Genomic DNA, 57,429 nt, shown 5'->3' on the forward strand with positions numbered 1-57,429 from the left:
CGCCCTGTTCCGCGAGCTTTTTCCCAGCCATACAGCGCGCGGCCACTTTGGCGTAGGGCACCCCGCACGCTTTGGAGACGAACGGAACCGTGCGGGACGCACGGGGGTTCACCTCCAGCACATAAACGGTGGCATCGGGACCACTGCCCTGCACCGCGAACTGGGCGTTCATCAAGCCGACGACGTCGAGCGCCTTCGCGAGCGCGACCGTCTGGCGACGGATTTCGTCGAGCACCGCAGGATGCAAGGTATAGGGCGGGATCGAACATGCGGAATCGCCCGAATGGACCCCCGCCATCTCGATGTGTTCCATCAAGCCTGCGATCACGACGCGCTCACCGTCGCTCACCGCGTCGATATCGACTTCGGTCGCGTCGTCCAGGAACCGGTCGAGCAACACGGGCGAATCGTTCGACACCTTGACCGCTTCGCGCATGTAGCGTTCGAGATCTTGCGGATCGTGAACGATCTCCATCGCCCGCCCCCCCAAGACGTAGCTGGGACGAACGACCAGCGGGTAACCGATCTCTGCAGCGAGACGCATCGCCTCATCTGGGGTACGTGCAGTGCGGTTTTCCGGCTGCCGCAGCCCCAGTTGCATCAACAATTTTTGGAAGCGTTCGCGATCCTCCGCGGCGTCGATCGCATCCGGCGACGTTCCGATGATCGGCACGCCATTTGCGGCGAGCGCTTTGGCGCGTTTGAGCGGAGTTTGACCGCCGAACTGCACGATCACCCCTTCCGGCTTTTCCACGTGACAGATTTCGAGGATGTCTTCGAGCGTGATCGGTTCGAAATAGAGGCGATCAGAGGTGTCGTAATCGGTCGAGACCGTCTCCGGGTTACAGTTGACCATGATCGTTTCGAAGCCGTCTTCGCGCAGCGCCAGTGCCGCATGGACGCAGCAGTAATCGAATTCGATCCCCTGGCCGATGCGGTTCGGCCCTCCGCCCAAAATCATGATTTTGCGACGATTGCTGGGCGCCGCTTCGCAAAAGGCTTCGTACGTCGAATAGAGGTAGGCAGTAGGTGTGGCGAATTCGGCCGCGCAGGTATCCACCCGTTTATAGACGGGCCGCACACCAAGTGCGTGGCGATGCAACCGGACCGCCTCTTCGGTGGTATCGAGGAGCTTCGCCAACCGGCGATCCGAGAATCCTTTGCGCTTCAACGCGCGCATTTCGTCGGCGTCGATCCCTTTGAGCGAACGCCCTTTGAGCTTTTGCTCGATTTCGACGAGCGCTTCGATCTGACTCAAGAACCACGGATCGATCTTGGTCAGCTGGTGGATTTTTTCGAGCGACATCCCTTCGCGGAACGCTTGCGCCAAGTACAAAATGCGCTGCGCCCCGGGGTTCGCGAGCTCGTGTTCGAGCGATTCGGGGGTGCATTCGACCTCGTCGAACCCATAGACGCCCACTTCCAGGCCGCGCAACGCTTTTTGCACCGACTCTTGGAAGGTGCGACCGATCGCCATCACCTCGCCGACCGACTTCATCTGGGTAGTCAAACGGTCGTTGGCGTGCGGAAACTTTTCGAATGCGAAACGGGGGATTTTGGTGACGACGTAGTCGATGGTCGGCTCGAACGACGCGGGGATCGCGCCACCGGTGATGTCGTTCTTGAGTTCGTCGAGGGTGTAGCCAACAGCGAGTTTCGCCGCGATCTTGGCGATCGGGAAGCCGGTTGCCTTCGACGCGAGCGCCGAAGAGCGCGATACCCTCGGGTTCATTTCGATCACGATCATGCGACCATCTTTCGGATTGATCGCGAATTGAACGTTCGACCCTCCGGTATCGACGCCGATTTCGCGCAGCACCGCGATCGACGCGTCCCGCATCCGTTGGTACTCTTTGTCGGTGAGCGTCTGTGCCGGTGCCACGGTGATCGAGTCGCCCGTGTGCACACCCATCGGGTCGAGGTTTTCGATCGAACAGACGATGATGCAGTTGTCGTTCTTGTCCCGCACCACCTCCATTTCGAACTCTTTCCAGCCGATGAGCGACTCTTCGATGAGGAGTTCATGCACCGGACTGAGATCTAACCCTCGCTTACAAATTTCGACGAACTCTTCCATGTTGTAGGCGATTCCCCCCCCGGTTCCTCCCAACGTAAAAGAGGGACGGATAATGACCGGGAAACCGATCTCAGACTGAACCGCCAGCGCCTCTTCCAAACTGTGCGCGATGCCCGAGCGCGCCGACTCCAGTCCGATGCGGGTCATCGCCTCTTTGAAGAGCTGTCGGTCTTCGGCTTTGGCAATCGCGGTTTCGTTCGCGCCGATCAATTCGACGTTGTAACGTTCGAGCACGCCGGAGCGGGCGAGCTCGAGTGCGGTATTGAGCGCGGTTTGCCCCCCCATCGTCGGTAGGAGCGCATCGGGCCGCTCTTTTGCGATGATGCGCTCGACCACCTCAGGGGTGATGGGCTCGATATAGGTGACATCGGCCATTTCGGGGTCGGTCATGATGGTTGCCGGGTTGGAGTTCACCAAAACGACCCGGTACCCCTCTGCACGCAGCGCTTTGCACGCTTGCGCCCCCGAGTAGTCGAATTCACAGGCCTGACCGATGACGATCGGTCCAGCACCAATGATCAGAATCGATTCGATGTCCGTGCGCTTTGGCATGGTTTTTCCTTGCAAGCTGGGATTTATGCCTGACGCCGCGCGTCGATCAACGCAACGAAGCGGTCGAAGAGATCCGCAATGTCATGCGGTCCGGGACTCGCCTCTGGGTGGCCTTGAAAACCGAAGGCTGGCACGTCGGTGCGCTCGATCCCCTGAACGCTGCCGTCGAAGAGGGAAACGTGGGTGACGCGGCAATTGATGGGCAGCGAATCGGCGTCCACTGCAAAACCGTGGTTCTGGCTGGTGATATAGACACGACCGTTGGTGAGATCCTTGACCGGATGGTTCGCGCCGTGGTGACCGAATTTCATTTTGACGGTGCGCGCGCCGGATGCCAAACCCAGGATCTGGTGTCCCAAACAGATCCCAAAGAGGGGAATCCCGTCGGCCATCGCCGCCTGCGCCGCTGCGATCGCGTAGTGACACGGCTCCGGATCCCCAGGGCCATTCGAGAGCATGATGCCATCGGGATCGAGCGCTTTCACCTCGGCGTAAGGGGTCTGCGCCGGCACCACCGTCACTCGGCAACCGCGTGCCGCCAAGAGGCGCAAAATGTTGCGTTTCACACCAAAATCATAGACGACGACGTGTCGGGTCGTTTCCGTCACCGTGGGGTAACCGAGACCGAGTTGCCACGCGCCCTCACGCCATTCGCTCACCGTGCGCCGTGTCACCTCTTGTGCAAGATCCATTCCCGCCAACCCAGGGAATGCTCGTGCCGCAGCGAGCGCGTCGGTAACGTTCGGCATTTCACCGGGCGGAGCGGTGAGAATCGCGCCACTTTGCGCCCCCTGGTCGCGTAAACGACGCGTGAGTTCGCGGGTATCGATTTCCGCGATCGCCACCACATTGTGGCGCTTGAGGTAGTCAGGAAGCGATTCGGTGGCACGGAAATTACTCACCACGCGGGAGAGATCCCGAATCACCAACCCCGCCGCATGCACCGTCTCGCTCTCTTCGTCTTCTGGGTTCGTCCCCACATTTCCGATATGGGGGTAGGTGAGCGTCACGATTTGGCGACGGTAGCTGGGGTCGGTGAGGATCTCCTGATACCCTGTGATCGAGGTGTTGAACACCACTTCACCTACGGTCAGACCAACCGCTCCGATCCCCACCCCGTGGAAAACCGTTCCGTCGGCCAGAGCCAAAACTGCATTCGAGCGCACGATCGTTCCTCACGTAAAAAAACGGGACGCAACCGCATCCCGTTGTTTTCTAGGCAGTCCTTGCTGCCATTTTACCAGAATTCCCGTCGTCTCAGATGCCCAGGACGTCCTGCATCGAATAGAGCCCCGCAGGTTTGTCGGCGAGAAACCGCGCAGCCCGGATCGCACCGGCGGCGTACGGCATCCGACTTTGCGACCGGTGGGTGATCTCGATCCGCTCCCCTTGCGCAGCAAAAAGCACCGTATGGTCGCCAATGATTTCACCGGCCCGGATCGTCGAAAACCCGATCTGCTGTTTGGGCCGCTCACCCGTATTCCCTTCACGCCCAAAAATGGCCACCGCATCGAACGACCACCCCAACGTACGCGCGACGATCCGTCCCATTTCCAGCGCCGTACCCGAAGGGGCATCGACCTTGTGGCGATGGTGCGCTTCGATCACCTCGACGTCATACCCTTCCAAGAGCTTTGCCGCCACCTCCAAGAGTTTGAATACGGCGTTGACCCCTACCGCCATGTTGGGCGCAAAGACGATGGGAATGTCGCGCGCTGCGGCCCCGATCCGAGCGCGACCCGCATCGTCGAACCCCGTGGTTCCGATCACCATCGCCCGCTTGTGTCGCACGGCTTCGTCCAGGATTGCGAAGGTCCCTTCGGGGCGCGTAAAATCGATCACACAATCGGCAGCTACGACCGCTGCAGCGATGTCGTCGCCTATCGAAACGCCGGTTGTCCGGCCGAGCAGTTGCCCCACATCTTGACCGATCACGGGAGATCCTGGGCGGTCGAACGCTGCAGCAAGCGCCACTCCAGAATCGGGCGCCAGTGCCGCTTCGATCAACATTCGTCCCATCCGACCACCCGCTCCCGCAATCGCTACCTTGACCGCATGCATGGACCTGTTCTCCTTTTTCTAAACGATTGGCGGCTGCGAACGCGTTACTCTTTCTGTTCCGCGGGAATCTCGACCGTCTGCCAACGCGGTCGACTTTCTGACTGCGACCCCGCCGCGGCTTCGTTTGCCGGGACGACGTCACCCTCCACGCGCACCAGCACGCCGTTTTCGAAAAAGAGGGTCAAGCGGCGCATCTCAACATGCCCCCGCTTGTCGTCGTAACGGTAGAGGTAATCCCAGCGATCGTTGCGGAACGGGTCGACGAGCAGTGGCGCCCCGAGCAACAACCGGACCGTTTCTTGCGGCATCCCTTTGCGCAGTTGGCGCGCCGCTTCCGGCTCCACCCAGTTGCCTTGACGAACCGGTGCCGAATAGGGGGAAGCGATTGCGGCAACACGGTCGAACGCGCTTCCTTGCTCCAGCGCACACCCCGTAAGCGCGAAGACAACCCCAACCCCCGCAAGCTCCGCGGTGAGTAGGCGTTTCTTAGTGCGACGAAAAGGCGATTCGCGACGCATGTTTCCCTCGAAAACCCTTCACGATGCGAAACTATAGCATGCTCTGGTCGGTGCGTGATTCGCACTCAGAGCAACGATTGCGTATAATCGGAACGATTCTTTTTGTCGTCATCCTCTCTGATTGCCATGAACGCAAAAACCGACATCGACCTCCGGGAAAAAGGGCTCAAAGCCACCTACCCGCGAATCAAAATTCTCGAACTCTTCGCGCAGGAAGGCGCGCGCCATTTGAGTGCCGACGACGTCTATCGCGAACTGCTCGACCAGGGGGTCGAAATCGGTCTCGCGACGGTCTATCGCGTGCTCACGCAGTTCGAACAGGCCGGGGTGCTGCTCAAACACCACTTCGACGGCACGAAAGCAGTTTTCGAACTGGCAGAAAACCACCACCATGACCACCTCGTTTGCGTGGATTGCGGGCGGATCGTCGAATTCCACGACGAGGCGATCGAAGCGCGACAAAAAGCGATTGCCGAACAGTACGGATTTTCGCTCGAGGACCACGCCCTTGCACTCTACGGTCGTTGCGTGCAGGGAGCCGATTGCCCGTACCGTAAAACGCGTTCGAAAAGTTAGCCCTTCGCGTCTTGCGCCCCGCGCTGGCTCATCGCCAGCAGTGAGCAGGCGTGCGTTCGAGCCGCCTCATCGACTTGCGCACCCCCCACCATGCGCGCCAATTCGTCGATTCGCGCATCGATTGCGAGCGGTTCGACGACCGTCACGACACTTTGTTCCGAATCGGGCCGTTTACTGACCCGCCAGTGCCAATCGGCACACGCCGCCACCTGTGGCTGATGGGTCACCGCAAGCACTTGCCGCCATGTCCCGAGCTGCTGCATCAACCGACCCACGACTGCGGCAACCGCGCCCCCAATCCCAACATCCACTTCGTCGAAAATCACAGTGGGGATCGCCTCGGCACCAACCGAAGCCACCTGAATCGCCAGCCCAATGCGGGAAAGCTCCCCGCCCGACGCCACTTGGGCCAATGCTGCTGGTGGCTGCCCTGGGTTGGCCGCAAAACGGAACGCGATCCGTTCCATGCCGTGCACGCTCGGCTCGATCGATTCGAGTGCCACTTCGAATCGGGCATGAGGCATTGCCAGTTCCGGCAACAAGCGCATCACCGCGTCGCGCAACCGCCGCGCACCCTTCTGACGCTTCGCGCTCAGGCGCGCCGCGGCGTCCCGATACGCTTGGTGCGCTGCGCGCTCTGCAGTCTGCAACCGTTCCAGATCGCTTGCCGCATCGAGCGCGGCCAGGCGTTTCTCCCATTCGGCGGCAAGCGCAGGCAGCGCTTCCGGAAGGACGCGATGTTTGCGCGCCAATTCATGGGCGGCGCTGATCCGTTCGTGCAAAAATGCCAACCGTTCGGGGTCTTCCTCGAAGCGCGCCAACTCCCGCTTGAGGCTCGCTGCCGCTTCGTCGAGCTCGGCTTCCGCCGCAGCCAACAGCGAAAGCGGCTCCGCGATCGCGGCATGGAACGTTTCCACTTCCCGTAGCGCGCGGATCGCGCGGCTGACAGCAACGAGCGCGCCATCTGGGTCCCGATCGAGAAGATCGAGCGCAACCGCGACCTGCTGCTGCAGTTCGGCTGCGTGGCTCAAGCGGCGATACTCCGCTTCCCACGCTTGCCACTCCTCTGCGGTAAAAGCGATCGGTTGCCACTCCCTCAACCACCAAGTGAGGCGCTCACGCTCCTCGGCGATCCGTCCCTGCGTCGCGATCGCTTCATCGAGTGCATTTTTCGCTTGTTGCCACGCTTGCCAGGCACGCGCGACCGCTTCCGCTTCTGGAACGGCTTCGGCGAAACGATCGACGAGCCGCCGTTGCGTCTCTGGGGTCAGGAGCGCATGGTGCGCATGTTGCCCATGTACGTCGGCAAGCCACGCCCCCAATGCGCGCAATTGGCTTTGCGTCACCGCGACACCTTGAATCCAAGCGCGCGAACGCCCATTGGCGTCGAGGGTACGCCGAATGAGCAGCATCGCCTCGTCGTCTGGCGCGATCTCCCATTCGGCAAGAAGCGACGCGGCTTCAGGTTGTTCCGGCCAATCACAAGTGAGCACCACCTCGGCCCGTTGCGCGCCGGTGCGCACCCAGTTCGCATCGGCACGTGCGCCCAAAACGAACGTCACGGCGTCGAGCAGAATCGATTTCCCCGCCCCAGTCTCCCCGGTGAGCGCACCAAACCCCGGTTCGAACGCGAGGTCGAGGTGTTCGATCAGGACGAAATCGCGAATTTCCAGACGACGAATCATGATCCGTTACCGCGGTGACGCGCTCCAATGGAGCTTTTCCCGCAACATCGCAAAATAGTCGTAGCCAATCGGATGGAGGAAACGGGCTTGGTGGCCAGCGCGCCGCACCTGCAAGCGGTCCGAGGGCAGCATCTCCACCCGCCCTTGCCCATCGAAATGGACATCGGCAACATGGCCTGGCAGTAAGGCGAGTTCGATCTCCGCCCGGTCGGGAATCGTGATCGGCCGCGCCGTGAGTGCGTGTGGGCACAGGGGCACAAGAGCAATGCCCGCAACCTGAGGATGCAGAATAGGGCCGTTCGCCGAAAGCGCGTAGGCGGTGGAACCGGTGGGTGTAGCAATGATCATCCCGTCAGACCGTTGCGTATAGACGAAATGACCGTCGATGTGTAATTCGAATTCGATCATCCGCCCCAGATCCCCTTTGTTCATCACGATGTCGTTGAGTGCGTGGCTCGCGGCGATCACGGCGCCGTCCCGGACGATTCGACCGGAAAGGAGCAGTCGCCGCTCTTCTTGATATTCGCCGTGCAAGATCCGTTCGAGCTGTGGAATCGCCTCGGAACGCGCGATGTCGGTGAGAAATCCCACCCGACCCAGGTTGATCCCGACGAGTGGCACGTCGTGTTCGACCAATTGCCGCGCTGCATTGAGCATCGTCCCGTCACCGCCAAGGACCACGGCCAGGTCGACCATCTGCGCCATGCGGGAAAAAGGGGCCAATGTCCACCGGCACGATTCGGCTGCGTCGTGCGCAAACGTCGACGACTCGATCACCACTTGGCAGCCCATCTGCGATAACCACTCGGCAAGCGTCTGCAGCGCTTCCAGCGCTGCTTCCGAGTGCACCTTCGCGGCAAGCCCAACGGATTGAAATTGCACACCCATGACCCCATTGTAACGAAAAGCCAAGCCAGTGGTAATATGGGCGCGGTAGCGACTACTCTGAACGCCATGTTGGACGAACGCAGCCGCATCCTGCTCAAAACGCTTGTCGAGCGTTATATCGCGGAAGGACAACCCGTTGGCTCGCGCACCCTGTCGCGCGCAAGCGGCTTGACGCTTTCGCCGGCCACCGTGCGCAACATCATGAGCGACCTGGAAGAGCTCGGGCTGGTGATGAGTCCCCATACGTCGGCAGGTCGCGCCCCCACCGCGGCAGGCTATCGTTTCTACCTCGACAAATTGATTGCGATCCAACCGCTCGACCAGCGACTGATCGCCGATCTGCGCGAAGAGCTCAAACCCGACCAGCCGCAGCAGTTGATCCGACGCGCCTCTCAGATTTTGTCGGAACTGACGCAATTTGCCGGCATCGTCATGGCACCGAAGCGCGATACCGAACGGTTGCGGCACATCGAATTCGTCCCGCTTTCGGGCAACCGCCTGTTGCTCATCTTGGTGACCCAAAGCGGCGAGGTCCTCAACCGTCTGGTGACCGCGCCTCGGGCGCTCTCTCCGTCCGAACTCGTCGAGGCCAGCAACTTTTTGACGACCCATTTCGCGGGTAAAACGCTCGAAGAGATGCGAGAAGCGTTGGCGCAAGAGTTGAGCCGCATGCGGGAAGACATCTCGGATCTGATGCGTGCCGCACTCACCGCGCCGTTGCCCGAAGCGGATCCCTACGTCGTTTCCGGTGAAAACCGCTTACTGGAAGTGGGCGAATTCGCCAGCAACATGGAGCGGCTGCGCGAACTCTTCTCCCTGTTCGAGCAACGAACCGCGTTGATGCGTCTTTTGGAGCAGGCGACACAGGCAAACGGCGTGCAGATTTTCATCGGGAGCGAATCGGGTGTCGCGGAATTGGAAGAGTGTTCGCTGATTACCGCCAACTACTCGGTGCATGGCCGGATCGTCGGCTCGATCGGGGTGATCGGCCCCACCCGCATGGCCTACGATCGGGTGATTCCCATCGTCGATATCACTGCGAAATTGCTCACCCATGCGCTGAGTCAATATGAGAATACCCAAGGATGAGTATAACGATGCAGCCAACGGAACGATCCGATCCTGTCGAGTGTCGGGGGTTTCATGAAAGAATCACCCTCCACACCGCACTTTTGCTCGTCAATTTGGGTTCCCCCGACGCCCCCACTCCTGCTGCGACTCGCCGCTATTTGCGTGAATTTCTCAGTGACCCTCGCGTGATCGAACTGCCACGCTGGCTGTGGCGCCCCATTCTCGAACTGGCGATTCTGCCGCGCCGCCCGAAAGCGAGCGCCGCGAAATACGCCCAAATCTGGACCGAAGCGGGCTCCCCCCTCACGGTTGTCACGCGGCAACTGGCCGAAGGGCTTCAAGCCCTGTGGGGAGAATCCGGGCCGCTCGTTCGTTGGGCGATGCGCTACGGCAACCCGAATGTGCGTGACGAATTGGTTTCGCTGCGGCAAGCTGGCGTGCGGCGTCTGCTCGTCGTCCCGCTCTACCCCCAGTATTGCGCGAGCACCACCGGTTCGGTCTTCGACGCCGTCACGCAGGTGCTCCAAGGCTGGCGGGATCTCCCGGAAGTTCGCTTCGTGCGTAACTGGCACGACCACCCGGCCTGGGTCGAACGGGTAGCCGCCACGCTTCGTCGGGCGTTCGACCAAGATGGCGAACCGGAGCGACTCCTCTTCAGCTTTCACGGCATGCCGCTCAAAACCCTCTACGCCGGTGACCCGTACCATTGCGAATGCCAAAAAAGCGCGCGGTTGATCGCAGCGGCGCTACAACTGCCGCGCGATCGCTGGCAGGTTACCTTTCAATCCCGCTTCGGGCCGGCGAAATGGTTGCAACCGTACACGCAAGAAACGCTCGAGGAATTGGCACGCTCCGGGGTAAAACGGGTTGCGGTGGTCTGTCCCGGTTTCGTCGCCGATTGCCTTGAAACGCTGGAAGAGATCGCTATCGAATGCCGTGAGGCGTTCTTGGCCGCCGGCGGCGAACACTTCACCTATGTTCCTTGTCTCAACGCGGATCCCGAATGGATTCGTGATTTCGCCACCATCCTCACCCCGCATCTTTCCGGTTGGCCGATGCGCACCCGCGTGGAGTTCCCTTCGTCATGATGCTTCCTTCCTGGCTTCGCTTGCTGCTCCACTGGTTGCTCAATGCCGTCGCGCTCTTGGCGGTGGCCGAGATCGTCTCCGGGATTACCGTCACGGGCTACGGTGCCGCGCTCTTGACCGCTTTCGTGCTGGGGATCATCAACTGGTCGATCAAACCCATCCTGCTGTTACTGACCCTGCCAGCCACCCTTTTCACGCTCGGCATCTTCGCCCTCGTGATCAACGCACTGCTTTTTTGGGCGGCAACGGGAATTGTGCCCGGGGTAGTCGTCGCCGACTTTTGGTCGGCGTTTTGGGGCGCGCTGCTCTACAGCATTCTGACGGGGGTGGTTGCCATTGCGCTTTCCGACCCCAGATATGAAGTCAAGGTGCGCTGGCGTGTCGATCGACGCCGCTGGCATGACCGTGACGACGATCCCTGGGTTTGAAGAGGAGCGAACGATGACCGAACCATTGATGATCCCTTGTCCGCAATGCCACGCTTTGAACCGCGTACCCGCTGAGCGTCTCGACGAGGGGCCCGTGTGTGGCAAATGCAAACAATCGCTACTTCCCGGCGAACCGATCAACGTCGATTCGGCATGGTTTGGACGCCACGTCCTACAACCGACGATTCCCGTCGTGGTCGATTTCTGGGCCCCTTGGTGTGGCCCGTGTCGAATGATGGCCCCCCAATTCGCTCAAGCGGCACAAAAGGCACCCAAAATACATTTCGTCAAGGTCGATACCGAGGCGAACCCCGATATTGCCGCGCAGTACCACATTCGAAGCATCCCCACCATCGCACTTTTTGTCCGCGGACGGGAAATCGCGCGGCAAAGCGGCGCGATGGATGCCGGACGTCTTCTTTCTTGGTTACAAGGACATTTGCAATGAACCCACCGATTACCCTAATACCGGGATGGCGGCTTGGACGCGGGCCGCTTGCCCCTTTGGCGAACGCGTTGGGTGCAGAGTGGTATGACCTTCCTGGGTACCGGGAAACCCCCTTCACGGCGGACTTTGCTGACGCGGTTACCCGTCTGATCGCTACGGTTTTGCCAGGAACCGTTCTGGTTGGTTGGTCCTTGGGCGCCATGATTGCGCTCGCGGCAGCGGCGCGCGCACCGCACCACATCGGCGGCGTGGTCGTGATCGGCGGCACGCCCTCGTTCGTGACACGCGACGGGTGGTCCCATGGGCTGACGCCTGAAGCGCTTGCCGAGTTTCGCGCCGCGATCGCCGAGGACGAACCGGCGATGTTGCCCCGTTTCGTCGGCGGCTTCAACCGCGGCGAACCGGAGAGCAAAACCCTGACCGCCGAAATTCTGGCTACAGCCGACCCCGCCCCGTCGCTGGAGATCCTGCTTGCCGGGCTCGATTGGCTGGCTACGGTCGATCTGCGCGCAGAACTCCCCTCCATTACGACCCCGGTCCTCGTCATTCACGGGGAGAACGACCCCCTCATTCCGTGTGCTGCAGGTGAAGCCATCGCACAAAACGTGCCTCAAGGAAAATGGCTGCCCATCCCCAACGCCGCCCATGCGCCCTTTCTGCGCCACCAAGCAACGATCGTTGAAGCGGTCTCAAGTTTAGTTTCGTGATGCCGTTAACCAAGCTGCCCCTGTCATTCTTCTCTCTGGAGGGCAGCGATGCGAATCACCGAATCGGCACTCCACCTTGCCGCCACCCACACCCAAAGCGAAAGCCGTCACCTGACCGCCAGTCGGCTCCGCTACGAAGGCATCCCGAGCGGCCTACCGCTCAGTCGCTCGCGGCAAAGCCAGCGCACTGAGCGCGGCGCGCTTGCCCCGGAGCCGACTGCCAATCTTCCTGCCCGAGCAATACCCTCGAACACAAAAGAGACACCTGTCCGAGAAGGGGAAACTTCGAGCGACTTGACGCCCGAGATGCGATTCATCCGGGAGCTCCTGCGTCGCTTCTTTGGCGTAGAAACCGAGGTCGGCGAAAAGTATCCCCTCACGACGACGGACGCTGCCACCACCGCTTCCCCAACGGCTCCTGCCCAACCGCAGCAGGACGCCACCACGGGACCTGACATCATGGTGGTGCGTGCCGAAACCGTCACCGCAACCGCTACCATCGTCCGCAGCGAAGCGCTGGCCTTTTCTGCGTCAGGGGTCGTGCGCACCGCAGACGGGCGGACGATCGAATTTGCCGCGGGTTTTGCGCTGAGTCGCAGCGAAAGCCTTTCCGTCTCACTTGCCGCAACCCGACTGACCACGGAACGCGCGCCGCAGATGAAAGATCCGTTGGTGATCGACTTCGCAGGAAGTCACACGGAACTTGCTGATATCGGATTTCGATTCGATCTTCAGGGAAACGGATCGTTGGTGAATCTCCCTGTACCGGTAGGCGGCAAAGGGTTTCTGGTGTTCGACCGCAACGGCAACGGCCGCGTCGACGACGGCAAAGAGCTCTTCGGTCCAACAACGGGCGACGGTTTTGCCGAACTGGCCACACTCGATAGCGACGGCAACGGCTGGATCGACGAAGGGGACGGGGCCTATGGTCAGCTCTACGTCTGGCACCCGTTTGCCGCCGACCGCCTGATTTCGCTGCGGGACGCCGATATCGGCGCACTGGCCACCCAAGCCGTAGCCACACGCTTTACCACCCATGACGCCAACGGCAACCCGCTGGGTCAGCTGCAATTCAGCACCATTTATCTTCGGGAAAGCGGTGGCGCTGGGACGGTATCCCATTTGGACTTGCGCGTGTGATCGCTGCTTCCCCTTGAAATCCCACTACCCTGCCCCCATTCCAGTACAATTGAACCATTGGAATGGGAGCAGAACCGTATGACCAACCCGAACACACCACATCCGAATCCGGAAAACCAAGCAACCCAAACCAACCCAAACCCCACCTCGGACGTCAATACCGATCCGAACGCACCGGGCATGGGCAGTGATACCATCGCCACCTCTACGTTTCCCGCAGGCAAAGCGCCTCAAACCGACGAATCCCAGGTAACTCCCGGCGCACAGCCCGAATCGCACCATCAGCCACCCACCGACAGCGTTCCCGACCTCCAAGAGATGGTGCGGATTGCAGAGCGTAAAGCGGCCGAGCACTACGACGCCTGGTTGCGTGCCAAAGCAGAAACGGAAAACGTCCGGCGCCGTGCCGAAGAAGAGATTGCCAAAGCGCGCCTCTACGCAATCGACAAATTCGCCGCGGCGCTCTTGCCGGTGAAGGATAGTCTGGAAGCGGCGCTCGCCACAGAGAATCAAACGGTCGAAAGCCTGCGTGAGGGAGTCGAACTCACGTTGAAACAACTCACCGCCGCGCTCGAACAGTTCGGCATCAAAGAGGAGAATCCAGCAGGCAACAAATTCGACCCCAACCTACACCAGGCAATCGGGATGATCGAGACCGACGGCGAACCCAACCACGTAGCGCAGGTATTGCAAAAAGGCTATCTGATCCATGAACGTGTGCTCCGTCCGGCGCTCGTGATGGTCTCGAAAGCCAAATCGGGCTCTTGAAATTCTCATCAACGCCCTCATACACCAAAACAGTTCCAACACAGAAACGGTAATAGGAGAAAACAATGGGCAAAATCATCGGTATCGACTTGGGAACCACCAACAGCTGCGTCGCGGTGATGGAGAACGGCAAACCGCGCGTGATCGAAAATTCGGAAGGAGCGCGCACCACGCCGTCGGTCGTTGCCTACACCGCGGATGGCGAAATCCTGGTTGGCGCCCCGGCGAAACGGCAAGCGGTCACCAACGCGGCGAACACCTTCTACGCGATCAAGCGTCTCATCGGTCGCCGTTACGAAGACCCGGAGGTGCAAAAAGACATCAAACTGATGCCCTACAAGATCATTCGGGCAGAAAACGGCGACGCCTGGGTGGAAACCTCGACCGGCAAGAAACTTTCGCCGCAGCAAATTTCTGCGGAAGTCTTGCGCAAAATGAAGAAGACCGCAGAAGATTACCTGGGCGAAGAGGTCACCGAGGCGGTGATCACCGTACCGGCATACTTCAACGATGCGCAACGGCAAGCGACGAAAGACGCGGGGCGGATCGCCGGTCTCGAAGTCAAACGGATCATCAACGAACCGACCGCAGCGGCGCTCGCCTACGGCCTGGACAAAAAACCCGGCGACAGCAAAATCGCGGTCTATGACTTGGGGGGTGGCACCTTCGACATCTCGATCATCGAAATCGCCGAAGTCGACGGTGAACACCAGTTCGAAGTGCTCGCCACGAACGGTGACACCTTCCTAGGCGGGGAAGACTTCGACAACCGCTTGATCGACTACATCGTCAGTGAATTCCAGAAAGAGCAAGGGGTAGACCTCAAGAAAGACCCGCTGGCGATGCAGCGCCTCAAAGAAGCGGCGGAAAAAGCGAAGATCGAGCTCTCATCGAGCCAGCAGACCGAAGTCAACCTCCCCTACATCACCGCGGATGCTTCTGGGCCGAAGCACCTGGCGATGAAGATCACCCGGGCGAAGTTCGAATCGCTCGTCGAAGACCTCATCGAGCGGACCATCGAGCCGTGCCGCATCGCGCTCAAAGACGCGGGTCTCACCGTCAAGGACATCGACGAGGTGATCCTGGTCGGCGGACAAACCCGGATGCCGAAGGTCCAGGAAAAGGTCAAAGAATTCTTCGGTAAAGAACCGCGCAAAGACGTCAACCCGGACGAAGCGGTGGCGATCGGTGCCGCGATCCAAGGGGGCGTGTTGCAAGGTGAGGTCAAGGACGTCCTGCTCCTCGACGTCACTCCGCTCTCACTTGGGATCGAAACGCTCGGTGGCGTGATGACCAAGCTCATCAACAAGAACACCACGATCCCGACGAAAGCGACGCAGATCTTCTCCACCGCCGACGACAACCAGACCGCGGTGACGATTCGCGTCTTCCAAGGCGAGCGCGAAATGGCGCGCGACAACAAGCTCTTGGGCGAATTCAATCTGGAAGGGATCCGGCCTGCGCCGCGTGGTGTGCCGCAGATCGAAGTCACCTTCGACATCGACGCGAATGGGATCCTCCACGTTTCGGCGCGTGACAAGGATACCGGTAAAGAGAACAAGATCACGATCAAAGCGAACTCCGGGTTGACCGAAGAGCAGATCCAACAGATGATTCGTGACGCCGAACTGCACGCTGCCGAAGACAAACGGATGCGCGAGCTCGTGGAAGCGCGCAACCAGTGCGATGCGCTCGTCCATTCGGTGAAGAAATCGCTCGAACAGGTTGGCGACAAGGTCGGCACTGCGGAAAAAGGCAAGGTTGAAGCGGCGATCGAAGAAGCCGAACGGGCAGCGAAAGGTGAAGACAAAGCGGCGATCGAAGCGGCGATGCAAAAACTGGCGCAAGTCAGTGCCGAAGTGATGCAAAAAGCGCAAAGCGCAGAGAGCGGCAGCACCACCAGTAGCAGCACGCAAGGAAGCGCCAGCGCGAACGATGCCGACGTGGTCGACGCCGAATTCACCGAAGTAAAGGACGACAAAAAGTCATCGTGACCGCGTCGTCCTATTGATCAGAAAGAAGCCGTTGCCTCATGGGCAGCGGCTTCTTTTGCTTGTTTTGGTACCTCATTGACGGATCGAACCCATGCGTGAAATCGACCTCTACGCGATTCTCGAGGTTTCCCGCGACGCTTCGGCGGCCGAAATCAAAAAAGCATACCGCAAGCTCGCAATGAAATACCACCCGGACCGCAACCCGGGCGACAAGGCCGCGGAAGAGAAATTCAAGGAGATCCAACGCGCCTACGATATCCTCTCCGACGAAGCCAAACGTGCTGCGTACGATCGCTACGGCATGGCGGGCGTCGACCCCAAGGCCGCCGCGGCCGCCGGTGCGGGCGCCCGCGGCTTCGACGATTTCGCGAGCTCCTTTGGCGATATTTTCGAAGATTTCTTTGGCGGCGGCAGCACCCGTCGCAGCCGCACGCAAGTCTATCGCGGCGCCGATCTGCGCTTCCACCTCGAGATCACGCTCGAAGAGGCGGCTCACGGCGCCACCAAGACGATCCGAGTACCCTCCTACGAAACCTGCAGTACCTGTGCTGGCAGCGGCGCCAAACCCGGAACCCAACCCCGCACCTGCCCGACCTGTGGCGGGATGGGCCAAGTGCGAATGCAACAGGGTTTCTTCTCCATTCAGCAAACCTGTCCCGACTGCCACGGCACCGGTACGATCATTGCCCACCCCTGTCCAGAGTGCCGTGGCGCTGGGCGAATTCGCCAACACAAGACGTTGGAGGTCAAAATCCCAGCGGGTATCGACTCGGGAATGCGCTTACGGCAGAGCGGCTACGGCGAACCGGGGATCAATGGCGGACCGCCGGGCGACCTCTACGTGGAGATCCACGTCAAACCGCACCCGATCTTTCAACGAGATGGTGACGACCTGCATTGCGAAATGCCGATTTCGATCGTCACCGCGGCGCTGGGCGGTGAAATCGAAATTCCGACGCTCGACGGCGTCGCGCGCCTGAAAATCCCCCCGGAGACCCAAACCGGCCAGGTTTTCCGGCTGCGCGGCAAAGGGATCAAGAACGTCCGCCACCACGGTTACGGGGATCTCTACTGCCATGTCGTAGTCGAAACTCCTGTGAATCTTACCGACCGCCAGAAAGAACTCCTACGCGAATTCGAAGCGATTGGCCGCGAACACCACGAGCGGCAGCAACCGAAGAGCAAAAGCTGGCTCGACCGCGTGCGAGAATTCTTCTCGGCCGGCGACGACGACAACGGAGCGGACAAGGAATGAATCCGAACCACCGCAAAATTTTTCACCTAGGAATCGCGCTCATGAGTCTCCTTACCCCGATGGCTTCGCACTCGGCAGACCAGACAGAAGGCGCATCGCGCGCACCCCGCGTTGCGCTGCACACCAATCTGGGAACGATCACCGTCGAACTCGACGCTGAGCGCGCACCCAAAACCGTCGCCAATTTTCTCGCGTATCTCGTGAAAGGACATTACGACGGCACCGTGTTTCATCGCGTCATCCCCGGCTTCATGATTCAAGGCGGCGGGTTCGATCGCGAGCTGCAGCTGCGCCCCACCAACACGCCCATTCCCAACGAAGCCGACAACGGACTCAAGAACGTCCGAGGAACGATCGCGATGGCGCGGACGCAAGACCCCCACTCGGCGCGCGCGCAATTTTTCATCAACCTGGTCGACAATCCCCACCTGGATCACCGTGACCCGTCCCCGCAGGGATGGGGTTACGCCGTCTTTGGCCGTGTCGTCGCAGGGATGGAGGTTGTCGATGCGATCGCGAAAGTTCCCACGACCCGCGTCGGTCCGCTGCGGGACGTGCCGGTCGAACCGGTGGTAATCGAACGGGCCGAACGCGTCGAATGACCCCGCCGCAGTTATACTGCCGCCTGTGGTTGCACTTACCCGTCCTGTGGCTGGTCTCGGACCTGCATCTCGATCCCATCACGCCCAGCGCGCGGCAACAGCAGTTCGTTCGATGGTTGCAGCAACTCCCGCCTGAAGAGCCGATCGCAATCCTCGGGGACTTTTTCGATTATTGGATTGGTGACGACTGGGATCCCCCTGCGTTCGCTGACCTCTTCACCCAGCTTGCAGCGGTTGCTAAGCGGCGGCTCATCCTCTTTCAGACCGGGAACCGCGATTTCCTGGTGGGACGCGATTTGGCGAAACGGTTGGGCTTTCGCCGCCTCCCCGACCTGGTCGGCGTCGATACCGGCACAGCACGTTATCTCCTTACCCATGGCGACGCGCTCTGCTGGGACGATGCGCCCTACCTGGCATGGCGCGCGCAAGCGCGCAACCCCGCGTGGCAACGCGCGTTCTTGGCGCGCCCCTTGGCGGAACGGCTGGCATTTGCACAACAAGCGCGCCAGCAAAGCGCGATGCGCCACGACATTCCCGATGATCTGAGCGAAACCGCCGTTATGGCACTGTTCCAACGCTATCCCGGCACCCACCTCATCCACGGTCACACCCACATTCCCCGCGACGTGCCGTACCCCGACCCCGTAACGGGTACCTTGCGCTATCGATGGGTGCTCGCCGAGTGGCGCGATCACCAACCCGCGCCGCTTGCGCGACTCGACCCAGCGGGTTTTCACCGCAGGGTGAGTGCCTGATCGAGATCGGCGATCAGATCTTCGGGATCTTCCAACCCGACCGACAAACGGATCAATCCTTCCCGTACCCCCATCGCCGCGCGGACCTCTGGCGCCAGACGTCCGTGGGTCGTGGACGCCGGATGGGTGATGGTGCTTTTGGCGTCCCCCAGATTCGCCGTGATCGAAAAGAGGCGGACACGGTCGATCACCTGCCAAGCGGCTTGCCGCTCGCCAGCGACCTCGAACGCGACGATTCCACCAAATCCACGCTGTTGCCGCTTGGCCAACGCGTGTTGCGGATGACTGGGGAGCCCGGGAAAATAGACGCGCGTCACGTTCGGATGCCCAGCCAGAAATTCCGCAACCGCTTGGGCATGTGCACAGTGCGCTTGCATCCGAAGTGGCAGCGTCTCCAGCCCCTTCAACAGCACCCATGCGTTAAACGGCGAAAGCGAAGGCCCGGCTGTGCGGAGGAACCGCACCACCTCGTCGACCAGCACCTGCGCCCCGACGACCGCTCCACCCAAGACGCGCCCTTGCCCGTCGAGATACTTGGTTGCCGAATGGACGACAAGGTCAGCACCGAACGCAAGCGGCTGTTGCAAGATGGGGGTACAGAAGCAGTTATCCACGACGAAAAGGGCCCCGACCTCATGTGCCACCTCGGCGACGAGCGCGAGATCGATCAGCTCGGTCAACGGGTTGGTTGGACTTTCGCAATAGACCAGACGTGGTCGAACCCGACGAATCGCCGTCGCTGCGGCGTCTGAGTCGCTCAATTCGACCCATTCGGTCGTCACCCCAAACCGCGTGAGAATCGTGGCGAAAAGCTGCTGCGTTGCACCAAAAAGACCGCGCCCCGCGACGATCCGATCCCCGGCTTGGCAAAACGTCATCACCACCGCAAGGATCGCCGCCATCCCACTGGCCGTCGCGACGCACCGTTCCCCTCCTTCGAGCGCCGCAAGGCGGGATTCGAACATCGCCACCGTGGGATTGGCGTAACGGGAATAGACGAATCCTTCCTCATCCCCAGCAAAGCGTGCCGCCGCTTGCGCAGCCGATTCGAAAACGAAGCTCGAAGTCAGATAGAGCGCTTCGGCGTGTTCTTGAAAGTGACTGCGCGTCTGCCCGGCGCGAACGGCAAGGGTTTTCGCTTTCACGCGTCGCGCTCCTCGTCCCCACTGGCCAAGGTCAGATCGAGTTGGTTGTGCCCGCGCACAGGTTTGCGCTCACCACGGGTACGGCGTTCCTCGATTCCGTCGAGGTAATCTTGCGAGACGTCGCCGGTAATGTAGCAGCCATCGAAACAGGAGGCTTCGAAGTGGCTGATCTCCGGGTTGATCTCGCGAATGCACGCTTTGAGGTCGTCAAGGCTTTGATAAAGGATGCGGTCGGCACCAATCTCGGCGCAGATCTCCGCCTCATTCCGATACGCTGCGATCAGCTCGGCGCGCGTCGGCATGTCGATTCCATAGACATTGGCGTAGCGCACGGGCGGCGCGGCAGAGGCGAGGATCACGCGCTTTGCGCCCGCATCCCGCGCCATCTGGACGATTTCGCGCGACGTGGTGCCCCGCACGATCGAATCGTCGACAATGAGCACGTTTTTTCCGGCGAATTCCTGTTCGATCACGTTGAGCTTTTGTCGCACCGATTTTTTCCGTACCGCTTGCCCCGGCATGATGAAGGTGCGCCCGATGTAGCGATTCTTCACGAACCCTTCGCGGTAGGCTACCCCCAAGCGCTGCGCCATCTCCATCGCCGCGGGCCGCGAAGAGTCGGGAACCGGCACGACGACATCGACCCTTTCCTGCGGCATCAACGCGCGAAAACGCTCGGCCAGTTTCGCGCCCATCTTCACCCGCGCGTCATAGACCGAAACCCCGTCGATGAAGGAATCAGGCCGCGCCAAATAGACGAATTCGAAGAGACAGCTCGCCAGGATCGGCCGATCGGCACACTGCTCCGCGCGCATCCCCTGTTCGGCCGAAAAGAGGATCGCTTCACCCGGCGCGACGTCGCGCACGCGTTCGAACCCCAAGACATCGAGCGCAACCGATTCGGAAGCGACCATCCATTCGGTTCCGTTGGCACTTTCGCGTTTGCCAAAGACGAGCGGGCGAATGCCAAACGGATCCCGAAAAGCCAAAAGGCCATAACCGGCGATCATCGCGACCACTGCGTACGCGCCGCGGCAGCGACGGTGCACCCCGCGCACCGCGTCGAACACGGCGCGGTCGGTCAATTCCAACCCCGAAACCGAACGGTGCAATTCGTGTGCCAACACGTTGAGGATCACTTCGGAATCGGAATTGGTATTGATGTGTCGCCGATCGGTGCGAAAGAGCTCCGCTTTCAGGGTTTCGGTATTGGTAAGGTTGCCGTTGTGGGCGAGCAAAATCCCGAAAGGGGAATTGACGTAGAAGGGTTGCGCTTCCGAGACGTCGCACGGATCCCCCGCGGTGGGATAGCGCACATGGCCGATCCCCCAATTGCCGATCAAGTTGCGCATATTGCGCGTACGAAAGACGTCGCGCACCAACCCAGGCCCTTTGTGGAGATAGAAACGCCCGTCGGCACCGGTAGCGATGCCCGCCGCATCTTGGCCACGATGTTGCAAGACGAGCAACCCGTCATAGAGCAATTGATTGACCGGTTCCTGCGCAACGACCCCAATGACTCCGCACATTTCAAGACCCCTTTTGCACCACGCGTTGTGTCACCGTATCCGGCAAGAGAAGGAGCGCTTCCGCCAACCCGGCTTCTACCCACGGGCGCGTCTTCGCAGCTTGCCACCATTGGGTCTTTTCCGCGCCCAACCACAACAGTACTTGCGCGACGAAAACCACGACCACCACGCCGCGCGCCAAACCGAACCATGCGCCCAAAAAGCGGTCGAAAGCGGCCAAACCCGTCACTTTCAACACCTCGCCTAAGAGCGCGCGCAATATGGCGCTCAGTAAGAAAACCGCAAGGGCAAGGATCACCGCACCACCCAACCAGCGCAAGCGGGGATCGGAAAAGACCGTGGCCAGCACCCGCTCACCAAGCGCTTCTCCCCAAAACCATCCCGCAGCGATCGCGATCCCCCACGCGGCAAGCGACAGCAACTCGGCAACGATTCCACGCCAGATCCCCGCAACCACCGAGAGCGCAATCACCGCAACGACAGCAAGATCGAACGGATTCATTGCGCGATCCTCTGCGCCCCGACGCGCGGTTTGCCGCCGACGAGCGCCGCGATTTTGCCCGTTACCGCTTCCGCGTCCGCTTCGGTGACAAAAGGGGCGACCCGAATGCGATACCACCCCCCCTGCGCAGACATGAGATATGCAGGATAACCGGCACGTCGAAGCTGTTCGACCGCTCTGATCGCCTGCGCTTCGTCTTTGAACGCACCCGCCTGAACGTACCAGAACTGGGTAAGGGGCTGCTGCGGCGACGCCAACCCACGCAGCGCGGCCTGCGCCTTAGCGGTATCGCTGAGTTTTGCTTCGGACCAGATCGGTACGTTCTTTTTGTCTTGAGTGGGCTTCGGGGTTGCGGATGGTGCGCTGGCTTCCGTTCGTTCGTGAGGGGCCTTCTGCCCGTTCTGGCTGGGCCGATCGTGAGCGGCATTTTGCGCGTTCTCCGCCCCACTTTGCTGGGACGAGTGCCCCTCCTCTGGCGTTTTGGCGTTGCTACCGGCAGACGACTCGGCAGGTTCTGCAGCACCCGAGGAGGGTTCCGCAGCCGAACGCGGCACCGCACCCGCTGGCATCTCCCCTGTGGCGGAAGCGGCGGACTCAGATAGCGCCGCGGTATTCGCATCCGACTCCGAATGCGCAGCGGTTTCCGCCCCAGAACGAAGCGTGATCACCTCTTGCTTTTCCGTGATGAGCCGAACCGTTGGTGCAGGAAGCGATGCGGGGGGTTCCGAATCCATCACGAACGGAAGGATGAGCAAACTCAGAAGAAAGAGCGCGAGCGTTCCGAAGAAGCGGCGCCGCGCCCGTAAGAGTGCCTCACTGGGTGACGAAGCCACCGGATCGGTCACGGATTCGTGGTGCGCACGTTGTCGCGCCATGCCAAGGCCTGTCCGACGATCGAAAAGGAGCCGAAAACAACAATTTTATCATCCGGCCCAGCTTCCTTCACCGCTTGCGCGAGCGCCGCCTCGACATCTTTCGCAACCGTGACGGCACGCGCCCCTGCCGCGGTAACGACCGGTTCCAGCGCCGCTGCATCCTGTCCGCGTTCTCCAGGGGTCGGCACCAGCCACCAGCGGTCGATCAAGGCAACGAGCGGTGCAACGAGCGCCTCGACCGGTTTGTCACGGTAGCAGCCGAAGATCGCGTACGTAGGCGTGGGCAAGCGGAGCGCGCGGAGGTTCTTCGCGAGCGCCGCAGTGGCCTGCGGATTGTGCGCAACGTCGAGGATCAAGAGGGGGCGTCCCGGCAACAGTTGAAAACGACCCGGCAGCGTCGCTGTGAGCAGCCCCTCTCGTACCGCTTGTTGGGGCACCGGCAACCGATCACGTAACAGCGAAACCGCCATCAACGCAGCCGACGCGTTGTGCCACTGCCCCTCGCCACGCAATGCGGGCGCGGGCAGACCCGCACGCTGCCCTGCTGCGGTCGACCACCACCGCCATTGGGATTCCTGCGGTTCGAACCCGAACTCGGCCCCGATGCGAAAAAGAGGCGCAGCCAGGGCATGTGCCGTATTGAGAAGACTTTGCGGGGGGTTGGGATCGGCGACGATCGCGGGACGTCCGGTGCGGAAGATCCCCGCTTTCTCGCGCCCGATCGCTTCACGGTCCGGCCCCAGCCACGCCTGGTGGTCGAGATCGACGGTCGTGACGATCGCAACGTCGGGATCGATCAGGTTTACGGCGTCGAGCCGTCCGCCCATCCCCACTTCCAAAATGACGAGATCGAGTGATGTCTGGGCAAAATGCCACAACGCTGCAAGGGTCACGAATTCGAAATAGGTCAGGGCGACGGTGTCACGCGCCGTTTCCACCGCGGTAAACGCCGCGATGAGCGCTGCGTCCTCGATCGGTACTCCGCCGACCCGAATCCGTTCGTGGAAACGCACGAGATGCGGAGAGGTATAGCAACCGACGCGGTAGCCAGCGGCGCGATAAATTGCCTCCAGGTAGGCGCAGGTCGAGCCCTTGCCGTTGGTACCGGCAACGGTGATCACCGGATGAGGAAACGGGCGATCGCCCCACAACCGCTGCCAAACCGCCCGAACGCGCTCCAATCCCAGCACGATGCGCGCTTCACTGCCGCGCGCCTCGATCCGCGCCAACCACGCGTCGACGCTCTGAGGCAACGCGTGCTCAGACGGTGGCGAAAGGGGCGTTGTGGAAAGAGGAGTCATGGGTGAAAAAAACGGGCCATCACGCCTGTCCGTGCGCGGGATCGGACAGCGCTTCTGCCTCAGGCGTTGCTGTCTCCTCACTGGAGTTGGGTTGGGGTTGGGCCATCAACACCCCCAGTGCCCGTGCAACCCACGATTTGAGTTCGCGCCGATCGACCACGGCATCGATCGCACCTTTCTCCAGCAAGAATTCGGCGCGTTGGAATCCCTCGGGTAAGGTTTGACGCACGGTCTGCTGGATCACCCGTGGCCCGGCAAAACCGATCAACGCCCCCGGTTCGGCGACGACCAGATCGCCCATGAACGCGAAACTGGCAGAAACACCGCCCATCGTCGGATCGGTGAGGATCGAGAGATAAGGCAAGCGAGCGTCTGCCAGTTGCGCCAGTGCCGCGTTGGTCTTTGCCATCTGCATCAGGGAGAGAAGCCCCTCCTGCATGCGAGCGCCCCCGCTTGCCGCAATCGAAATGAATGCGGCGCGGCGCTCGACTGCGGCACGCACCCCACGAACGAAGCGCTCGCCCACCACCGAGCCCATCGATCCGCCCATGAACTCGAATTCGAACGCCGCGGCGACGACGGGGATTTGCGCCACGGTGCCCGCAACCACCACCAATGCGTCGTGCTCACCGGTGGCGCGCTGCGCCTCTTTGAGGCGCTCAGTATAGCGCTTGCTGTCCTTGAAGCGCAGCGGATCGACTGGCCGGATTTCGTCACCGATCGGTTCACGCCCTTCCGGGTCGAGTAGCGCGTCGAGTCGCGCGCGCGCGCCCAAACGGTGGTGGTGGCCACACTGGGGACAGACGCGCAGATTGGCTTCGAGGTCGGCGGAATAGAGTACCGCTTCGCACCCCTGGCATTTGGTCCACAACCCTTCGGGTACGCTTTTGCGCACCCCACTCGTGACCCGCCGAATACCCGGCGGAATGATCTTGTCCAACCAGTTCATCGTCATTCGTTTCCTTTCTCGCTACCGCGCGGTTCCGCCGTTGCCGCTACCGTATCGACTGCTGCACGCAGCGTGGTGAGCAATTCGGAGACTGCGGCAATGGCGTTGGCCGGATCGGCGTCGATCGCTTCGATCAAACGGCTACCGACGACCACAGCATCGGCTACTTTGGCAATCGCTTGCGCCGACTGAGCGTCTTTGACCCCAAACCCCACGGCAATGGGCAACGTGACCCACTGCCGCAACGCTTCTAGGCGCTCAGTCACCGCGGCAACGTCGAGGTGCCCTGCGCCTGTCACGCCGGTGAGCGACACATAGTAGACGTAGCCGCGACCGAGTTCGCCAACCACCCGTGCGCGCGTCTCTGGCGAGGTGGGTGCCAACAGAAAGATCGGTGCGATCCCAGCTGCTTGGAGCAACCGAGCCGGTTCGTGCGCCTCTTGGGGAGGCAGGTCGACGGTGAGCACCCCGTCGACCCCCACGCGTGCGGCTTCGGAGACGAAACGTGTCCACCCCATCGCTTCGATCGGATTGAGGTACCCCATCAGGACGACGGGAGTCTCACGGTCTTGCGCGCGAAACGCTTCGACCATCGCGAGCGTTTTCGCCAACGTCTGCCCGTTTGCGAGCGCCTGTTCACTGGCGCGCTGAATCGTCGGGCCGTCTGCCATCGGGTCGGAAAAAGGCACGCCCAATTCGATCAGGTCGGCCCCAGCCGCCACCATCGCGTGCATGAGCGGGACGGTTACTTCCGGAGTGGGAAAACCCGCGGTCACGAACGGAATCAGCGCTTTGCGCTGCTCGGAAGCAAGGCGTGCGAACCGGGTGTCGATGCGGTTGGAAGCAGCATTCATAGCGTGATCCCCGAACGCTGGGCAACGGTATGCATGTCTTTGTCGCCACGCCCTGAGAGGTTCACCAAAAGGATCCGATCTTTGGCCAATGTCGGCGCAATCTTGGCTGCGTACGCGAGCGCATGCGACGATTCGAGCGCAGGGATGATGCCTTCGTAGCGACACAGGTCGTGAAACGCAGCCAGCGCCTCGTCGTCGGTCACCGCAACGTATTCCGCACGGCCGATCTCTTTCAGCCACGCGTGCTCCGGCCCAACCCCCGGGTAGTCGAGGCCAGCCGAGATCGAATGGGTTTCGATGATCTGCCCATCTTCGTTTTGCAAGAGATAGGTTCGGTTGCCGTGGAGCACCCCTGGACAGCCAGCGGTGAGGCTCGCGGCATGTCGCCCGGTGGCGATCCCCTCGCCGGCGGCTTCGACCCCAATGAGCCGCACCGATTCGTACGGAAGGTAGGGATAGAAGATGCCGATCGCGTTCGATCCCCCGCCAACACACGCGATCACGTAGTCGGGCTGTCGCCCGACGAGCGCCGGCATCTGTTCGAGGCATTCGCGTCCGATCACCGCTTGGAAATTGCGAACCATCATCGGATAGGGGTGGGGACCGGCCACGGTTCCGATGATGTAGAAGGTGTCCGCAACATTGGTGACCCAGTCACGCAGCGCTTCGTTAAGCGCATCTTTGAGGGTTTTCGACCCTGAATGGACCGGCACGACCTCGGCACCCAAGAGCTTCATGCGATAGACGTTCGCTGCCTGCCGCTGGACATCCTCTGCCCCCATATAGACGACGCATTTGAGCCCGAATCGGGCTGCGACTGTTGCGGTCGCGACCCCATGTTGCCCGGCGCCCGTTTCGGCAATCACGCGCGGTTTGCCCATCCGGCGCGCCAAAAGCGCCTGCCCGATGCAGTTGTTGATCTTGTGCGCCCCGGTATGGTTGAGGTCTTCGCGTTTGAGGTAGATCTGCGCCCCACCCAACGCCTCCGACCAACGTTTCGCATGGTAGATCGGGCTCGGACGCCCGACGTAGTGTTTGAGATCGGCTTCGAATTCAGCACGAAACGCCGGATCGTCCTTCGCCGCTTCATACGCTTCGGTGAGCGCTTCGAGCGCAGGAATCAGCGTTTCGGCGACGAACACGCCTCCGTAAGGACCAAAATGGCCGTTTGCGTCGGGATAGGCGTAGGGTTGCACTGTTGCCTTGTGTTGGGGGGCGTTCATGCTCGTCTGGTCTCCATCAATGAGAAGCGGCAAGGCCGTTTTCAGCCTTGCGCACCGCTGCGAGAAACTGTTCGATTTTACCGCGATCTTTGATCCCTTTCTCGCTTTCGACGCCGCTGCTGACGTCAACGGCCCATGGGCGCACGCGTGCGATCGCTTCGGCAACGTTATCCGCGGTCAAACCACCGGCAAGCACAAGGGGTCGTGTCCGCGCTTCAGGGGGCGGCAATACCGTCCAGTCGAACGGCTCACCGCTACCGCCGTGTTGTACCGTCGGGGTATCGACGAGCCAGCCGCACGCATCGGGGTAGCGGACGAGCGCTTGGGCGAGCATCGCTTGCGATCGAGCCGGAAAGGCTTTGAGGTACGGCCGGTGGAACTGGCGACAAAATTCGGGCGTTTCCTGCCCATGAAACTGTAGGAGCGCCATGGGGAGCGCGTCCAAGACCGCAGCGACCTCGGCGACCGATGGATCGACAAAGAGCGCGACGATACTCACGAACGGCGGCACGTCACGCGCAAGCGCGCGTGCCTGCGCCACCGTCACGGCACGGGGACTAGCGGGATAGAAGACGAACCCAAGCGCATCGGCACCAGCCTCGACCGCCGCGCACACGTCGATCGCGCGCGTCAGGCCACAAATCTTGACTCGGATCCGCCGGTTACCTTCTGTGGTCACGTAGCTATCTCCCCGTCGATCGCCAAGTGCGGGACTTTGATGATTCGCCCGCCGCCAGGAAGTTCCGGCACCGCGCCATAATCGGCGCCGCAGAAGTAGAGCCCGTCGGGCATGAAAGTGGGCGCTGCGCGCGTGCGATCACGGTGGGTAAGCAGCTCCGCTGCCCATTCCGGTGGCGCATACCCTTTGCCGATCGCGACCAGGGTGCCGACGAAATTGCGCACCATATGATGCAAAAAGCCGTCGGCTTCGAAGTCGAACGCGAACCCGCCGGGAATTGCCGTGACCGTTGCTGCGGTGACGGTCCGAACCGGCGATTTCGCCTGACATTGCGCCGCACGAAAGGCGCTGAAATCGTGGGTACCCACCCAGTATTGCGCCGCCCGTTGCATCGCTTCGCCGTCGAGCGGGCGGTGAAACCATCCTACTTTTCCGCACCATTGTGCCGGTGGCGCCGCACCCACCAGAAGCAGGTAGCGGTAACGCCGCGCCCGCGCGCCAAAACGCGCGTGAAACCGTCGCGATACCGGCTGGGCGTGCCACACCGCGATTCCCGGCGGGAGGTGTGCGTTCACTCCCCGCTGCCACGCGCTTGCCGGGCGGTGCACGACGGTATCGAAATGGACCACCTGCGCGAGCGCATGGACACCGGCGTCGGTTCGCCCCGCGCAATGGACACGAACCGGGTGCTGGGCGATCGCAGCAATCGCACGTTCCAGATGGTCCTGAACCGTTTGTCCCGACGGTTGGCTTTGCCACCCGTGGAACCGATCCCCCGCGTATGCGACCAACAGCAACCACCGTTGCGGCTCGGTCATCGCAAACCCGCCTTCTGACGACACGACTCAGCTGCGTCGTCCTCCCCTTCGAGCCAGCGCGGCAGGTGGCGCCAGTCCCGAAGCCGGACCGGCGCTTTCGCCAGCGCATCGAGTCCGTCGAGGATGAGCGCCAGACGCACCGCGAAGCGTTCCAGCGGAACGCCGAACCAGACCAAGGGAAAAAACGCGCGATACAGCGCTGTCGGCTGTTCGGGGATGGGTAACCACGCGAACCAGAAAATCAACCATGCGACCAACGCCAATAGGCGCAGGCCATGCAGCACCGCCAATTCCAGCCCCTCAAAGGTTGGCATCAACCCAACCCAGAACGGCACGATCGCCGTTCCCGGCGTCATCCAACCAAAGAGGATCACGATGCTCAGCAACAACCAGCGGATCCGGCGCAGTAGCCGCACGAAACGGGCCCGGTCGATTGCAATCGCCGCCCCCACGACGACCAGTGTTGCGAGCGAAAGGAGCGACAGCGAGGTAACGGCCTGAAGCGCCACCGCGCCGGCAATCCAGAGCCAGACCCGAAAAGCATAAGGGATCCGCACCGACCCAGCGCGCCCCATCAACCCGAAAGCTGTGCCAACAGGGACTCGGCTTTGGCTTTCGCTTCGGGGCTGCCATCACGCACAACCTCTTCGAGCAACTCGCGAGCCCCTTCGAAATCCTCCATATCGAGATACGCTAGCGCAAGCTGAAGACGGCTGTCGTCGATTTCGGCTTCTGGCGCTTCCCCCTCTTCTTGCATCACCGTTTCGAGGTCGACCTCGGGAAGTACCGAAAGGTCTACAGAGGGCTCCGTTGCGGGTTCTTTGGCTTCTGAGGTGGGTTGCTCTGCCTGTTCTTCTTCAACAGGCGACTGCGGTTCGTCAGGCACGGTGGCGTCCTCAGGCGCCGTCACCATGGATTCGTCCGTTGTGGATTCGGCAGAACTTTTCGCTTCCGACGTCGGTTCGCCTTCCGGTTGCATGGGCTGTTCGGTTTCGAGCTCGGCGTCGAGGTCGAGATCAGGAAGCGTGATCTCCTCTTCCGCTTCGAGCGACTTGGGAGGCTCAGCAGATTCGGGCTGGTTGGGCGGCACATCGGATGATGGCGTTTCGGTCTGCGGTTCGAGCGATTCGGCCATTTCGCCAAACGCGTCGCCCTCCGGGCGTTCCGGTGTGGGCTCGGATTCGGTTTGTGGTTTCCGTTCCGATTCGAGCTCGAGATCGAAATCGAGATCGTCGAGATCAAGATCGATATCGAGCTCGAGTTCCGGCTCCGATGCCGCTTCGGGTTGACGCGCTGTCTCAACGGCATCGACTTGGGTTTCTACGTCGGTATCGTTCTTCTCGTGGCTTTGCTCCGGGGTTTCGCCCCTACGTACCGCTTCCTTGCTCTGCGCCGTATCGAAGTCGAGCGCAAAATCGAGCGGCGCTTCTGTCGACGGCTCTGGTGACGATTCTGGGGCTCCTTCAACCCCCACATCGGACGCCCCTTCCAATGCGGCTTGCGGCTCAGTAGGCGTTTCCACGTCGTCGAAGCGCAGCGTCTCTTCGTCGGTTTGATCCGCGGCATCCGTTGCGGCAGCAAGTGGCGCGCTCTGCGCACCCGGCATCGGGCCAAAGAACCGTTCATGCAGGGATACTGCGCGATCCCACTCTTTGCCACTGCGCCCGGTCAGTGCTGCTACCATATCGAAATAGTGGTCGAACTGTTGCCGGTCACCCCGTTTGCCATAGACCTCGAGCAATTTCAACGGGATCTGCGGCCGATCCGGGGTCTCTTTGAGCGCATCGAGCAGAATCTCTTCGGCCTGCTGGTCGCGGTCGTAGGCAAGCAACACCTCAGCTTCCGTCACCGGGTCGATCCCCTCGTCCGCTTGCAGCGCGTTGAACGCGACCTGCGTGAAATCGGCCCCCAAAATACTGGCGGAGGTGTCAACCTCTTGCCCGGAAGCCGCCGAAAGCCGCGACGGCGTGGGTTCGGTGCTGAGGGTCTTGAGCTGAGTGGCTTGGGTGCCCTGCGCAGTCTGCGTTTCCGACTGCGTCGCAGGGCCAATCGCCTCAGCGGCTGGAGAATGGTCGTCACCTTCCCGTTGTTTGCGTTGCCGCATGATGAGGAGCGCGACCAACAGCAGTACGGCGCCACCCGCCCCTGCCAGCAGCGCCGGTTGCTCGAGAAGGAACTCGAGAAAACTGGGTTCGGTCGAGCGTGGCAGAGGAGCATCTGCCGGCGCTTTCGGAGGTGTTTTCGCTGCGTCAGATACTGCTGGCTTTTCCGTTTCCGTTTTCTGAGGCGGCGCCGACGCTTCCCCTTTCGCTTCGGGTTGAGCTGCGGCCATTTTTTCCGGCTCGCTTTGCCGCGGCGAAATCGCAGCCGGTTCCACACCTTGCGCTTCGGAATGCGCGGGTGGCGTTGCGGTCGCTTTCGTTCCTTGTTGCGCGATCGCCTGCTGCTGCAATTGGGCCAAAAGCCCATTTTGCACTTCCAGCAACTGGGTAATCTGCGTGATCTGCCGCTCGAGCACAGCAATGCGCTCCCGCGCTTCTTCCAGATCCCCTTTCAGCGCCAGCCAGTCTTCGAGAGGAACAGAGTCTGAGGGTGCCGCGTTCAGGGTTTCGCTCTCTCCCTTTTCGGTAGGCGGAACCAGCTGAGTGGGTTTGACCTCGACCTGGTCGTGCGCTTGGGCGCTTGACTCGGTTTCAATGACCGACGCACGGGCGACGACCGAACCTTTCGCAGCGGCAGCGGGTTTTTCGGCAACGACCGCAGGCTTTTCGGCAACGCGCTGTTGATGGATAGCCAAAGCACCTTTGAGCTGCGCTCCGACCGCGCTTCGCGCTTCGGCGACCGGTACCTGGGTCAGTTCGTCCGGTGTGGGGAGAAGAAGGCGCGCACCTGCTTGGAGTCGGTTGATGTCATTGCCGATGAATGCTTCCGGGTTTTTCTGCCACAGCGCATAGAGGACAACCTCGAGTGGCACACCACGCGGCTGCGTTTCGCGAGCGATTTTCATCAACGTATCACCCGGACGCACCCACCGCGTTCCGGGTGTGTTCGGAACGAAAGGATCCGCTGGTGTACGTGCCTTCGAATGCCCCTGGGTGTTCGGCTCGGCAACCGCGCGGGTTGCGGCAACTGCTTTGGGCAAAACGGGTTGCGTGGGCAGCGCGTATTCGGGCGGGTCGATCAAAATCGCGTATTCACGAAGGATCCGCCCTCCGTTCCAACGCAAATCGAGCAGGACATTGACGAACGGATCACGAACTGGCTCGCGCGTCTTGAGCTCGACCGCCCACCCCGCGCCGCGCGGAATCAGTCGGGCAGAGAGTTTCGGTAGGAGCGGAGACGGTGTGATTCCGGCGTCGCGATACGCCGCTTCGTCCGCAAGCCGCACCACCATCGAACGCAGTTCGGCAGCGTCGGCTTGCACCGTCACATACGCAGTCAAGGGCTCGCCCAGGCGGGAAGCAACCGTCAACTCGCCCAAACTTGCAGCAAAGGCTGGCGACAACGCCAAACCGCCTGTCACGGCAAGCAACCATTTTTTCATGCGATGTTGTGGTGCGGCCACGGTTGTCCCCCCTTTTCCTACGTTTCCGAGCCGTTCTCCGCCCGTCCTGTCAGGAACGCTGTTCCAACAAAATGCGCAACATGCGCCGTAACGGTTCTGCTGCACCCCAGAGCAATTGGTCTCCCACGGTGAACGCCCCCAGGTACTCGGGCCCCATCGCCAATTTGTGCAGCCGCCCAACGGGAACGGTGAGTGTTCCGGAAACCGCCGCGGGCGTCAGCTCACGCTCCGTGATTTCCCGTTCGTTGGGCACCACTTTCACCCATTCGTTGGCATTGGCGATCAGCGCTTCGAGCTCCGTTAACGGTACATCGCGCTTTAACTTGATGGTGAGCCCTTGCGAATGACACCGCATCGCCCCAATCCGCACACAGATGCCGTCGATCGGGATCGAGCCGGGCGAACGGAAAGGGGGCAACCCCAGGATTTTGTTGCACTCCGCACCCCCTTTCCACTCCTCTTTCGACTGTCCGTGCTCGACCGGGACGTCGATCCAGGGAATGAGACTTCCCGCAAGCGGCGCACCGCGGAAATGCTGGGTGGGAAAATCGGGCGACCGCATTGTTTCGGTGACTTTCCGGTCGATCTCCAGAATCGCGCTCGCAGGATCGGCGAGTTCCTGTTCCACCGCCTGGTAGAGCCGCCCCATCTGCTGCAAGAGTTCGCGCATGTTTTGCGCTCCGGCGCCGGACGCGGCCTGGTAGGTCATCGCACTCACCCATTCGACCAAGCCGGCTTGAAACAAACCACCAATTGCCATGAGCATCAGGGAAACGGTACAGTTGCCGCCGATCCAATCGCGCCCACCGTTCGCCAATGCCGCGTCGATCACGGGTCGGTTCACCGGATCGAGCACGATCACGGTATGGGGTTGCATGCGCAACGCGCTCGCGGCGTCGATCCAGTGCCCTTGCCACCCGGCATCACGAAGTTTGCGGTAGACCGCTTTCGTGTAATCGCCCCCTTGACAGGTGACGATGATATCCATGGGTTTCAACGCGTCGATGTCGTAGGCGTCTTGCAGCGGCAGTTCGGGTGTCACACCGCCAAAGGTCGGCGCCGGCTTCCCAGCAGCCGACGTGGAAAAATAGACCGGTTCGATATGTGCGAAATCGCCCGCTTCGGTCATCCGCTGCATGAGGACAGAACCGACCATGCCGCGCCAACCGATCAAACCCACGCGTGGTTTTGCCATCGTGTTCCACTCCCATTACCAAAAAGTCAAGCCAATGCCGCGACCACCGCGTCTCCCATCGCCGCGGTTCCTACGACCGTATCCCCAGGCGCGGCGATATCGCGCGTGCGAAGCCCTTGCGCCAGGACCTTCTGCACTGCGCGCTCGATGGCCCGCGCCGGGTCTTCCCAACCGAAACTGTAACGCAACATCATCGCTGCCGAAAGGATCGTCGCCAGCGGGTTCGCAACCCCCTGCCCCGCGATATCGGGGGCGGAACCATGACACGGCTCGTAGAGCCCTTTGCCCGTTTCGTTGAGTGACGCCGAAGGAAGCATGCCGATCGAGCCGGTGAGCATCGCCGCTTCGTCCGAAAGGATGTCGCCAAACATATTGCCGGTAACGATCACGTCGAACTGTTTCGGCGCGCGAACCAACTGCATCGCGGCATTGTCGACCAGCATGTGGGTGAGCGTCACGTCGGGGTATTCCGGCGCGAGTTCGTTCATCACGTCACGCCACAGCTGTGTGGTTTCGAGCACGTTCATCTTGTCGACCGAGCAGAGGTGCTTGCGCCGTTTGCGTGCCGCCTCGAACGCGATTCGACCAATCCGCCGGATCTCGGCTTCCGAATAGATCATCGTGTTGAACCCGACGCGCTCGCCGTTGCGCATCTCGATCCCACGCGGCTCACCAAAGTAGATGTCGCCTGTCAATTCGCGCACGATCAGAATGTCGAGCCCGGCAACCACCTCCGGCTTGAGGGTCGAAGCCGCGGCCAGTTCGTCATAGAGGATCGCCGGGCGCAGGTTGGCAAAGAGGTTCAAGTCTTTGCGGATCGCCAACAGGCCCCGTTCCGGTCGCTGCGGACGGGGAAGCGTATCCCACTTCGGGCCGCCAACAGCACCCAACAAAACCGCGTCGGCTTCGCGCGCGAGCGTCTGCGTTGCTTCGGGATAGGGTTCGCCCGTGGCATCGACTGCAGCACCTCCAAGGAGCGCGGTTTCGAATTCGAGCGGAAGCTGTAACGCTTTCAGCACTTTGACGGCTTCGGCAACGATCTCCGGTCCGATGCCATCACCCGGGAGCAGACAGACCTTTTTGGTAACCGACATGGTCATCCTTTCACGAAATAGAAGGGGTAGCGTTCACGGTACTGTGCTTCGAACGCACGAATTTCGTCGGCATGCCTGAGGGTCAGACCGATCTCATCCCACCCGTTCAGTAGACACTCCTTGCGGAATGGGTCGATCGAGAAACGCAATTGCGAACCATCCGGTTTGGTGACTGTCTGCTGCGCAAGGTCGATCTTCAAGCGATAGCCCGGGGTTGCCACGCACTCGGCAAAGAGTTGGTCGACCGTATCCGCAGGCAAGGTGATGAGCAACAGACCGTTCTTGAAACTGTTGTTATAGAAGATATCGGCAAAGCTCGGCGCAATGATCGCGCGAAAGCCGTAATCGACCAGCGCCCACGGCGCATGCTCGCGGGAACTGCCACAACCGAAATTTTCCCGCGCGAGCAGAATGGTGGCTCCGGCATACCGGGGCTGATTGAGGACGAAATCGGGATTTTTGGGCCGCTGACTGCAGTCCATCCCGGGTTCGCCACGGTCCAAATAGCGCCATTGGTCGAAGAGGTAGGGACCAAAACCGCTGCGGCGCACGGATTTCAGAAACTGCTTCGGTATGATCGCATCGGTATCGACGTTTGCGCGATCCAGCGGCGCGACGATTCCTTCATGAACGGTAAAAGGTTGCATGATTACTTAGCCTTTTGTTGAATGACCTCGCCCACTTTTTCGAGATCTTTACCCACTCCCTGCACCGTGTTGCAGCCCATCAAGAATGTCGAGACAAGCAAAAAGAGCAGAGTTGCACGCATCACAGGCTCCGAACATCGACGAAATGGCCGAAAATCGCCGCGGCAGCCGCCATCGCGGGGCTCACCAGATGCGTACGGCCGCCCGGCCCTTGACGCCCTTCGAAATTGCGGTTCGAGGTCGAGGCGCAGCGCTCACCAGGTCGTAACTGATCGGGATTCATTCCCAGACACATCGAACAGCCCGGCGCACGCCACTCGAAACCAGCTGCACGAAAGATCCGATCGAGGCCTTCGGCTTCGGCTTGGGCTTTCACCTGCCCAGACCCAGGCACGACGAGCACGCGTTTGACGTTTTCCGCTTTACCGCGGCCCAATTTCTGAACCACGCGTGCCGCTTCGCGCAGATCTTCGATGCGGGAATTGGTACACGACCCGATGAATACCTGATCGACGGAAATTTCGGTGATCTTCGTTCCGGGCGTGAGCCCCATGTATTCGAGCGCCCGTTTCGCCGCAGCGCACTTCACCGGATCGGAAAACGATTCAGGGTCCGGAACGACGCCGTCTATCGTCGTCACCTGTTCCGGGTTGGTGCCCCACGTGACCATCGGTACCAGCGTTCTCCCATCGAGATGAATTTCCTGATCGAAATGGGCGTCGTCGTCGCTCGTAAGCGTCCGCCAATAAGCGACCGCTTGTTCCCACAACGCTCCTTTCGGCGCAAAGGGTTTGTCGGCAAAATAGTCGATGGTTTTGTCGTCCGCCGCGACCATCCCCACACGGGCACCGGCTTCGATCGCCATGTTGCAGACGGTCATCCGCCCTTCCATCGAGAGTGCAGCAACGGCAGGCCCCGCAAATTCGATCGCGTGCCCTGTTCCGCCTGCGGTACCGATCTTGCCGATGATCGCCAGAATCAGGTCCTTCGCCGTGACGCCTTCCGGAAGCGCACCATCGACCCAGATGCGCATATTCTTCGATTTTTTCGCGACCAGACACTGCGTGGCCAGGACATGCTCGACTTCCGACGTGCCGATACCGTGCGCCAAGCAGGCAAACGCCCCGTGCGTCGAGGTATGGGAATCGCCACAAACCACAGTCATCCCGGGTAGGACCGCTCCAGTTTCCGGTCCGATCACATGGACGATCCCCTGTCGGGTGTCGCGATAGGGAAAATAGGCCAGTGCCCCGAACGCGCGGATATTGGCGTCGAGCGTCACCACCTGTTCACGCGAGACCGGGTCTTTGATTTCAGCCTCTTGCGGATCCGTCGGCACGTTGTGGTCAGCGGTGGCAACGACCGAATCGATTCGCCACGGTTTTCGCCCCGCCAAGCGCAGCCCTTCGAACGCCTGCGGGCTGGTCACCTCGTGAACCAGATGCCGATCGATGTAGATGAGCGCCGTTCCGTCCGGATCTTGCCGAACGAGATGGGCGTCCCAGAGTTTGTCGTAAAGCGTTTTGCCTGCCATCCCATCTTTCCTTTGTTGGATCGTGCAATTATTCCATAGGACCGTTTGCTCTGACAAATGGTGTCGCGGTGCGCACGCTCCGCCACGCGGCGACAAAACCCCCCAGCGCCGCGACGCTCGACGCGGTAAACGTCCACCCAGGGCCACCGTGTGTCCAGACAATGCCAGCCAACGCCGAGCCGATCATCCCCCCCAAACCAAAAGAGAGGCTGCTGTAAAGGGCCTGCCCCAACGCCGGTGCCCGTGCCCCAAACCAACCGTTGACGAGTTGCACGGCGCAACCGTGGTAGAGCGCAAAGGTGACCGCGTGCATGAGCTGGGCGACCACCACCCAGACGAGCGACTCCGCCAACCAACCGATGAGCAGGAAGCGCAGCGTGGCCACGGCGAACGTTACGACAAACGGCCAGGCAACGCCCCATTGCTGGGTCAGACGGGGCAGAATCAAAAAAAGGCCGATTTCGGCAATCACCCCCAACGCCCACAAGATCCCGATCGTGACCTTGCTATAGCCGATGAGCGTAAGGTGCAACGAAAAAAAAGTGTAGAGCGCCCCGTGCGCTACCGACATCAGGCAGACCGCGCCCAAAAACCAGCGCACCGCCGGCGCGCGCCACCACCGCCAGTTTGCGTGCTGCAGCGTGGTTGACGCAGGAGGATCCGATGGTAGCGGCAGTGTCCACCCCAAGAGGGTGAGCAACACCAGGACCAGCAGAATCCAGTCACGAACCGTGGGCAACGGCATGATTTCGAGCCACACCCCCACACCCACCACGGCCACGATGAACCCCACCGACCCCCAGAGCCGGATCAATGGATAGCGCCGCACCGCCCGGCCCAGATGGGCCAACGTCAACGCTTCGACAAGCGGAAGCGCCCCACTCCAGAAAAACGCGACGATCCCAACCGCAACGAGCGCTGCCTGTACGTCATGGGAAAAGTAAAAGAGCGAAAAGCCGCCGACCGCGGCAAGAGGCGCCCAGCGCACCACTTGGCGCATGCGTTCGTAACGATTTCCAGCCCAGAGCGACCAGAGCGTTGGCGCGACGATACGCGCCGCTTGCATCACGACCATCAATGCCGCGATCGCCCCGGCGCCCCACCCCACCGCGTCGAGGTAGAGCGGAAAGTAGGGAGAAAAGATACCGATGAACGCAAAATAGAAAAACTGATACCCCGCAAGCGGCCAGAAGGGGAAACGCGCGGTACTCATCGCGCAGCAAACGGTGCGCTACGGCGCTTCAGGAGGAAGCGGAAACGGCAACTGACCCTGCGGTGCAACCCCAGGAACCGGGCGAAGGGGGGGCGTCACATCGCCACATTGCGCCCGGTGACGCAACGCCTGGTCGATCAATACCAGCGCAAGCATCGCTTCGGCGATCGGTGCCGCCCGAAGCGCGACGCACGGGTCGTGGCGGCCAGTGGTCACCACTTCGGTGGGCTCGCCTGTGATGGTGATCGATCGCTTCGCAATGCGAATACTCGAAGTGGGCTTGATCGCCAGATGGACGATGATCGGTTGCCCGGTGCTGATTCCGCCGAGCATCCCCCCGGCGTGGTCGCTCACAAAACCTTCCGGCGTGATTTCGTCGCCATGTTCGCTACCGTGCTGTGCGGCAACCGCCATTCCGTCACCGATCTCGACCCCTTTGACCGCGTTGATGCCCATCATCGCGTAGGCGATTTCCGCGTCGAGCTTGCCAAAGACCGGTTCCCCCAACCCCACTGGCACGTGGCTAGCGATGACCGTCACTTTGCCGCCGACCGAATCGCCCGCACGACGGACTTCATCAAGATAGGTTTCAAGTTCGGGAACGATTTCCGCGTTGGGCGCAAAAAATGGATTGCGGTCGACCTCGTCCCACGAAACGAACGGAATCGCAATCGGCCCCATCTGCGCCAAGAACGCACGAATCACGATCCCGTAATGGGCGTGCAACCACTTCTTCGCGATCGCCCCGGCCGCAACGCGCGCCGCGGTTTCGCGTGCCGAAGCGCGTCCGCCCCCTCGATGGTCGCGAATCCCATATTTCATCAGATAGGGGTAGTCGGCATGACCAGGGCGGAAGGTTGCTGCGATCTTGCCGTAGTCTTTCGAGCGCTGATCTTCGTTGCGAATGAGGAGCGCAATGGGCGTACCTGTGCTCACCCCTTCGAAGACGCCGGAGAGGATCTCGACGCGGTCCGGCTCGCGCCGCTGCGTCACGAATCGGCTCGTTCCCGGTTTGCGCCGATCCAACTCCCGCTGAATCTCCGCTTCGTCGATCGGAAGTCCTGGCGGGCACCCATCGATCACGCACCCGAGCGCCGGTCCATGCGACTCGCCAAAAGTCGTCACCCGAAAAAACTGCCCAAAGGTGTTACCGCTCATCCGCCATTCCTGAACGTCTGGATAGGTCGATTATCGCACGCGTCAGCGGAAGAAGCGCTCTGCCTGAACAAAGACGTCGTGGTCCGCCCCATGCTGGCGGACCGAACGGACGTCGACCAATTTTTCCAGCTGTTTGATGAGCTGTTCCAGCCGCTGGTCGGCAAAGACCAGGAGCCAAATGCGACTCACCGTCCCGTCAGGCAACGGCATACACAAAATCCCTTCGACGTTGAACGCCCGTCGTGCAAAGAGCCCGACGATATGGCTCATCACTCCCGGATGGTTATTTACTTCGAGCTCCAAAACCGTTTTCTCGAAACCGCTCGTCGGCAGCGGCTCTGCTACCTGTTCGATCATCGCTTGCTCCTTGTCGTTACGCCTCGATCATTTCGGTGTTCGCTGCCCCGGGAGGCACCATGGGATAGACGAACGCTTCGGCATCGATCGGACAACGGATGAAGACCGGGCCGGGTGTGGTCAGCGCCTCGGCAAGTGCTGCTTTCGGGTCCGCCACGCCATCGAGATCGAACGCGGGAACGCCAAACCCCCGCGCCACGGTGACGAAATCGACCCCATGACCATAGCGGGACGCAATTACCCGTTTGCCGTAGAAGAGGTTTTGTTGCTGATAGACAAGTCCCAAAGAGCGGTTGTCCATCAAGACGATCTTGACGTTGGCTTGCAGCTCGGCAAGGGTTGCCAACTCTTGGATGTTCATTTTGATACTGCCGTCGCCCGTAAACAGCACCACGGTCCGCTGCGGTTCGGCAAGCGCTGCGCCGATCGCAGCGGGCAAACCAAACCCCATCGTCCCCAATCCGCCCGAGGTGAGCCATTGCCGCGGTCGCCGCAACGGATAGGCCTGCGCGGCCCACATCTGGTGTTGGCCCACGTCGGTCACCACCACCGCTGAATCGTCGAGCGCTTCGGCAACTGCCGCGATGAGACCGTAGTGCTGGCGCACGTCGTCTCGCCCGGGCATCGCGAGCGGATAACGCGCCTTGAGCGCTGCGACGTGCGAAAGCCACCGCTTGCGCATCTGCGGCCGCACGCGTGGCAACAGCGCCGCAAGCGCCGCTTTCACGTCGGCATGAACCGCAAGGTACGGCGTTTTGATCTTGCCGAATTCGGCGCGGTCGATATCGACGTGAACGATCTTGGCGTTTGGAGCGAACGCGCTGGCCTTGCCAACCGCTCGGTCGTCGAGACGCGCGCCCACCACTACCAAGAGGTCGCTTTCTTGCACCGCGAAATTGGCGTAGCGCGCGCCGTGCATGCCGAGCATCCCCAATGAGAGCGGATGGTCGACCGGCATCGCGCCCAGCCCCATCAGCGTCATCACGGTGGGCATCGATGCCTGTTCGGCAAGTGCCACCGCAAGCGACGCAGCTTCGCTTGCAACAACCCCCCCGCCAAGATAGAGCACCGGTCGCTCCGCTTCGTTGATCAACGTGGCCGCTTGTTCGATCGCTTCCATGGGGATTTCTGGGCCTGGTTCGCGCGCTCCTGGATGCGGCCAGTGCTCAAAACTCACTTTCTGATTCTGGATGTCTTTCGGAACATCGACGAGTACCGGACCGGGCCGACCGCTTTGCGCCAGACGAAACGCTTGCGGAATCACCTCCAACAGTTCGGCGGCCGAGCGCACCAAAAAATTGTGCTTGGTGATCGGGATCGACATGCCATAGACGTCGACCTCCTGAAACGCGTCGGTACCCACCATCGCCAGAGGCACCTGACCGGTGATCGCGACGAGCGGAATCGAATCGAGGTGCGCATCGGCAATCGCGGTGAGCAGGTTGGTGGCGCCTGGACCGCTCGATGCGACGCACACCGCCGCTCGCCCCGTCACCCGCGCCATGCCTTGCGCGATGAAACCTGCCCCTTGCTCATGACGCGCCAGGATGTGTTCGATCGTCCCTCGTTGCGCCAATGCGTCGTAAAAGGGAAGGATCGCCCCGCCGGGAATGCCTGTGAGTTGGGTGATCCCCTGCCGTTCCAAGAGCCGCACCATCAATTCGGCCCCGGTCATCGTCTCCATTTTCGACTCCTCTAAAACAAAAACCCCTCCGGGGTCGCCGGAGGGGTTTGCTGGGTTGCTTACCGTTACTGGCTACACGCCCGCCCTCCGGCCGATTGGCTGGCTTACGACGACTACTACGACCAGAAGGAGAGAGGTGTACGACATCACGTGTTTTCTCAAACGCAAGTCTTATAAATGACTTGTCGCATTTTTAGCACATCCGTTCGCGAAATGCAACCACTCACCGCGTTGCACTCACCGCGGAACGCAACGCGAGTTCAGGTGGATAGGGATGCCAAAAGATCTGCTCCGCCAGATAGGGGTGCGGCCGGCGCAACAACAGTCCTTCCCACACCTTGATCACGGTAATGAGCGGTACCACACCCGCGATGAACTCGTCGAGCGTTTGCAGGTAAAAACGCTTCTCCTCAGAACGGAGCACCGTTTTGAAATACCCCAGAACGTGGTGAAAGACATTGCGCAAACGGCGACGCGACGAAGCGGTTGCAAAGGCTTCATTGAGGAGCTTATCGTAGAGGGCGAGTGTTTGGGACAGGTTCTCCGACGTTGCGGCAGCAACCAGCGCCCCCAGTCGGCGCAGGATCATCTCGTTCCTTGCCAACAGGATCAGCTTGTGGCGGCGGTGAAACCGTTGTAACCCCGCCACCGTGACCGGTTCCGACGTCACAAAGGTCCGCCAGCGTGCTCGGGTATAGACGCGCAGCATGAACTGCTCACGCAGCCACGCATCGTGGAGTCGCCCTTCCTCTTCGATTGGCAAGAACGGAGCGGCAGTGAGAAGCCGCGCAGTGAACCGCCCCGAGGTCACGGGGTCACGCGGACTTTGCCAGACGCCATCCTCGCGGTAGAGTTTGACACGCTCCAAACCGCACGTCGGTGACTTCGACTTCACGATCACACCGTCGGGCTGGTAGGCCAACACCGCAAGCGCCTGCCGTTCGCAGCTCGCTTCGATTGCCTCGGTGACGTCCGTGCCACTCACGGTGCCCCGAACCCGCACTTTCCCATCGACCGAAACCAGACGGATCGTCTCGCGCGGGGTTCCCAAAACGGGTGCTTCGGGACAGAAAGGAGAAAAATCGGCGTAATGACGCAAACGCTGAACAAAATCGTCCTGCGCGTGGCCACCGTTGTACCGCACTGGCTGACCGAGTAGGCAACCACTGGCGGCAAGACGCAGCCGAGGAAAGTCGGGCTTATCTCCTTTTTGTCGCGCGCGTTTGGACGCTTCGCTCGGAACCGTCATCTCCACCTCGCAACTCATTCGCGCCGCCGTTGCCACGGGCGGCGCCAACTCGCCCCCTTCTCGTCATGCCAACGCGCGAAATGGGCAAGCGCATCGGCAACGCGCGCAGGCAAACTTTGGGGACCACGAATCGGGCGACCAGTAAGTACCGCCGCGGCTTCATCGACCGAGCGCACCGGCCAAAGGTGAAAGCGGCCTGCACGCACCGCAGCGATTACCGCATCATCCAGCATCAAATGGCGGCAGTTCGCGGCAGGTAGGATCACACCGTGGCTGCCGTCGAGCCCAGCCGCTGCACAGACCGCATACCACCCTTCGATTTTTTCGTTGATCGCGCCAACGGCCTGCACCTCACCGAACTGGTTGATCGACCCGGTCACTGCGATCGATTGCTCAAGCGGCACCCCCGCAATCGCCGAGAGGAGCGCAAGCGCTTCAGCCAACGACGCCGAGTCCCCTTCGACAAAGCCGTAGGACTGCTCCATCACCAGGGTTGCGGAGAGCGCAAGGGGTCGCCTGCGCCCAAAGCGGCCACTCAAGAACGCAGAAAGAATCATAACCCCTTTGCTGTGAATCGACCCACCGAGTTCGCTTTCGCGCTCGATGTCGAGCACTTCGCCTTCACCCCCCATCCGCACCGACGCAGTGATTCGGATGGGGTGCCCATACGCCTCTTCGCCGCTTTCGAAGACGACCAAGCCATTGACCTGCCCGACACGGTTTCCCCGCGTGGTGATGAGGTGGGTCCCGTCAGCGATTGCCGCAATCGTTTCGCGCCACGCGGAACCGGTTCGCGCAAAACGCGCACGGACCGCCGCCTCGACATCCTGCCGCGCCACCACTTTCCGCCCTTGCGCCTGCGCCCATGCCGCAGCTTCGCGCAGCAACCCGGCGAAGCGCCCTACGGTCAATGCCAGCCGCTGCTGATCTTCCGCGGCACGCGCCGCCGCTTCGAGCGCGCGCGCGATCGCGTCGTCGCTCACCTCCGGCCCGTCGTCCCCGTCATCTGCAAGGAGTTGCCGCAACACCGCTGCGTACCGTGCTTCGTTTTCTGGGGTTCGCGGGACGGTGTGCTCCAGTTCGACCACCCAAGGAAAGAGGGTGGTAAAAGTCTCGTCGAGGTCGCGCAACGCCTCATAAATTTCTGGGGTAACGATGAGGATGACTTGTCCGGCAAAAGGGATGGGATCGGGGCGCACGAGCGGCAGCGCCCCCCAGCGGGTTTGGGCGGGGGGAGGGGCGACCTCTACCCGCTGCGTCGCCAGAGTCCGTTTGAGTGCTTGCCAGGCGTCGCTGTCGGCGAGCAACGCCGTTGCGTCGACGAGCAGAAACCCATCGGCAGCCTGGGCCAAATGCCCGGCCCGGATATGGCGATGGTCGGAGATCCGTTCATCTTCGACCACTTCGCTTTCCACCCATCCGACGAGCGTTGCATGGGAAATGTTCTCCCCCAAACAGACTGGGGCATGCGCCTGAGCCTCATGGACAACGGATGGGTTGACGAGATAGTGCGCCAGAACCGCTTCGTCGATCAGGACCTCGGTACCGTCGCGCGCCAACCAGGGCCGCGGCCCCCTAACGAGTTCCGCTTCGAATGCATCGAGGTAAGCGAGCACCTCGGAAAAATCGGCGAACGCTTCGCGAAGTGGGTGCAAAAGATGACGCGCCACAGGCGCTAAGGCGTCCCGCTCAGCCGCGTCGATCGCATCAGCCAGCGCCTCGTCCCATTCCGGGAAACGGGCCAACACCGCAGCCAACCGGTCGCGCCAGCGCGCTACTCGCTCTTCCCAACGCTTTCGTTCCGTTTCGGGCAATGCGGCATAGGCCTCCGGGGTAAAGGGTTCGCCGTGCTCATCGGTGGGAACGAGCGCCCAACCATCGTCGGTTTGCAGCAGCTTGAGGCGATCCCCCGCGCATCCGTCGCGAATCTCGGCTAGCGCCTGCTGCTGCCGCTCTTGGTGTCGCTTCAGCAGCGCTTCGATCCGCGTCCGGTGGGGATCGGCGGTGAGCGCGCCGCGCACCAGTTCGGGCAACCGCTGCACCAGTCGTTCGACTGCCGCGGCGAGTTCCCGCCCTTTACCTGCAGGCAACCGCAGCAATTGCGGGCGCAACGGATCGTCGAAACGGGGAACGTACAGGAGATCGTGCGGTGACAATCGCTTGCGTGCCGCCTGTTCCGCGGTCCACCGCGCGATCGCGTGGCGTCCGTAACCCGGTGGTGCCATGAGCACGACGTGGCCCCGCCGCGCATCTGCCAATGCCAAAGCAAGCGTTTCCAGCGCCGCGTCCTGTCCGACGAACGGGGGGCGATGGGTCGAATCGGGTACCGGTTGCGTGTCGAGCTGGGTACGACGGTACAACGATTGCGGGTCGAGCGTGGCGATTTGGGTCATCTGTCTTGTCGGTTTGGCGTCCGTCGCGTTACGATCGCGTTATCATCACAAGAACTGCGTCGCACGATTGTAGCAACGGCGACCCTGAAACCAACGGAGAAGACCCAATGGCCGAAGCGCTCCGTTACGAGCCCCTTTCGGAAGCAGGCACGCTACTGACCCTTCCGCCACTTGCCGATTCGGGAACGGGCCCGGTTCATGATCAACGTAACCGCCCGCTCGCCGACCTTCGCATTTCGGTTACCGACCGCTGCAATTTCCGTTGCACCTACTGCATGCCACGGGAGGCGTTCGATGGGTACCACTTCTTACCGCGCGCTGAAATCCTGACGTTCGAAGAGATCGAACGGGTGGCGCGCGCATTCGTCGCGCTGGGGGTGCGCAAAATCCGCATCACAGGGGGAGAACCGTTGCTGCGCCGCGATCTGCCCAAACTGATCGAACGGTTGGCCCAGCTACCGGTGGAACTCACGCTCACCACCAACGGTGTGCTGTTACCGAAATTCGCCGCAGCGCTCAAAGACGCCGGCCTAGCGCGCGTCACGGTGAGCCTCGATGCGCTCAGCCAGGAAACCTTCGAAGCGATCGCCGACGTCAAAGTACCGGTAATGCGGGTGCTGGAAGGGATCGAAGCCGCGTTGTCTGCAGGACTCACCCCACTCAAAGTCAACATGGTGGTGAAACGCGGCATCAATGACCACGAGATCACTGCAATGGCGGAACACTTTCGTGGCACAGGGGTGATTCTGCGCTTCATCGAATTCATGGATGTCGGGGCAACGAACGGTTGGCAGATGGCGCACGTCGTGCCCGCCAAAGAGATCCTAGAACGGATCGACGCACGCTGGCCGTTGGAGCCGCTCGAACCCAACTATTTTGGCGAAGTGGCCGAACGCTGGCGGTACCGAGACGGGGCGGGGGAAATTGGCGTGATCGCCTCGGTCACGCAACCCTTCTGCCGCGGGTGTACGCGCCTGCGCCTCTCTACCGACGGCAAGCTCTTCACCTGTCTTTTCGCCGACCGGGGGTACGACTTGCGGCTACTGGTGCGCGACGGCGCCGACGAAACGACGCTGGCGCGTGCGATCGCGGCGATCTGGAAAATTCGTGGCGACCGTTATTCGGAGCTCCGCACGCAAGCCACGGCGCCGCGCAAGCGCATCGAAATGTCCTATATTGGAGGGTGATGGCTGGGGAGCCACCCTCGTCTGCTCACCTCTTCGATCAGGGCATTGGCGGTTGCAATCAGCGCCGGCACGAAGCGATGGGCCGCGAGCAGCGCTTCAACCGCTGCCTGGGGTTCCAGAAGATACTCATGGACCATTCGGTTGCGCAATTCGCGGAGCACCAACCACTCATCGCTCGAGGCTACCCAGCCCATCCGCTCCGCAAAGTCGAGACGGTCGCGCATCGCTCGGGGGGGTTCTGCAAGTAACCTCAAGACTGCTGGCAAGAGTTTATCTCCCAGCGTATCTTGGAGCCGGGCAAAACGCAAAAGAAAGGCGTCGATCCGTTCGGTAAGCGGGCTCTCTGCGGTCAGAGCCCAAAATTCGGACAGCCACTCCAAATTGGCAAAAAGCGCGCGGTCAGAGACCTCTAGAGCAGCGACCTCACGCTGGACGATCGCAACCAGGTGGGCGAGCCGTTCCCTTTCACTTTCAGAGATCAAGGCGCACCCCTGTATTGCGGGCAATACGGTGGATCGGAAGTTTTGGCCCCGCGGGGGTTTGGATCACCACGTCGATTTTTCGCTCCCCTAAAGCGCGCTGCAGCGCCACGAGAAAACGGGCGCGTGCCAGCGCGAGATTGTCCACCGCCTCGGGGGTCTCGATGTACAAGTCGATGTCTCCGCCGCGCGCGGCATCATCGACCCGCGAGCCAAAAAGCCAAACTCGGGCATCTGGCCCAAAGTAGCTGCGGACCAGTTCAGCAATCACATTCCGCTCTTTGGGCAGAAGCCGCATCGGCCGAAACTCCGTCGCGCATCTTCCCTCAGGTCAAATGCTCGACCCGTAATTTCGTCACCGACCCCACGACGAACGGCAGTGCAGTAATACCGGCAATTGCGGCGTCTACTGCCTGTTCTTCGGTTTCATGGGTCAGGAGCACCAGTTCGGCCTGTTCGGCAATGGGTTCCTTTTGCACCAGTGCGGCGATCGACACCGACTCTTTCGCCAACACATGCGCGATTTCCGCAAGCACCCCAGGTCGATCGGCTACGTTTAGCCGCAAATAGTAACAAGAACGGCATTGTGCGATGGGTAGCGCAGCCACATCCTGCACCTGATCCGGTTGGAACGCTAGGTGCGGGACACGGTTTTCCGGATCGGCGGTATGCAGCCGCGTCACATCGACCAGATCGGCGATCACGGCGCTTGCGGTCGGTTCCGAACCGGCGCCGGCGCCGTAATAGAGGGTTTGCCCCACCGCGTCTCCTTTGACCAATACCGCGTTCATCGCGCCAGAGACACTGGCCAAGAGGTGGTCTTTCGGAATGAGCGTGGGATGGACCCGAAGTTCGAACCCCTGTTCACGCCGCTTCGCGATTCCCAACAATTTGATACGGTAGCCCAACGCTTCAGCGTGGGCGACATCACGCGCGTCGATTCTTGTGATCCCTTCGACGTAGGCTTTGTCGAATTGGATCGGCACTCCGAACGCAAGCGAAGCAAGGAGCGTTGCTTTGTGCGCGGCGTCGATGCCTTCGATGTCGAACGTGGGGTCGGCCTCGGCGTAGCCGAGCGCTTGCGCTTCTTGCAGCGCCCCGTCAAAGCTCAGGCCCCGCTGATCCATCTGCGTGAGGATATAATTGGTGGTCCCGTTGATGATTCCCGCCACCCATTCGATGCGGTTTGCGGCTAACCCTTCGCGCAGCGCTTTGATGATCGGAATCCCACCAGCCACCGCGGCTTCGAACGCTACCATCACCCCTTTTTCCTGCGCCGCGGCGAAGATTTCCGCACCATGCACGGCCAAAAGCGCCTTGTTCGCGGTCACCACGTGCTTACCCGCGGCAATCGCTGCCAACACAAGCTCTTTCGCAACCGTGTAACCACCGATCAGCTCGACGACGATATCGATCGTTGGGTCATTGACCACCGAGAAGGCATCCTCGGTGAGGCGTACGCCATCGGCGAGCGCCTGTTCGCCCACCACCGCGCGCGCACGCTCGAGGTTACGGTCCGCCACCGCCACGATCGCGATGGGACGCCCCGCACGCCGAGCGATTTCGCCCGCGTTGCGCGTCAATACACTCCAAACCCCCCCACCTACGGTTCCAATTCCCAACAATCCGACACGTATCGCTTTCATTCCGTCCCTTCCTTTTGCGTCACAATCACTTGATGCCGCCGGCGATAGCGGTCGCAGAAACGGGCGATCCGTTCGATCGCGTCACGCAAATCGTCTTCGTGCGGCAAGAAAACCATCCGGAAATGGTCCGGATTGGGCCAGTTGAAACCGGTCCCTTGCACGACCAACACCCGCTCCTCTTCCAAAAGCTCCAAGACGAACTGCTGGTCGTCGACAATCGGATAAACCTTCGGGTCGAGCCGTGGGAACATATAGAGCGTTGCTTGCGCCTTCACCGCCGAAACCCCGGGAATCTCGTTCAACATCTGGTAGGCGATGTTGCGTTGGCGCGTCAGACGCCCGTTCGGTGCGACCAGCTCTTGAATGCTTTGGTAGCCGCCAAGCGCGGTTTGGATCGCCATCTGACCAGGCACGTTGGAACAGAGGCGCATCGACGCCAAGATATTGAGCCCTTCGATGTAATCGCGCGCGTGGCGCCGTTCACCAGAAAGGACCATCCATCCGGCGCGATAGCCACACGAGCGGTAATTTTTCGACAACCCGTTGATCGTGATGAAAAAAACATCATCGGCAAGCGACGCAATCGAGACATGCTCTCGCCCATCATAGAGCATCTTGTCGTAGATCTCGTCGGCGAACACGATGAGCTGATGTTCCCGCGCGATCTGAACGATTCCTTCCAGGATTTCGCGCGGATAGAGCGCGCCGGTAGGGTTGTTCGGGTTGATCACGACGATCGCACGAGTTCGGTCGGTCACCTTTTTGCGGATGTCGGCGAGATCCGGGTACCAATCGGACGCTTCGTCGCACAGGTAGTGGCGGGGTTTGCCGCCAGCCAGCGAAACCGCCGCGGTCCACAGGGGATAATCGGGTGCAGGGACGAGCACCTCGTCACCAGACTCCAAAAGCCCCTGCAGGCTCATCACGATCAATTCCGACGCCCCGTTGCCCAGGTACACATCCTCGACATCGACGCCTGGAACCCCTTTGGTCTGCATGTACTGCACCACCGCCTTGCGTGGCGCGAAGAGTCCTTTCGAGTCGGTGTAACCACTCGCGTCGCGAAAATTGCGAATCACATCGACCACGATCTCTTCCGGCGGTTCGAAACCGAACGGCGCCAAATTGCCGATATTGAGTTTGATGATCTTGTGCCCCTCGGACTCCATCTCCTTGGCGCGTTCGAGCACCGGTCCGCGGATGTCGTAGCAGACGTCGTCGAGTTTCGACGATTTGAGGATTGGCCGCCAGACCCGTTCCGCCTCTGCCGCCACCGGAGCTTCCCCACCCGGCGCAGCTTTCGGCGCATCGAGCCGTTGCGATGAAGACGAAAGCGGAACGTCAGCAGGTTTCATTGCGGCACTCCTCTTGGCGAAAATGGGGCGAGTCGGTAATCTTAGCGAAAAAGCGGCGCAAGGAGAAGCAGCGGTGAAATTGCAACTGGAATTGACAGGCGACGTGCGTCTCATCACCGCGCACGGCGATGGCTGGATTGCGATCGACGGCGAACGGCACGAACAGAATCTCATTTTGACGCCTGACGCCGCCCATCCCGGGTGGCTCGAAACTGGCTGGCCCTCCTTCGACGCGGCAGCCGTCGAACAGCTCTTGGCCCACCAGCCGGAATTGATCCTGCTTGGGTCGGGCCCGACCCTTGTCTGGCCGCCTGCTGCGGCACTGCAACGCCTGACCCAATCCGGCATCGGATTCGAAGTGATGGCGTTGCCAGCCGCTTGCCGCACGTATAATGTCCTGGCCAGCGAAGGGCGACGTGTCGTCGCTGGACTGGTTTTGCGCTAACGAAAGGAGCACCCCATGACGCTTGAACTCAACCAACCGGCACCCGATTTCACCTTGCCGGCAACCGGAAACCAAACGATCACACTTTCGGCGCTCAAAGGAAAACCGGTCGTCCTCTATTTCTACCCCCGTGACAATACGCCTGGTTGTACCAACGAAGCGATCGCTTTTCGTGACCTTTACGACCAATTCACTGCACTGGGCGCCGTGATCCTGGGGCTATCGCGCGACTCCGTCGCCTCGCATGAAAAGTTCAAAGCCAAATTCTCTTTACCGTTCGACCTGGTGAGCGACCCTGAAGAGGTCGCGTGCCAAGCGTACGACGTGATGCGCAACAAAACGATGTACGGCAAACCGGTGCGGGGGATCGAGCGCAGTACCTTTTTGATCGACGCGGATGGAAACATCGCCGCAATCTGGCGCAAAGTCAAGGTAGATGGACACGCGGAAGCGGTCTTGGCAAAACTGCGGGAAATCGCCAAGAACGCATGATCGCAGTGCGTATCCTACTCTATTACCCATTTTTGGAGTCGAAATGAACGAGCCCCGGAAGGCCACGCGGCGGTCACGCCCCAAAAAAGCGACAAAAGTGACGCGTAACGCGGAGCGCAAACTCTTCGTACTCGACACCAACGTGCTCATGCACGACCCCACAGCCCTCTTTCGTTTCGCAGAACACGACATTTACCTGCCCCTTGCCACGCTCGAAGAACTCGATCAGCACAAGAAAGGGCTTTCCGAGGTCGCGCGCAACGTCCGGCAGGTGAGTCGGGAACTCGAAGCGATCATCGGAGAAGCCAGCCACGAAATCCGTGACGGGTATGCGCTCACGGAACCTTCCGGAGGAATGGCCACCGGTTGCCTCTATTTCCAAACGGAAGCGATCGCCTCACCGCTTCCACCGGGGTTGCCGCTTTCGCAAAACGACAACGCGATTCTGTCGCTCGTCAAAGCGCTCTCTGAACAGTTTGCCCCGCGTCCGGTGATCCTGGTTTCCAAGGATATCAACCTGCGCATCAAAGCGCGGGCGCTTGGCCTTCTGGCGCAAGACTACCGCAACGACAAACTGCTGGAGGACACCGACCTCCTCTACTCCGGCATCTACGAGCTCCCGCCGGGCTTCTGGGAAACCCGTGCACCCGACCTCAAAGCGTGGCGGGCCGACGGGTTCGATTGGTGGCAAACGAAAGCGCTCACCGCCGCAGACTGCTATCCCAACGAATTCGTCGTCTCCGCGGACGACCCCTCCTTCGAAGCGCGGGTGGTCCGTTTCGAGGATGGCGCGGCGGTTTTGAAGAGCGTGCGCGACTTTCGCCATGAAAAAAACGCCGTCTGGGGCATCACGGCGCGAAACCGCGAACAGAATTTCGCGCTCGATCTGCTCATGGATCCAGAAGTCGACCTCGTCACCATTTTGGGGCAAGCGGGTACCGGCAAGACGCTCCTTACCCTGGCCGCGGGTCTGGCGCAAACGCTCGACCAAAAAATCTACAGCGAAGTGATCTTCACCCGCGCCACCGTCCCCATCGGCGAAGACATCGGCTTTCTGCCCGGCACCGAAGAAGAGAAGATGGCGCCGTGGATGGGGGCACTCGAAGACAACCTCGAAGTCTTGGCCGGAAACGGCGAAGGGGGCGCATGGGGCCGTGGCGCGTCGATCGAGCTCATCCGCGCCAAAGTCAAGATCAAGAGCATCAATTTCATGCGCGGGCGTACCTTCGTGCGCAAATACTTGGTGCTCGATGAAGCGCAAAACCTCACCGCCAAACAGATGAGGACGCTCATCACCCGCGCAGGGCCCGGAACCAAAGTGATCTGTCTGGGTAACTTGGCGCAGATCGACACCCCCTATCTCACTGAAGGCAGCTCTGGCCTCACCTATCTGGTCGAACGCATGAAAGGATGGGCCCACAGCGGCCACGTCACGCTGGCGCGCGGCGAACGCTCACGCCTTGCCGAAGCCGCGGCGGAACGGCTTTGAGGAATGCCGATGGCTACCGCTTTTCGTCTTCACGACCTGCGGGAGACACTGCACAATGAACTCCATGCCCGCCCGTCGGTGGTCGTCACCGCCCCCGCTCAGGTCCGCTCCTGGGCGTTTCTCATCGAACCCGACGAACACCCCGCAGCGCGCGCCCACTGGGCCCTTCTGACCAATCGTCCCGACGTCAAACGGCTGAACGACAGCTCTGACCGCCAAGAGCTCGTCGAATACGGTGACCTGCGGGTGAAATGGGAACACCACACCGAGTTCGTCTCTTACACCGTCTATTGCGAAGGAACCCCCGGCACCGAAGCGATCCTGGCGAAACTTCCCCCGCATTGGATCGACCAAGGACCCGGATCGTTGATTGCCGCCGTCGCCGTCGACATCCAAACCATCCGCGAAACCCCGCCGGATCAGTTCATCGACGCCATCGATCCGCTCGGTCCCACCACCGTCGCCTCGAAGATCGCCGACGGCGCCGGGTGGCTCTTCACCGACTTCCACCTCCACGACGGCATGACCCACTTCACCATCATCGACGGTGCCATTTTGCCGCGGCAATTGGGCCGGATCGTGCAGCGGCTGATCGAAATCGAAACCTACCGCATGCTCGCCCTTTTGGCGTTTCCCGCAGCACGAATGGTGAGCGCCGAACTCTCTCTCTGGGAAAAGCGGCTGGCGCAATTGATGCACGACCTGGGCGAAGCCAACACCATCGAAAGTGAGCGGGTTCTGCTCCAACGCCTTACCCAACTGGCCGCCGAAGTCGAACGCTCGGTCGCCGACTCCAACTTCCGCTTCGGTGCTGCCGCCGCTTACTACCGCCTGGTTCAGCAGCGGGCCGATGATCTGCGCGAACAGCGCCTTTCTGGCTACTCGACCTTGAAAGGATTCTTGGAACGGCGCCTTGCCCCCGCGATGAACACCTGCGCCGCAGTGCACCGCCGCCAGGAAGAACTCTCTGCCCGCATCGCGCGTAACTCGCAACTCTTGCGCACCCGTGTCGATCTCAAACTCCAAGAGCAAAACCAGCAACTGCTGGACGAAATGAACCGCCGCGCCCGGCTGCAACTGCGGCTGCAAGAGGCGGCAGAACACTTCTCCGTGGTCGCGATCACCTACTACGGCTCGCAACTGGTGCAATACCTGGCCAAGGGCGCGAAAGGGTGGCTACCGGCATCGCCGGAACTGATCACCGCGATCGCCATTCCGGTAATTGCCGCTGCTGCCGCCTACAGCATCCACCGCCTTCGGCAGCGCCTCCACGTCTCTGTGCACTGAACCCTATCAGACTGAAAGAGAGAAACCATGACCCAAGCGCTCTACGAATCGAACCTCAAAAGCCTCCCGCTCATTGGCCGTGGCAAAGTGCGCGACATCTACGCAGTAGGCGACGACAAACTCCTGGTGATCGCCAGTGACCGTCTCTCCGCGTTTGACGTCATCCTGCCCGACCCAATCCCCGAAAAGGGCAAGATCCTCACCCAAATCACCGCGTTCTGGTTCGACACCCTGGAGGGAATCGTCGCCGATCAACGCACGGACATCGCGCCGGAAAGCGTCGTCGCCCCAGAGGAACGCGACCAGGTGACCGGCCGCGCGATGGTCGTGAAACGGCTCAAGCCCCTGCCCATCGAAGCCGTGGTCCGCGGCTATCTGATTGGCTCTGGCTGGAAAGAATACCAAGCGACCGGTGCCGTGTGTGGTATCCCACTTCCCGAAGGATTGCGCCTGGCCGAAAAACTCCCAGAACCGATCTTCACCCCAGCAACCAAAGCAGAGGTGGGCGAACACGACGAAAACATCTCGTTTGCCGAAGCGCAAGCGCGTTGTGCCGAAGCGCTCGCCCCGTTCGACGGCGCCGCGCTCGCTGAGGCCGCACGCAACGCGGCACTGACGCTGTACCAAAAAGCACACGACTATGCGCTCGCCCGCGGCGTGATCATCGCCGACACCAAATTCGAATTCGGCATCGACGAACACGGCACCCTTCACCTCATCGACGAAGTGCTCACACCGGACTCCTCCCGCTTTTGGCCCGCCGACGCCTGGCAACCCGGCACCAATCCGCCCTCCTTTGACAAGCAGTTCGTCCGTGACTACCTCGAATCGCTCGACTGGAACAAACAGCCCCCGGCACCGAAACTTCCGCCCGAAGTGATCGAAAAGACTCGACAGAAATACCGGGAAGCGTATGAGCGGCTGACGGGGCGGGTGTTGCCCTAATACTCACCTCATATCGAACTGTGTGATTCCTGAGGTCTGACCATGCCCCCAACCAACCCCTCACCCCACAACACCCCCCACCCTTCCGCGGCAGCGCGGCGTTTGGCGCTGGTTGCCGTCATTGCCGCTTACGTGCTGTCGTTCTTTCACCGTTTTGCGCCCGCGGGGATTGCTCCGGAGCTCGCCACGGCGTTTCAGACGAACGCGGCGTCGCTCGGGGTGCTGGCCGCGACCTATTTTTATGTGTATACCCTGATGCAGCTTCCCACTGGGATTCTGGCCGATACCCTTGGGCCGAAACGGGTGATCGTTGCGGGCGGGTTCGTCGCAGCGGCGGGAAGCCTGCTCTTTGCGTTGGCGCCAACGCTCTCCTGGGCGATTGCCGGGCGGACCCTCACCGGTTTGGGGGTTTCGGTCACCTTCATCGCAATGCTCAAACTCTTTGCGCTCTGGTACGACGAACGGCGATTCGCGTCGCTCGTCGGTCTTGCGCTCTTTTTGGGCAACCTGGGTTCGATGCTCGCGGGAACGCCGCTCACCGCGGTTGCGCAGATCACCGGGTGGCGCGGTGTCTTTCTCTTTACCGCGCTACTTTCCTTCGTGGTGGCGCTGCTTTGTTGGCGGCTCATCGAAAACGAACCCAGCGAACACCGCCGCCCGATCGAACGCAGCACCGTGATGAACGGTTTGATGGCCATCGTGCGCAACCGGCGCACTTGGCCTGCCGTGGTTGCCAATTTCGGCATCGCGGGCAGCTTTTTTGCGTTCGCTGGCCTTTGGGCAACGCCCTACCTGATGAGCGTTCATGGCGCCGACAAAATTCTGGCGTCACACCACCTTTCTGCCTATTTCCTGGCGTTTGCCATCGGATGCCTGGCGTTGGGTGCGCTTTCGGATCGCCTGGCGCGCCGCAAAACCGTTTTGGTAGCCGCCAGCACCGTCTATGTGGCCTGTTGGGGAGCGTTCCTCACCCTTTCCGCACAACCCGTAATCGTTACCTTCCTGCTCTTTTTGGTGATGGGTTTTGCCAATGCGGCGTTCGTCCTCACTTGGGCGTGCGCGAAAGAGGTCAACCCGCCGCATCTTTCCGGGATGAGCACCGCGCTCACCAATATGGGCGGCTTTTTGAGCGGCGCTTTACTGCAGCCGATTGTTGGGGCGATCTTGGACGCGCTGGGGGGCGCGACGGTGGTCGATGGGGTCCGCCTCTACCCGCCCGACGCGATGACGGCCGCGATCAGTGTCTTGGCTGGGGCTGCTGTCATCGGGTGGCTGGCGGGTTTCATGGTCACGGAAACGCGCGCGCGCAACGTCACGCTAAACGGCGCCGAAACCAAGCGGTAATCGCGGTCATCACCTCGTCGGGCCGTTCGCGATGCGGAAGATGGCCGCAGTCGCGTAGGATCACTTGTTCTGCCGGCCCTACGACGCCTGCGGCAATCGCGTTGGGAAACACTTCAGAGCCGTATTCGTCGCGATCCCCGTGAATCGCCAATACCGGTGCGGTGACTTTGGGCAGCACCGAAACAAGCGACCAATCCCGGAAAGCCGAATCGAGCCACGTTTCGGTCCACGCATCGAGTACCCATTGCGCTTTTGCTCCGTGCCAGCGGGTAAGCCGCGCACGTTGTTCGGGGTGCGCAAACAGCGCTTTCGCGGCACGAATGCCCTCGAGCGTGCGCTGCTCGACGAACGCCTGCGCCGCGATCGTCACCACGCCCGCGACGCGCTCTGGGTGGATTGCCGCGGCAGTGAGCGCCATCGCGCCCCCGACGCTGTGACCGAGCAATACACAGCGATCGATTGCGAGCGCGTCCAGCACCGGCACGATGCCCGCTTGCGCCTCGTCGGCAATGAACGAAAGCGGCTGCGGCCCGTTTCTCGCGCTGGAGCGTCCGTAGCCGAGCCGATCGTAGGCATGGACGGGTACGCCGAGGGTTTGTGCCAAGCGGTCAGGAAAATCGCGCCACAGCCCTACACACCCCAACGAATCGTGGAGCAGCAAAAAAGGGACGTTCGCGCTACCAGAAGGCGCAACCGGATCCGGCTGCCAACTGGCTACGAAAAGCTTCCCCTTGGGGTGTTCGACAAAGCGTTCAAACTGGTTCATCTTGCGTCCTACACGCACGTGTGCACCGGGCACGGCGAATCGCGGTTGCCGCCGGTACAATTGCGGCTATCGATTCCACTCGGTACGCGATTTTCCCATGACAACGATGACAGAGAAAACCCCAACTTCCGACGACCTCACCCCTTTGCTGACCCATTGGCAATTCCCTCCGTTCGATGCGCTGATACCGGAGCGGGCAACTGCGGCGATCCGTTCTGCGCTGGCTACGGCGCAAGCCGCGGTCACTCAGGCGAAACGGGCGGTGCAGACCACAAACGCCGCGTTGACGTGGGCCGAATGGTACGCCCCTCTCGACGAAGCGCTGGAACGCTTAGGCGCGCTTTGGGGCGTGGTCGCGCATTTGCATAGTGTGCTGGACACTCCCGAGTGGCGTGCCGTCTATAACGAATTGCTGCCGGAGATGACCCGCTTTTGGAGCGAATTGGGGCAAGACCCCGATCTCTACGCGGGCATGAAGCGCTTGCTCGCGCAGGCACCGGACCTCAACGCATGGCGGCGCCGCGCTCTGGAATTGGAAGTGCGCGACCGGCTGCTTTCGGGCGCCGAACTTCCCGAGACGGCCCGTCCGCGCTTCCTTGCCATCCAGGAGCGGCTCTCTGCACTGGCAGCGAAATTTTCCGAAAACCTTCTCGATGCGACGAACGCTTATAGCGAACTCGTCACCGACGAAGCGCAATTGGCCGGGCTACCGGAAACGGTCCGTGCGATGGCGCGTGCCGCAGCAGAACGCGACGGCGCTTCGGGGTGGAAGTTCACGCTGCAGATGCCTTTTTATCTGCCGGTGATGCAGTATGCCGAAGATCGCGCCTGGCGCGCTCGCTTTTACCGAGCCTACGCCACCCGCGCCTCCGAATTCGGTCCGCCCGAACAGGACAACGGCCCGATTCTCACGGAAATCTTGGCACTGCGGCAGGAAGAGGCGCAGCTTTTGGGCTTTCCCCACTACGCCGCCTATTCGCTTGCGCCGAAAATGGCGCCGTCGCCGGAGGCGGTGCGCGACTTCCTGGCCGATCTGGCCCGCGCGGCGCGTCCCTACGCGGAACGGGACAAAGCGGAGTTGGAGCGCTTTGCGCGCGACACCCTGGGGGTGAGCCCACTGGAACCATGGGACATCGCGTTCGCCAGCGAAAAGCTGCGCCAAGCGAAATACGCCTTTTCCGACGACGAACTGCGGCAATACTTTCCGCTTCCCAAAGTGCTCGACGGGCTCTTCGCGCTCATCACGCGCCTCTACGGCGTCACGTTCGAAGAGGTGGTGCTGCCCACGTGGCACGCGGACGTACGCACCTACCGGCTCGACAAAGCGGGAGAAACGGTCGGTTACCTCTACCTCGATCTCTTTGCGCGGGAGACGAAAAAAGGCGGCGCATGGATGAACGACGCGAAAAGCCGCCAT

54 protein-coding genes (2 of these 54 only partly in view) are annotated in these 57,429 nt (G+C 61.2%); 20 read left to right on the forward strand and 34 right to left on the reverse strand.

Annotated features, from left to right (window positions below; all coding sequences use genetic code 11):
- The 4 genes from carB to HPTL_RS06160 all read right to left on the reverse strand — a co-directional run.
- Positions 1-2,629, reverse strand: the 5' portion of a protein-coding gene (gene carB, locus HPTL_RS06145; protein WP_119335190.1) for a carbamoyl-phosphate synthase large subunit. 608 nt of this gene lie to the left of the window's left edge; only the first 2,629 of its 3,237 coding nucleotides appear in the window; the start codon lies at positions 2,627-2,629; its stop codon lies off the left edge, out of view.
- Between the two features lie 23 nt (positions 2,630-2,652).
- The gene (gene carA / locus HPTL_RS06150; protein WP_119335191.1) at positions 2,653-3,795 is read right to left on the reverse strand and encodes a glutamine-hydrolyzing carbamoyl-phosphate synthase small subunit; all 1,143 of its coding nucleotides are present in this window, start codon (positions 3,793-3,795) and stop codon (positions 2,653-2,655) included.
- Positions 3,796-3,886: 91 nt separating this feature from the next.
- The gene (gene dapB / locus HPTL_RS06155; protein ID WP_119335192.1) at positions 3,887-4,690 is read right to left on the reverse strand and encodes a 4-hydroxy-tetrahydrodipicolinate reductase; all 804 of its coding nucleotides are present in this window, start codon (positions 4,688-4,690) and stop codon (positions 3,887-3,889) included.
- 44 nt (positions 4,691-4,734) lie between these two features.
- Positions 4,735-5,208 (reverse strand): outer membrane protein assembly factor BamE, encoded by a 474-nt coding sequence (locus HPTL_RS06160; RefSeq protein ID WP_119335193.1) that lies wholly within the window; start codon positions 5,206-5,208, stop codon positions 4,735-4,737.
- Positions 5,209-5,334: 126 nt separating this feature from the next.
- Between HPTL_RS06160 and fur the strand changes: the two genes are divergently transcribed.
- Positions 5,335-5,784, forward strand: coding sequence for a ferric iron uptake transcriptional regulator (gene fur, locus HPTL_RS06165; protein WP_119335194.1), 450 nt, complete (start codon positions 5,335-5,337; stop codon positions 5,782-5,784).
- Here fur and recN read toward each other — a convergent pair.
- Together recN and HPTL_RS06175 are read right to left on the reverse strand one after the other, a co-directional pair.
- Entirely contained in the window at positions 5,781-7,469 is a 1,689-nt protein-coding gene (gene recN / locus HPTL_RS06170) for a DNA repair protein RecN (protein ID WP_119335195.1), read from the reverse strand. The two genes, fur and recN, sit on opposite strands and share 4 nt — an antisense overlap.
- Before the next feature lie 6 nt (positions 7,470-7,475).
- Positions 7,476-8,357 carry an NAD(+) kinase gene (locus tag HPTL_RS06175; protein WP_119335196.1) on the reverse strand — a complete coding sequence of 294 codons (882 nt, stop codon included), beginning with the start codon at positions 8,355-8,357 and terminating at the stop codon, positions 7,476-7,478.
- Positions 8,358-8,423: 66 nt separating this feature from the next.
- Here HPTL_RS06175 and hrcA point away from each other — a divergent pair, with 66 nt between their 5' ends.
- The 11 genes from hrcA to HPTL_RS06230 all read left to right on the forward strand — a co-directional run bounded on the left by hrcA (position 8,424) and on the right by HPTL_RS06230 (position 18,613).
- A complete protein-coding gene (gene hrcA / locus HPTL_RS06180) occupies positions 8,424-9,446 on the forward strand; it encodes a heat-inducible transcriptional repressor HrcA (protein WP_119336103.1) in 1,023 nt (340 codons plus the stop codon).
- A gap of 8 nt (positions 9,447-9,454) precedes the next feature.
- A complete protein-coding gene (hemH, locus tag HPTL_RS06185) occupies positions 9,455-10,516 on the forward strand; it encodes a ferrochelatase (RefSeq protein ID WP_119335197.1) in 1,062 nt (353 codons plus the stop codon).
- Positions 10,516-10,944 carry a phage holin family protein gene (locus HPTL_RS06190; RefSeq protein WP_119336104.1) on the forward strand — a complete coding sequence of 143 codons (429 nt, stop codon included), beginning with the start codon at positions 10,516-10,518 and terminating at the stop codon, positions 10,942-10,944. The genes hemH and HPTL_RS06190 overlap by 1 nt, the downstream gene beginning before the upstream one ends.
- Entirely contained in the window at positions 10,895-11,392 is a 498-nt protein-coding gene (trxC, locus tag HPTL_RS06195) for a thioredoxin TrxC (RefSeq protein ID WP_269461290.1), read from the forward strand. The genes HPTL_RS06190 and trxC overlap by 50 nt, the downstream gene beginning before the upstream one ends.
- On the forward strand, positions 11,389-12,099 hold the full coding sequence (locus HPTL_RS06200; protein ID WP_119335199.1) for an alpha/beta fold hydrolase: 711 nt from the start codon (positions 11,389-11,391) through the stop codon (positions 12,097-12,099). Before trxC ends, HPTL_RS06200 begins: the two co-directional genes overlap by 4 nt.
- 48 nt (positions 12,100-12,147) lie before the next feature.
- A complete protein-coding gene (locus tag HPTL_RS06205; RefSeq protein ID WP_119335200.1) occupies positions 12,148-13,239 on the forward strand; it encodes a hypothetical protein in 1,092 nt (363 codons plus the stop codon).
- 180 nt (positions 13,240-13,419) lie between these two features.
- A complete protein-coding gene (gene grpE / locus HPTL_RS06210) occupies positions 13,420-14,007 on the forward strand; it encodes a nucleotide exchange factor GrpE (protein WP_119336105.1) in 588 nt (195 codons plus the stop codon).
- 65 nt (positions 14,008-14,072) lie between these two features.
- On the forward strand, positions 14,073-16,001 hold the full coding sequence (gene dnaK, locus HPTL_RS06215) for a molecular chaperone DnaK (RefSeq protein ID WP_119335201.1): 1,929 nt from the start codon (positions 14,073-14,075) through the stop codon (positions 15,999-16,001).
- A 91-nt stretch (positions 16,002-16,092) separates the two neighbouring features.
- On the forward strand, positions 16,093-17,256 hold the full coding sequence (gene dnaJ / locus HPTL_RS06220) for a molecular chaperone DnaJ (protein ID WP_119335202.1): 1,164 nt from the start codon (positions 16,093-16,095) through the stop codon (positions 17,254-17,256).
- Positions 17,257-17,315: 59 nt separating this feature from the next.
- Complete coding sequence (locus HPTL_RS06225; RefSeq protein WP_119336106.1) at positions 17,316-17,858, forward strand: peptidylprolyl isomerase; 543 nt, start codon at positions 17,316-17,318, stop codon at positions 17,856-17,858.
- Positions 17,855-18,613 carry a UDP-2,3-diacylglucosamine diphosphatase gene (locus HPTL_RS06230; RefSeq protein WP_119335203.1) on the forward strand — a complete coding sequence of 253 codons (759 nt, stop codon included), beginning with the start codon at positions 17,855-17,857 and terminating at the stop codon, positions 18,611-18,613. The genes HPTL_RS06225 and HPTL_RS06230 overlap by 4 nt, the downstream gene beginning before the upstream one ends.
- Here the strand turns inward: HPTL_RS06230 and HPTL_RS06235 are convergent.
- From HPTL_RS06235 to HPTL_RS06345, 23 genes are all read right to left on the reverse strand, one after another.
- The gene (locus HPTL_RS06235) at positions 18,592-19,758 is read right to left on the reverse strand and encodes an O-succinylhomoserine sulfhydrylase (RefSeq protein WP_119335204.1); all 1,167 of its coding nucleotides are present in this window, start codon (positions 19,756-19,758) and stop codon (positions 18,592-18,594) included. The genes HPTL_RS06230 and HPTL_RS06235 overlap by 22 nt on opposite strands.
- Positions 19,755-21,287 (reverse strand): amidophosphoribosyltransferase, encoded by a 1,533-nt coding sequence (purF, locus tag HPTL_RS06240; RefSeq protein WP_119335205.1) that lies wholly within the window; start codon positions 21,285-21,287, stop codon positions 19,755-19,757. Before purF ends, HPTL_RS06235 begins: the two co-directional genes overlap by 4 nt.
- Position 21,288: 1 nt before the next feature.
- On the reverse strand, positions 21,289-21,789 hold the full coding sequence (locus HPTL_RS06245) for a CvpA family protein (protein WP_119335206.1): 501 nt from the start codon (positions 21,787-21,789) through the stop codon (positions 21,289-21,291).
- Positions 21,786-22,664: an SPOR domain-containing protein gene (locus HPTL_RS06250; RefSeq protein ID WP_119335207.1), complete on the reverse strand. Its 879-nt coding sequence runs from the start codon at positions 22,662-22,664 to the stop codon at positions 21,786-21,788. Before HPTL_RS06250 ends, HPTL_RS06245 begins: the two co-directional genes overlap by 4 nt.
- Complete coding sequence (gene folC / locus HPTL_RS06255; protein WP_119335208.1) at positions 22,631-23,965, reverse strand: bifunctional tetrahydrofolate synthase/dihydrofolate synthase; 1,335 nt, start codon at positions 23,963-23,965, stop codon at positions 22,631-22,633. Before folC ends, HPTL_RS06250 begins: the two co-directional genes overlap by 34 nt.
- 19 nt (positions 23,966-23,984) lie before the next feature.
- Positions 23,985-24,914, reverse strand: coding sequence for an acetyl-CoA carboxylase, carboxyltransferase subunit beta (accD, locus tag HPTL_RS06260; RefSeq protein WP_119335209.1), 930 nt, complete (start codon positions 24,912-24,914; stop codon positions 23,985-23,987).
- Between the two features lie 2 nt (positions 24,915-24,916).
- Positions 24,917-25,768, reverse strand: coding sequence for a tryptophan synthase subunit alpha (gene trpA / locus HPTL_RS06265; RefSeq protein WP_119335210.1), 852 nt, complete (start codon positions 25,766-25,768; stop codon positions 24,917-24,919).
- Complete coding sequence (trpB, locus tag HPTL_RS06270) at positions 25,765-26,991, reverse strand: tryptophan synthase subunit beta (RefSeq protein ID WP_119335211.1); 1,227 nt, start codon at positions 26,989-26,991, stop codon at positions 25,765-25,767. The genes trpA and trpB overlap by 4 nt, the downstream gene beginning before the upstream one ends.
- 16 nt (positions 26,992-27,007) lie before the next feature.
- Positions 27,008-27,670, reverse strand: coding sequence for a phosphoribosylanthranilate isomerase (locus HPTL_RS06275; protein WP_119335212.1), 663 nt, complete (start codon positions 27,668-27,670; stop codon positions 27,008-27,010).
- Positions 27,667-28,488: a tRNA pseudouridine(38-40) synthase TruA gene (truA, locus tag HPTL_RS06280; RefSeq protein WP_119335213.1), complete on the reverse strand. Its 822-nt coding sequence runs from the start codon at positions 28,486-28,488 to the stop codon at positions 27,667-27,669. Before truA ends, HPTL_RS06275 begins: the two co-directional genes overlap by 4 nt.
- Positions 28,485-29,063: a hypothetical protein gene (locus HPTL_RS06285; RefSeq protein WP_119335214.1), complete on the reverse strand. Its 579-nt coding sequence runs from the start codon at positions 29,061-29,063 to the stop codon at positions 28,485-28,487. The genes truA and HPTL_RS06285 overlap by 4 nt, the downstream gene beginning before the upstream one ends.
- On the reverse strand, positions 29,063-32,053 hold the full coding sequence (locus HPTL_RS06290) for a FimV/HubP family polar landmark protein (protein ID WP_145981793.1): 2,991 nt from the start codon (positions 32,051-32,053) through the stop codon (positions 29,063-29,065). Before HPTL_RS06290 ends, HPTL_RS06285 begins: the two co-directional genes overlap by 1 nt.
- Before the next feature lie 49 nt (positions 32,054-32,102).
- On the reverse strand, positions 32,103-33,248 hold the full coding sequence (asd, locus tag HPTL_RS06295) for an aspartate-semialdehyde dehydrogenase (RefSeq protein WP_119335216.1): 1,146 nt from the start codon (positions 33,246-33,248) through the stop codon (positions 32,103-32,105).
- A gap of 26 nt (positions 33,249-33,274) precedes the next feature.
- Positions 33,275-34,342 carry a 3-isopropylmalate dehydrogenase gene (leuB, locus tag HPTL_RS06300; RefSeq protein WP_119335217.1) on the reverse strand — a complete coding sequence of 356 codons (1,068 nt, stop codon included), beginning with the start codon at positions 34,340-34,342 and terminating at the stop codon, positions 33,275-33,277.
- A gap of 2 nt (positions 34,343-34,344) precedes the next feature.
- Positions 34,345-34,989, reverse strand: a complete 645-nt coding sequence (leuD, locus tag HPTL_RS06305) for a 3-isopropylmalate dehydratase small subunit (RefSeq protein WP_119335218.1) — start codon at positions 34,987-34,989, stop codon at positions 34,345-34,347.
- Between the two features lie 2 nt (positions 34,990-34,991).
- Positions 34,992-35,111, reverse strand: a complete 120-nt coding sequence (locus HPTL_RS06310) for an entericidin A/B family lipoprotein (RefSeq protein WP_119335219.1) — start codon at positions 35,109-35,111, stop codon at positions 34,992-34,994.
- The gene (leuC, locus tag HPTL_RS06315; RefSeq protein WP_119335220.1) at positions 35,111-36,523 is read right to left on the reverse strand and encodes a 3-isopropylmalate dehydratase large subunit; all 1,413 of its coding nucleotides are present in this window, start codon (positions 36,521-36,523) and stop codon (positions 35,111-35,113) included. Before leuC ends, HPTL_RS06310 begins: the two co-directional genes overlap by 1 nt.
- Before the next feature lie 28 nt (positions 36,524-36,551).
- Positions 36,552-37,736, reverse strand: a complete 1,185-nt coding sequence (locus HPTL_RS06320) for an MFS transporter (protein WP_119335221.1) — start codon at positions 37,734-37,736, stop codon at positions 36,552-36,554.
- An 18-nt stretch (positions 37,737-37,754) separates the two neighbouring features.
- Complete coding sequence (aroC, locus tag HPTL_RS06325) at positions 37,755-38,894, reverse strand: chorismate synthase (protein ID WP_119335222.1); 1,140 nt, start codon at positions 38,892-38,894, stop codon at positions 37,755-37,757.
- A gap of 42 nt (positions 38,895-38,936) precedes the next feature.
- Entirely contained in the window at positions 38,937-39,251 is a 315-nt protein-coding gene (gene ilvN / locus HPTL_RS06330) for an acetolactate synthase small subunit (protein ID WP_119335223.1), read from the reverse strand.
- A 16-nt stretch (positions 39,252-39,267) separates the two neighbouring features.
- Entirely contained in the window at positions 39,268-40,935 is a 1,668-nt protein-coding gene (ilvB, locus tag HPTL_RS06335; RefSeq protein ID WP_119335224.1) for an acetolactate synthase large subunit, read from the reverse strand.
- A gap of 223 nt (positions 40,936-41,158) precedes the next feature.
- Complete coding sequence (locus HPTL_RS06340; RefSeq protein ID WP_119336107.1) at positions 41,159-42,184, reverse strand: YbgA family protein; 1,026 nt, start codon at positions 42,182-42,184, stop codon at positions 41,159-41,161.
- A gap of 14 nt (positions 42,185-42,198) precedes the next feature.
- Positions 42,199-44,577, reverse strand: coding sequence for an AAA family ATPase (locus HPTL_RS06345; RefSeq protein ID WP_119335225.1), 2,379 nt, complete (start codon positions 44,575-44,577; stop codon positions 42,199-42,201).
- A 107-nt stretch (positions 44,578-44,684) separates the two neighbouring features.
- Here HPTL_RS06345 and moaA point away from each other — a divergent pair, with 107 nt between their 5' ends.
- On the forward strand, positions 44,685-45,764 hold the full coding sequence (moaA, locus tag HPTL_RS06350) for a GTP 3',8-cyclase MoaA (protein WP_119335226.1): 1,080 nt from the start codon (positions 44,685-44,687) through the stop codon (positions 45,762-45,764).
- Here moaA and HPTL_RS06355 read toward each other — a convergent pair.
- Genes HPTL_RS06355 through HPTL_RS06370 form a run of 4 tightly spaced genes read right to left on the reverse strand, consistent with a single transcriptional unit; the run spans position 45,749 to position 49,244 of the window.
- A complete protein-coding gene (locus tag HPTL_RS06355; RefSeq protein WP_119335227.1) occupies positions 45,749-46,246 on the reverse strand; it encodes a hypothetical protein in 498 nt (165 codons plus the stop codon). The two genes, moaA and HPTL_RS06355, sit on opposite strands and share 16 nt — an antisense overlap.
- Positions 46,236-46,541, reverse strand: coding sequence for a nucleotidyltransferase domain-containing protein (locus HPTL_RS06360; protein ID WP_119335228.1), 306 nt, complete (start codon positions 46,539-46,541; stop codon positions 46,236-46,238). The genes HPTL_RS06355 and HPTL_RS06360 overlap by 11 nt, the downstream gene beginning before the upstream one ends.
- 28 nt (positions 46,542-46,569) lie before the next feature.
- On the reverse strand, positions 46,570-47,889 hold the full coding sequence (locus HPTL_RS06365) for a homoserine dehydrogenase (protein WP_119335229.1): 1,320 nt from the start codon (positions 47,887-47,889) through the stop codon (positions 46,570-46,572).
- Positions 47,886-49,244 carry a pyridoxal phosphate-dependent aminotransferase gene (locus HPTL_RS06370; protein ID WP_119335230.1) on the reverse strand — a complete coding sequence of 453 codons (1,359 nt, stop codon included), beginning with the start codon at positions 49,242-49,244 and terminating at the stop codon, positions 47,886-47,888. The genes HPTL_RS06365 and HPTL_RS06370 overlap by 4 nt, the downstream gene beginning before the upstream one ends.
- Positions 49,245-49,317: 73 nt before the next feature.
- Between HPTL_RS06370 and HPTL_RS06375 the strand changes: the two genes are divergently transcribed.
- The 6 genes from HPTL_RS06375 to HPTL_RS06400 are packed head-to-tail and all read left to right on the forward strand — an operon-like array spanning position 49,318 to position 55,246.
- Positions 49,318-49,689 carry an Mth938-like domain-containing protein gene (locus HPTL_RS06375; protein ID WP_170141290.1) on the forward strand — a complete coding sequence of 124 codons (372 nt, stop codon included), beginning with the start codon at positions 49,318-49,320 and terminating at the stop codon, positions 49,687-49,689.
- A 15-nt stretch (positions 49,690-49,704) separates the two neighbouring features.
- Positions 49,705-50,181: a peroxiredoxin gene (locus HPTL_RS06380; RefSeq protein ID WP_119335232.1), complete on the forward strand. Its 477-nt coding sequence runs from the start codon at positions 49,705-49,707 to the stop codon at positions 50,179-50,181.
- 43 nt (positions 50,182-50,224) lie between these two features.
- The gene (locus tag HPTL_RS06385; RefSeq protein WP_119335233.1) at positions 50,225-51,670 is read left to right on the forward strand and encodes a PhoH family protein; all 1,446 of its coding nucleotides are present in this window, start codon (positions 50,225-50,227) and stop codon (positions 51,668-51,670) included.
- Positions 51,671-51,679: 9 nt separating this feature from the next.
- Positions 51,680-52,957: a DUF3422 family protein gene (locus HPTL_RS06390; RefSeq protein WP_197713614.1), complete on the forward strand. Its 1,278-nt coding sequence runs from the start codon at positions 51,680-51,682 to the stop codon at positions 52,955-52,957.
- Between the two features lie 27 nt (positions 52,958-52,984).
- Positions 52,985-53,902 carry a phosphoribosylaminoimidazolesuccinocarboxamide synthase gene (locus HPTL_RS06395; protein ID WP_119335235.1) on the forward strand — a complete coding sequence of 306 codons (918 nt, stop codon included), beginning with the start codon at positions 52,985-52,987 and terminating at the stop codon, positions 53,900-53,902.
- A gap of 42 nt (positions 53,903-53,944) precedes the next feature.
- Positions 53,945-55,246 (forward strand): MFS transporter, encoded by a 1,302-nt coding sequence (locus tag HPTL_RS06400; protein ID WP_119335236.1) that lies wholly within the window; start codon positions 53,945-53,947, stop codon positions 55,244-55,246.
- On the opposite strand, the gene HPTL_RS06405 is transcribed toward HPTL_RS06400, so the two are convergent.
- Positions 55,215-56,012, reverse strand: a complete 798-nt coding sequence (locus HPTL_RS06405) for an alpha/beta fold hydrolase (RefSeq protein WP_119335237.1) — start codon at positions 56,010-56,012, stop codon at positions 55,215-55,217. The two genes, HPTL_RS06400 and HPTL_RS06405, sit on opposite strands and share 32 nt — an antisense overlap.
- 97 nt (positions 56,013-56,109) lie before the next feature.
- On the opposite strand from HPTL_RS06405, the gene HPTL_RS06410 reads away from it, so the two are divergent.
- A protein-coding gene (locus HPTL_RS06410) for a M3 family metallopeptidase (RefSeq protein WP_119335238.1) crosses the window boundary here: on the forward strand, positions 56,110-57,429 show its 5' portion. Its footprint extends 819 nt past the window's final position; only the first 1,320 of its 2,139 coding nucleotides appear in the window; its start codon is at positions 56,110-56,112; its stop codon lies off the right edge, out of view.

The organism is Hydrogenophilus thermoluteolus, assembly GCF_003574215.1.
Classification (GTDB): domain Bacteria; phylum Pseudomonadota; class Gammaproteobacteria; order Burkholderiales; family Rhodocyclaceae; genus Hydrogenophilus; species Hydrogenophilus thermoluteolus.

What these genes read in the sequence shown, in the direction of transcription:
- dapB (WP_119335192.1), bottom strand. Translation starts at nt 4,690, where the DNA reads ATGCATGCGGTCAAGGTAGCGATTGCGGGAGCGGGTGGTCGGATGGGA.
- HPTL_RS06160 (WP_119335193.1), bottom strand. Translation starts at nt 5,208, where the DNA reads ATGCGTCGCGAATCGCCTTTTCGTCGCACTAAGAAACGCCTACTCACC.
- fur (WP_119335194.1), top strand. Translation starts at nt 5,335, where the DNA reads ATGAACGCAAAAACCGACATCGACCTCCGGGAAAAAGGGCTCAAAGCC.
- recN (WP_119335195.1), bottom strand. Translation starts at nt 7,469, where the DNA reads ATGATTCGTCGTCTGGAAATTCGCGATTTCGTCCTGATCGAACACCTC.
- HPTL_RS06175 (WP_119335196.1), bottom strand. Translation starts at nt 8,357, where the DNA reads ATGGGTGTGCAATTTCAATCCGTTGGGCTTGCCGCGAAGGTGCACTCG.
- hrcA (WP_119336103.1), top strand. Translation starts at nt 8,424, where the DNA reads ATGTTGGACGAACGCAGCCGCATCCTGCTCAAAACGCTTGTCGAGCGT.
- hemH (WP_119335197.1), top strand. Translation starts at nt 9,455, where the DNA reads ATGCAGCCAACGGAACGATCCGATCCTGTCGAGTGTCGGGGGTTTCAT.
- HPTL_RS06190 (WP_119336104.1), top strand. Translation starts at nt 10,516, where the DNA reads ATGCTTCCTTCCTGGCTTCGCTTGCTGCTCCACTGGTTGCTCAATGCC.
- HPTL_RS06200 (WP_119335199.1), top strand. Translation starts at nt 11,389, where the DNA reads ATGAACCCACCGATTACCCTAATACCGGGATGGCGGCTTGGACGCGGG.
- HPTL_RS06205 (WP_119335200.1), top strand. Translation starts at nt 12,148, where the DNA reads ATGCGAATCACCGAATCGGCACTCCACCTTGCCGCCACCCACACCCAA.
- grpE (WP_119336105.1), top strand. Translation starts at nt 13,420, where the DNA reads ATGGGCAGTGATACCATCGCCACCTCTACGTTTCCCGCAGGCAAAGCG.
- dnaK (WP_119335201.1), top strand. Translation starts at nt 14,073, where the DNA reads ATGGGCAAAATCATCGGTATCGACTTGGGAACCACCAACAGCTGCGTC.
- dnaJ (WP_119335202.1), top strand. Translation starts at nt 16,093, where the DNA reads ATGCGTGAAATCGACCTCTACGCGATTCTCGAGGTTTCCCGCGACGCT.
- HPTL_RS06225 (WP_119336106.1), top strand. Translation starts at nt 17,316, where the DNA reads ATGGCTTCGCACTCGGCAGACCAGACAGAAGGCGCATCGCGCGCACCC.
- HPTL_RS06230 (WP_119335203.1), top strand. Translation starts at nt 17,855, where the DNA reads ATGACCCCGCCGCAGTTATACTGCCGCCTGTGGTTGCACTTACCCGTC.
- purF (WP_119335205.1), bottom strand. Translation starts at nt 21,287, where the DNA reads ATGTGCGGAGTCATTGGGGTCGTTGCGCAGGAACCGGTCAATCAATTG.
- HPTL_RS06245 (WP_119335206.1), bottom strand. Translation starts at nt 21,789, where the DNA reads ATGAATCCGTTCGATCTTGCTGTCGTTGCGGTGATTGCGCTCTCGGTG.
- HPTL_RS06250 (WP_119335207.1), bottom strand. Translation starts at nt 22,664, where the DNA reads ATGGCGCGACAACGTGCGCACCACGAATCCGTGACCGATCCGGTGGCT.
- folC (WP_119335208.1), bottom strand. Translation starts at nt 23,965, where the DNA reads ATGACTCCTCTTTCCACAACGCCCCTTTCGCCACCGTCTGAGCACGCG.
- accD (WP_119335209.1), bottom strand. Translation starts at nt 24,914, where the DNA reads ATGAACTGGTTGGACAAGATCATTCCGCCGGGTATTCGGCGGGTCACG.
- trpA (WP_119335210.1), bottom strand. Translation starts at nt 25,768, where the DNA reads ATGAATGCTGCTTCCAACCGCATCGACACCCGGTTCGCACGCCTTGCT.
- trpB (WP_119335211.1), bottom strand. Translation starts at nt 26,991, where the DNA reads ATGAACGCCCCCCAACACAAGGCAACAGTGCAACCCTACGCCTATCCC.
- truA (WP_119335213.1), bottom strand. Translation starts at nt 28,488, where the DNA reads ATGACCGAGCCGCAACGGTGGTTGCTGTTGGTCGCATACGCGGGGGAT.
- HPTL_RS06285 (WP_119335214.1), bottom strand. Translation starts at nt 29,063, where the DNA reads ATGGGGCGCGCTGGGTCGGTGCGGATCCCTTATGCTTTTCGGGTCTGG.
- asd (WP_119335216.1), bottom strand. Translation starts at nt 33,248, where the DNA reads ATGGCAAAACCACGCGTGGGTTTGATCGGTTGGCGCGGCATGGTCGGT.
- leuB (WP_119335217.1), bottom strand. Translation starts at nt 34,342, where the DNA reads ATGTCGGTTACCAAAAAGGTCTGTCTGCTCCCGGGTGATGGCATCGGA.
- leuD (WP_119335218.1), bottom strand. Translation starts at nt 34,989, where the DNA reads ATGCAACCTTTTACCGTTCATGAAGGAATCGTCGCGCCGCTGGATCGC.
- HPTL_RS06310 (WP_119335219.1), bottom strand. Translation starts at nt 35,111, where the DNA reads ATGCGTGCAACTCTGCTCTTTTTGCTTGTCTCGACATTCTTGATGGGC.
- leuC (WP_119335220.1), bottom strand. Translation starts at nt 36,523, where the DNA reads ATGGCAGGCAAAACGCTTTACGACAAACTCTGGGACGCCCATCTCGTT.
- HPTL_RS06320 (WP_119335221.1), bottom strand. Translation starts at nt 37,736, where the DNA reads ATGAGTACCGCGCGTTTCCCCTTCTGGCCGCTTGCGGGGTATCAGTTT.
- aroC (WP_119335222.1), bottom strand. Translation starts at nt 38,894, where the DNA reads ATGAGCGGTAACACCTTTGGGCAGTTTTTTCGGGTGACGACTTTTGGC.
- ilvN (WP_119335223.1), bottom strand. Translation starts at nt 39,251, where the DNA reads ATGATCGAACAGGTAGCAGAGCCGCTGCCGACGAGCGGTTTCGAGAAA.
- ilvB (WP_119335224.1), bottom strand. Translation starts at nt 40,935, where the DNA reads ATGGAGACGATGACCGGGGCCGAATTGATGGTGCGGCTCTTGGAACGG.
- HPTL_RS06340 (WP_119336107.1), bottom strand. Translation starts at nt 42,184, where the DNA reads ATGACGGTTCCGAGCGAAGCGTCCAAACGCGCGCGACAAAAAGGAGAT.
- HPTL_RS06345 (WP_119335225.1), bottom strand. Translation starts at nt 44,577, where the DNA reads ATGACCCAAATCGCCACGCTCGACCCGCAATCGTTGTACCGTCGTACC.
- moaA (WP_119335226.1), top strand. Translation starts at nt 44,685, where the DNA reads ATGGCCGAAGCGCTCCGTTACGAGCCCCTTTCGGAAGCAGGCACGCTA.
- HPTL_RS06360 (WP_119335228.1), bottom strand. Translation starts at nt 46,541, where the DNA reads ATGCGGCTTCTGCCCAAAGAGCGGAATGTGATTGCTGAACTGGTCCGC.
- HPTL_RS06365 (WP_119335229.1), bottom strand. Translation starts at nt 47,889, where the DNA reads ATGAAAGCGATACGTGTCGGATTGTTGGGAATTGGAACCGTAGGTGGG.
- HPTL_RS06370 (WP_119335230.1), bottom strand. Translation starts at nt 49,244, where the DNA reads ATGAAACCTGCTGACGTTCCGCTTTCGTCTTCATCGCAACGGCTCGAT.
- HPTL_RS06380 (WP_119335232.1), top strand. Translation starts at nt 49,705, where the DNA reads ATGACGCTTGAACTCAACCAACCGGCACCCGATTTCACCTTGCCGGCA.
- HPTL_RS06385 (WP_119335233.1), top strand. Translation starts at nt 50,225, where the DNA reads ATGAACGAGCCCCGGAAGGCCACGCGGCGGTCACGCCCCAAAAAAGCG.
- HPTL_RS06390 (WP_197713614.1), top strand. Translation starts at nt 51,680, where the DNA reads ATGGCTACCGCTTTTCGTCTTCACGACCTGCGGGAGACACTGCACAAT.
- HPTL_RS06395 (WP_119335235.1), top strand. Translation starts at nt 52,985, where the DNA reads ATGACCCAAGCGCTCTACGAATCGAACCTCAAAAGCCTCCCGCTCATT.
- HPTL_RS06400 (WP_119335236.1), top strand. Translation starts at nt 53,945, where the DNA reads ATGCCCCCAACCAACCCCTCACCCCACAACACCCCCCACCCTTCCGCG.
- HPTL_RS06405 (WP_119335237.1), bottom strand. Translation starts at nt 56,012, where the DNA reads ATGAACCAGTTTGAACGCTTTGTCGAACACCCCAAGGGGAAGCTTTTC.